A 57,671-nucleotide genomic window follows, 5' to 3' on the forward strand; every position below is an offset into this window, starting at 1 on the left:
TAGGCACCGTCGGCAGACCATGCGCTTTCACCATGGCCGCGCATGTCAATTGCGATAACGCAGAAGCCGGCTTCGCCCAGATCGTGAGTGACACGTTTCCATGCTCGCCGGGTCTGACCCCCGCCGTGAGCGAGGAGGACTGGCATGCCTTTCTCATCGCCGAGCATCTCTGCAGCGAGCTTTAACCCTCCAGCTCCTTCTATCGTGATTTGATCGCACTTCATATGTGTGCCAGTATATTGTAATTCACTTTACAGTAAATAGGTTTAATTAGACTCGGGTTTTGATAAGGGAAGGCATGTCAACGCAGATCGAACAAGATGCCGACGCAGCGGCAGCGAGCTTCCTGAACGATACGGATCGTGTCGTGTTTTTGATGGAAGAGGTGACGAGACGCCTGCGAAAAACGTTTGACGCTTCGGTAGAGCAGTTCGGTCTCACCCGCACACAGTGGCGAGCGCTTGCCTATCTTTATCGGACCCCTGGAATGACGCAGACCGAACTCGCCAGAAAGCTGGAACTTGAACGCGCGGGCGTGGGTCAAGCGATCGATAAGCTCGAAGACCTTGGCCTCGTCGAAAGGCGCAGCGCCAAAGATGATCGACGCGTTTGGAAAATTCATTTGCTCCCAGCTGCGATCGATCTTCTGCCTCAATTACGGAAGGAGGCTGATGCGGTCTATGACCAGTTACTCAAGGGCATTCCGGCCCAAGACATTCGTATTTTGCAAAGGGTCATCGACACCATGCAAGCCAATTTGGCAGTCGACTGATTAGATCAAAGCGAAGTCCGCTTTCAGTAGCGGACGCCAGCCCTACCAAGGCTGGCGCCCATTAGCAGTCAGATCTCCGTCTTCTCGGCGAGTGTAAGAGCGTCCCCTATATCGACACCTAAATATCGTACCGTGTTCTCGATCTTGGAATGACCGAGCAATATCTGGATTGCACGTATGTTGCCTGTGGCTTTGTAGATGATCGAAGCCTTCGTTCTACGCAGCGAGTGGGTGCCGTACTCTTCGGGTCGTAGGCCAATCGCCTCAGCCCACTCATCGACAAGCCGAGCGTATTGTCGGGTGCTCAAATGACGGGTGTGATCAACTCGGCTCGGGAAGACGAAGTCCTCGACGTCACCTCCTCTGAGTTCCAGCCAGGCAAACAGACTCGCGCGCGCGTCTGCCGCTATCTCGAACTGAACGGGGCGTCCTGTCTTGCGCTGCGTGATGGTTGCACGCGTCCTGATTTCTGGACCGCTAACCAGATCGCCGATCTTCAGCTCGACAAGATCACAGCCTCTCAGCTTGCTATCGATCGCCAAGTCGAACATCGCCCGGTCTCTGATGCGCTCTTCGCGATCTAGGAAAAAGCGGATCGCCCAAATCTGTTTCTGATTGAAAGGGCGCTTGGGACCGATCTTCGCGCCAAAGTTCCATGGCACGCGGTTCTGCGCCGCCGGATCGAACTGTGAATAGGTCATTGTTGTTCTCCTTGGCCGGAATGGCCGTAGAGAATGTCCGCTTTCAGGACCTAAGATCTTGGATGGCTACGTCTTGGACTGGGGCGCAAAGCCGACATCGAAGCTAAGAGGAGAGTGAGCTTCCTGATTCCTGAACCCGGACACGTCCGTTCCGGTGATCAGGAGACGATCGATGACCAAGTCCCGCCGCACCGCTTCAGTTTCTCCAGCCGGACGCATCACTGCCGCCATCATTGAAAAGCTCGAAGAGGGCACCAAGCCCTGGGTCAAGCCGTGGCGTGGCTTGCCGGTTTCGCGCCCCTTGCGTTGCTGCGGGACGCCCTATCGCGGCATGAACACCTTTTGGTTGTGTATGGTGGCCGATGCCTGCGGATACACCTCTCCCTACTGGATGACATACCGCCAGAGTCAGAAGCTCGGTGGTCAGGTCCGCAAAGGCGAGAAGTCGACCATCGCGATCTTCTACAAGAGCTACACAAAGGAAGTTGAAACCGCTGACGGCGGGCAGGACACGGAGAACCGTCGCGTGCTGAAGGCCTATTCGGTATTCAACGCCGACCAGTGCGATGGCCTTTCCGAATTCTACCATCCCAAGCCTCTGGTTGCCGCGCTTGAGCCCGAAGGCCGCGAAGAGCGGCTCGATGCCTTCTTCGCCCGGATCGAGGCAAACCTGCGGCATCACGGCGCGCAAGCATACTACGAGCCGCTGCGCGACCGCGTCACCATGCCGCCTGTTGAACTCTTCGAAGCCTATGACCACTACTATGCGACACTCGCGCATGAGCTGTCGCACTGGACGGGGCATTCCTCGCGGCTCGATCGCGATCTCAAGAACCGCTTCGGTAGCGATGCCTATGCCGCTGAAGAACTGATCGCCGAGCTATCGTCTGCCATTCTTGGCGCTGAACTGGGCCTTCCGGTCACCCACCTCGACCATCATGCGAGCTATATCGCGTCTTGGCTCAAGATCCTCAAATCGGACGAGCGCGCGATCCTGACCGCGGCAGCAAAGGCCGAGGAGGCAGCCACCTTGCTGCTCGAACTGGGTGAATTCCAATCAACTGAAGGCGAGACCGACGTCGATTTGGCTAGTGCAGCCTAAGGAGCGGTGAGATGGGACGTTCCGTCAGCTATCCGACCGGCTCATTGGTAGCCTTTCGCCTGCTCGATGACGGCGAAGACGACGATGCGGACTGGGTCTATGAGTGCCTCGTCGACGAGATCATCGATACCACAAAGGCAGCCTTTCCATCCTTCGAGACCTTCGATGGATGGCGCGGTCGCGAGGACCGTATCCTTCTGCGCAACGCCTTCGCCGATTGCGGGATATCGACCTATTGCGGGCTTGCCGCGATCTGGCTCGCCCCTCGCGATGATGCTCGCTTTTGGGAAGCTGACTTCTCTCACCCGCGCGCGGCCCGTGCGCGCCACTGGATCGCCCAAGTGGCGCCACGTTTCGAACGAATGTTCGGCGAACTCAGAATGGTCGGGCGTTTTTCGAACGGAGAGGTGGTCTTCGAACGTCAGAAATCTTGCATTTGAGGGATAAGAGTGTATATCTTGCATATGAAAGGATGGGCTATGGCGACGAAGCCACTCGAATTGCAGCCCGATGATGGCAAGGTGCTCACCTCTGCTATCGCCCGCATCGCCGAGTTCTGGGGCCTCACCAACCCCAAACTTGGTGCAATCCTGGGCGTATCAGAATCGACCGCCTCGCGCCTGCGCTCGGGCAAGGCACAGCTCGACCCTGCATCGAAGTCATTCGAAGCCGCTCAGTTCCTCCTGCGACTGTTCCGTTCGCTCGACGCTCTGCTCGGAAGCGATGACATGTCTGCGCGCGCGTGGCTGACGACCGCCAATCTCGATCTCGATGCGCGCCCGATCGATCTCGTCGACAGCTTCAAGGGTCTCATCACCGTTTGCGACTATGTGGACGCCCACCGCGCTCGCGTCTGAGTTCCGCCGCTACCGCCGAACGGTGTGGCGTGTGGTCGAAGCACAGCATCGCATCTCGACCAATCGTTTGACCTCCGACCTTGGCGAGCAACAGCGGCTTGAAGAACTGGCAGATAGCGCAAAGCCGGACCTGCCGAAATCCGCGCATGGGTTGCATTACCTCCTCGCTTCACCCTTTCGCTATGGCCACACGGTTGCCAGCCGTTTTCGCCGGGCCAACGAGCGACCCGGGATCTTCTATGCAAGCGAAGCCGAGGGAACTGCGATCACCGAGACCGCCTACTGGCGGCTCAAATTTTTTAGCCGCTCGCCGGGGTTCGTTCCGGGCAACCGGACAAGCGAGCATCTGAGCTTCTCCGTGCCCATTTCGGTCACGCGGTTGACCGATACGACCAGGCCGCCGCTTGAGGGCGATGCTAAGCGATGGCTTGACCCTGACGACTATTCGCATTGCCAGGACCTTGCTGTGTCGGTGCGCGAGGCGGGCGGTCAGGCCATCCGCGCGCGTTCCGCGCGTGACCCTGACGGGACTAACCTCGCACTGCTCGATCCGGCTGGCTTTGCGAAATCAGAACCAGATCATGGGCGGGGCTGGCACTTGCGCCACGAAGGCGATCGACTAACCGCGATCGCAGCTTTCCCCCACGCAGAGGTGCTTGCCTTCACGCCGGAACAGTTCGGCCTCCCGGAGCGCTCCTGAACCGATCCGGGATTCCTCCCAAACAATTCCAGCGCCACTCCGACACTATCCCGCGCGAGCCTGTTCGCTGGTCCTTGTGCCCTGGACCGGTCAGGTCCCACCGCAACCCGCGCAAGGCTGCGGCCCGTGTGACCCGCGCCAGCCTTGCCTTGCGGGGTTTCCCGCTGAAGCGGTGCGGCGTTCCCTTGTCCCGGTCCTTGTCGGGCACGGCGAACAGGGCCGCGCGGAAATTCCTCTGCCGGCATTCGCCGGTCTCAGGAGGACTACTCAGATGTATGACAGTTTCGCCAGTCAGCTTGCCGGCCTCGATCTATCCGGCTTCTCGATCACGCCTGCCCCTTTCACCGAATTCGACTTTCCTTGCGAGGACGCCATGGCTCACACGCTCGGAGCAGTCTGGTCCGATCTCTTCGCGGTGTTTGCCGACACCGCGCTCGAAGCCGACGCCGAGGATCTCGCCTGGGGCTTCGTCAATCTCTTCCACCGCGCCGCCAGCCGCAAGTCGGCCCAGGTGGACCGGGCCTCGGATGAAATCCGTGCCCTTCTGGCATCCGCCGACGGCTCCGAAGTGCATTCGTCCAACCTCGAGGAGCAGACCCTGCGGGCCCAGTCGGCTGAAGCCAGCATGCAGGCGTTCGAGCAGATGCGCGAGGTTGCGGCAGGTCTCTATCGCGACGAAACCGGCTCCTCGTGGAAGCCTGTTTCAGGATCGCGTGCGCGTCATTCGAAGACCATGACTTCCGCAGTGATCGATGCTCGCGATTTCCTGCGCGTGCGCAAGGAATGCCGTCAGGCTGCACATTCGCCCGAGGGTACTCCGGTCGTCTTTGCCGGCGGCCGCAACCGCTTCGAAAACGAAGCCGACGCAAAGACCTACGCTGCCAACATCTGGGCTACGCTCGACAAGGTTCGCGACGTCGTTCCAGATCTCTTTCTCGTTCATGGCGGCGACGGCAAAGGAGCCGACAAACTCGCCGCATCCTGGGCTGAGCGCCACGAAGTGCAGCAGCTGACATTCGGGCTTGAACGCCGTCTTGGGGCTCGCGCAGGGTTCAAGCGCAACGAGCAAATGCTCGCTCTTAACCCTCGCTACGTGGTGGCATTTCCGGGCAATGGCGTGACTGAACGCCTTGTCATCGAGGCCAAGAAGCAGCGCATCACGGTTGTTGATCGTCGCGGGCCGTTGGGTAGCAGCCCGACAAGCACGGCCTAGGCTTTACTCTCCTTTCGGTCGATTTCATCTCCATCGCGGAAAAAAGGGCGGCCCCATTCGGAGCCGCCCATAAGGAGAGAACTCATTGCATTGCTGCTCCGAGCCCTTCGGGTCGCGAAGCTGACATAGCACTTAATGTCTTTGAGTCGATTGTAGAGTAACGACAGGCCCGAATAGATACGCTTTCGAACAACTTCGTTGCGTAGCTGAGCGCCTCTGAAGCTACTCCCTTGTGGATGGATAGGCTTGTTTATTGCAGCGGTGTGGCACTTATCGTTCCCGCATCTGATTTGCCACGCTACAAGATTTCCAATGCAACTCGATGATCTTCTCCTTCGCTACTTTGCCTCGACCAATATGGCTGAGATATCACCCGACACTTTGGCAGCCGGGATTGAGCATTGCCGGGTCGACCTGGGCCTCGAAGAGGACAGGGGCAAGCGCTTTGCACTGTGGTCGTTCCTGCACATGTTCGGGTCCGCCCCCGACCTCGATGCGGCGTTCGAGAACGAGGAAGACCGGGAAGCAGCCCGCAACTTCATGGATCTCCTGGCAGCATCGGAAAGCGACGGCGAAAGTTGATTGCAGCGGGTTGATCTGAGCCTTCAGACCCGCATCCGATACCCATCCGGCTTTCTTCGCGAACAGTCCTGAACCAGGTCAGCTGAGGACGGCAACCCGTTCCTTTGACGGCCGTGTTGTCGCGCTTCGCGCGCCTGCCCGCACCACCCGTCATGAACAGGTTTCCCTTCGGCCTTTCAGGCCTGCGGTGCAGTCCTCCCATGCCCTGCTTCTTTCAGATGTTCGCAAGCCGGAGATGGTCTCCGGTTTGAGGAACTGAAGGAATACAACCATGACCAATATCGCAATCCTCACCGGCCGCATCGCCCGCGATCCGGAAACTCGCGAGACCAAGGGCGGCACCAATGTCACTGGGATCACCGTCGTCACCGATCGCCCCGCACGGGACAAGGACGGCAAGACCTACAAGGACGAGAACGGCTACACTGCCAAGGAAAGCGAGTTCCACCGGGTGACCTGCTTCAACGGCCTTGCCAAGACCGTCGGGCAGTACTGCACCAAGGGCCAGCTGGTCAGCGTCCAGGGCCGCATCCACTACACCCAGTGGGAAGACAAGGAAGGGGTCACACGCTACGGTACCGAGATCCTCGCCGACAAGGTCGACTTCCTCTCGCGCGGCAACGGCTCCGGCGAGAACGACGACAACAAGGATGCTCCCGAGATCGACTGAACTCTCTCGTCGATCTCTCTCCCGAAGGGGTCCTGTCCAAGCCGGACAGGACCCCTTTCATCGTTCTACTTCACAGGCGTTTGTTGAGAGCGAGGAGAAGATATAGAAGCACCCAGCCGCTTCAACGCCTCATCCTCCCCCAGCTTTGCGAGCTCCACGGCCGCTTTAGCCAGGCCTTTCTTCGAGAACGTTTCGAGGCCCGTTCCGAGGATCACATGGCCCAGTTCAAGAGCCGCCTGTTGTTCGAGTTCTTTCTGACGCTGGTCGAGTGCCAGCCGGTCAGCCTCCAGCTTCTGGAGTGCGGCTACAGCGCTTCGTTTCGATGGCATTGGAGTCCGTCCTTACTCCCCTTTCGCGTTCCTCCCACGGGCTCCAATGGAACAGGCCAGACCCTGTAGGAAAGTCCTTTTGCAGATGACTGGCACGGGCGCTTTTATCGGGCGGGGGAGGGGCCTGGCTCACGGACTTTCAAGGATGACGGGCCTGGCACCGACGCGTCAAGGACGGCGGGGCCCCACCATTTTGACTTCCCTTCGCTTGCGCTGCGGTCCAACAAAATCGTTGCCCCCACCGCCGCTTCGCGGTCGCCCCTATGGGCGATCCCTGACCCGCCGGCACCGTGCCCATCCGCCTTCCTCCTGTCGTCTCACCGACAGACATCAGGAGGAAATCATGACTACACTTGGCAATATTGAATCGAATTCGAACAGCTACTTTGAAGCACTCGCCACTGCCGAACAGCGGGCCTTGCACAGTTTCTTCGACCAGCACGTCGTCGAGGATGACGACCTTGGATACTTCGCTCTCGACGAAGGTGACTACAACGCCTTGCCAGCACATCTGGCCAGCCGTGTGGTGCACACGGTGCATGGCGCAATGCTCGACGAGTTCTGAGCGTCCAATAGGGCGGGAGCCGGTGACGGTTCCTGCCCTTTTTTCGTGTTCGCTGGTGGAAGAGGAGGGCGGGATGTGGAGCGGGGCTGGTGACGCGCTCGGTCCCGCACCACCTGCGGCGGTGCTCCTGCGGGCGCGGTGTCTTTGTTCCGGGCCCCGCACGCACTTGCGCACCGCGACCGGGTCGGACCAGCGCGCGCGGCAGGACCGACAGGTCCCGTTCCCGCCGCTTCACACTTGGTCCTTTGCCGGTCCCTCTTGCGCAGGTGCTGCCTCTTGTTGAGGGTGTAGCTTCGACATGACCGCTCGCAGGCACCGGTTCGTGCGAAAGGTTGCTCACGCTCCTTTGGCAAGGATTGCCAAGCCCCACGATCAGAGAGCCGCAATCATTTCTGGGTCGGCCCGCGCAATTGTAGAGGGATGGCACACCGTACGCAGCGGTAGCTGCATGGAATGGCAAAAAAGCAAAAAGAAACAGAAGCATCGCAAGTCCGAGAAGCTGGGCAATCAGACGGTAGCCAAGGCACAGAAGTATCCCGCCGCAGGCAGTCCCATCGTCTCAAACTGACCGGCTATGTTGCTCGGCGAAAGTCGCTTCCTGTGGGTATCACATGGGATACAGAGCTTCCCGGCTTCGGACTTCGCAAGCGCAAGTCAGGACATCTCACCTGGATCGTAAAGCACAGGCCGCGAGGCGTGCAGCGAATGGTGACGCTGGGAAGCGCGGGAGTGGCGGCAGGTGCGCTGGGCGCTCCCGCCGCGCGCGCTGCCGCGCGCAGATTGCTCATCAAGGCGACGCTTGCCGATCTGCCTACTGCTCCGGAGAAGCATAAGGCTCCGCTCTTCGCAGACTTCGCCGAGGAATTCTGGCTCGACTATTCGCCGCATTGGAAGACTTCAACGCGCGATACGTCGCGGGCTTACATCGACAAGCGGTTGATCCCACGGTTTGGGACGCTTTGTGTTGATGCGATTGAACGCGCTGACATCAACCGCTGGCGAGACAGCATGGTTGACGTGGGAGGAGCCTTTAATCGCAGCATCCCGGTCATGTCGGTTATGATGCAATATGCCGAAAAGCTCGGCTATCGCGAGAAGAACACCAACCCGTGTCGCGGCGTCTCTCGCTTCAAGCGGGACCTGCCGGAACGCTATCTGTCAGCCGATGAATATCGAAGGCTCGGCAAGGTGCTGGCAGAGCACAACGGAGCCAATGCGTTCGTGGTCCCAGCTTTGCTATTGCTGATCTATACCGGTGCACGGGTTTCAGAGATTGCGACCCTGCGCTGGCGCTTCGTCCAGATACCTCGCCTCGCATTGCCTGACAGCAAGACCGGCCCGAAGACGATCTACCTCAACCCGCAGGCAATTGATGTTCTCGATACTCTGCAACGGCGCGCAGAGGATCAGCTCGTGTTCCCGGCAACGTATCGCGAGAAGCCGATTAACCTGGGCCAGCATTGGGAGAAGATCAGGCGCAAGGCAGCCTTGCCCGATGTACGCCTGCACGACCTACGTCACAGCTTCGCCTCAGTGGCCATCGCGAAAGGCATTCCGGTTGCGACCATTGGCAAGCTGCTCGGTCATGCGCTGCCCGAAACAACTGCACGATATACGCACCTCGCGGACGAGGTGATTTCGGAAAGCGCCGACCGCATCTGTTCCAGCCTCGCACAATCGATGGGGATGACTGCATGACCAGCTATGACCTCAAGCGTATCCTTGCCGAGGAGCTGGCGCGCATCGTACCGGGCGATGCTGGAAAGCGTCGTACGAAGTTTGACTACGTCCTTCCCGGTTTTGGCGAGCGTATCCATCTGTCCGGCAGGAAGAGTTACGTCCTGCAGCGCACGATGGGCGGCAAGCAGCGGCTCATTACTATCGGCGATGCTGCTATTCTGACCGAGCGGATCGCCAAGGATGTCGCACGTCGCCTCATTTTGAGGATCGAACTTGGCCAAAATCCGGCGGACAAGAAGCAACGCGCGAAGAAGACGCCGACCTACGCTTCCTTCCTTCGACACTATTGGGAGGTGGCGGCTCCGACCTGGAAGCCATCCACTCTTGAGATACATGACATCTACCGGCGAACGCACTTGGAAGATGCGTTCGCCGGGAAGTTCATTGACGAGATCAGCCACGCTGATGCCGTGCGCTGGCACGCAACGCTAACTCGATCGGCAGGACCTGGCGCGGCAAACCGCGCTATGGAAATCCTAAAGGCGATGTTCGGCAAAGCAGAAGCATGGGGCTATCTCCCCGAGCACTCCAATCCCTTTCGTGGCGTGAAGCGCAACAAAGGTCGAAAGATCGAACGCTACCTGAGCCAAGCCGAAATGGCCCGTCTTGGAGAAGCGCTGTCACGCCATCGCGCTGCTAAACCGAACGAGGTTGCGGTCATTTCGCTTCTCGCTTTGACCGGATGTCGGCGCGGCGAAATCCTCAACCTCACGTGGGGCGAGGTTCAGGGCCGTAAGCTCAAACTGACCGACTCCAAGACTGGGCCACGTGTAGTATGGCTTGGCAAAGAGGCAAGAGCAGTGATTGATCGCTTGCCGCGCAGAAGGAGCCACGAGCGCGTCTTCCAGTTCGATGTGCTGCCCGTCTCTGCAATCGAATGGTTCTGGCGCATGCTGAGGGTAGAAGCGGGCATCGAGGATGTGAGATTACACGATCTGCGGCACAACTATGCAAGTCTTGCTGCTCGTTCGTCCGAGACGCTTCCGATGATTGGAAGTTTGCTTGGTCATAGTAACGTTAGAACCACTACCAGATACGCACATCTTGATGATGCTTACCTTCGAGAAACCGTTACGACGGTGGGAAGCGAGATAAGAAGTCAGCTATTCGAGCAGTAGCTCTAGAAGCAGACATTCAGCAAACGACCCACTTTCGGATATTGCTCTCAAGTGTGCTTGCAGGGTCGATCTGGACGCGTTTTCGAGTAATTGCTGATGCGCGGGCATATGCTAAAATCGAGATTTGACGGTGAACCGATTTGGAAGCCCTTCGAACAAGTTCATTCTATCTGTGGATAATTGCCAAATACTCTCGGCGGCCATACTTCGGAATTTGGCTCTCTAACCCCAGAAATGCGGCGTTCTTTGGCATTTAAACATCGGATTGATGTTCTTTTTTGCCTCACTTGATTTGCGTCCGTTCTGTAATTTACCTCTTCAAATGTAATGGGGGGAGGGTTCCCAAAGTATGCTAAGAAATTCGCTTTTCGCGAGTGCTTCGCTCGCCGCTCTTGCTTGCGCTTCACCGGCTCATGCACAATCGAGCACTGAAGATTATACTTATGATGTTCTTGGACGTATCGTGAAGGTTGTAACTTCGGGAGGTCAAAGCGACAGTGAGACCCAGTCCATCTGCTACGATGAGGCGGATAACCGAACTCAATATGTGGCCAACGAAAGCGCTGGAGCGACTGAGTGCACTAGTGGCACGTCTCCTCCTCCGCCGCCTCCACCTCCACCACCGCCTCCACCACCTCCACCTCCGCCGCCTTCCAACAATCCGCCAAATACGAATCCGGACAGTGCTTCTGGCTCGTGCTCTTCCTTTGCGACCGTCAATCTGACCGCAAATGATAGTGATCCGGAAGGTGACTATCCGCTCACGCTGACCGACGTAACGCGCAACAGCGGGGCTTCGAATGCGAACATTACCTCCGGTTCATCTGTACAGGTGGCTTTTGCATCGGTGACCGGCACGAGCTCTTTCACTTACACCGTGCAGGATTCACAAGGCGCTGCTTCGACCGGGTCACTTGTAGTCGATGTCACGAATTGCGGTGGTGGCGGCGGTCCGCTGCAATGATGTTTCACGATCGGAGAAAAAACTTGGTCAATTCGGACGTAAAATGGCCGGTCGGACTGGCCGGGATGGCACTGATTGGCGTTGCTTTTGCCAGCTCAGGCTTCGATCCCGCTATGGCGCAAACTGCGCCGGGACAATCTGGCAGTGCGCCCATCTGCATGAAGCGTACTATTGAAAGTGGCGCGACCCTTTATGTTCTTTTGCCAGGGTCAGATCGCAAGGCAATGCGGGATAAAGGCTTTAGATTAACGCGGTGCAGAGAAGCCTTTGGCTCTCGTGCAGCTCGCCATGCTTGGCGCGATGAGATTTGTGAACTTGCTTCGCTGCCGCTTGATGGCGTCCAACAAGCGTATTCTGATCGTTGGGGTGTGCGTCCGCAGACATTGTGCGGGATGGCTGAGGCAGCCACCGAGCGCTGGCAAAGGAAGCGCGGGTGAGCGCGCTTAAGCACTATTGAGGTGCCTAAAAACTGGCACAGGCGATCGCGAGCGATATGCGATCAGCAGAACTTACGCATCGGGGGAGTAAAGTTGATGCGATGGAATTTAAGCCGTTTGGTCACCGCAGTCTTCATGATGATCGCAGCTATTGGCACGACTGCTTGGGTAACGCCCGTCGCCGCTCAGCAAATCAATCCCCTCGAAATTGAACCAGACCCCAATGGTGTTGACCTTCTTACCGGTCAGACGCGGAGCAGGCTCCCTGCGCTCACCGTGCCAGGTGCAGGGCGACTTCAATTCAATCGAATGAATGACTTGCTGCCGTTTCTGGATGGGACGTTCTCTCAGGGCGCAATGACTGTTGAGGGCAACGTCAGTGTCAACGGTGGCGGGGTGACATCCTCCTCAATGAGATGCCTCGACGGAGAATGCACATCGCAGCAACCAAAAGGGCTTGATGGATCGCTGCTCTTTGTTGGGCTCGGGTCGCGCACGTTCGATTTCTGGCATGGAGGTTCAGCTACGCGGGTTGCCTTCGATCAAGAAATGGCATGGATCGACAATCCCAGTGAATTGAAGGTTTTGTACTATGCGTCATCGGTCAGCTATGCCGATGGCGAAGTTCACACCTTCACTTATGAAACCTACAATGTGAATTATGGTTCGTTTGTGCTGCGATACCATCGGCCAACCAAGGTATCGAGCAACAACGGTTATGAGCTGCGCTTCACTTACCAATCGAACACCGGAAACACGAGCACGTGGCGTCAGCTTGCAAGCGCAGGAATCTACAAGGGCACAGCATCATCAACGCCGCTTGCTCAGTACACATACAGTGGAACCACTGTCACCGATATTGATGGCCGCGAATGGGATTGTGGAAGCTGCAGTTTCTCACTTGATGCGCCAGCGCTGGTCAATGCCACATCTCTCACACTCCCCGGCGAGAGCACCGCTCACTACACAGCGACGGCAGCGTCCGGCGGTTCCGCATACCAACAACCTGTGGGCCAAGTCACGAATGACGGTGTGACGTGGGATTATAGCTATCAGAACCTCTCATATTCGCACTATTCCATGTCGCCACGGTTCGACAGTGTGACTATCACCGCACCTGATGGGAGCACTAGGACAGCTTACAACAGTAATCCTCCGGCTAATTCGGATGAATCGCCGCAAATCACGAGGGTCACGAACTCACAAGGGCAGCACACGGATTACAACCATGACACCGCCGGTCGCCTGCGCTCAATCACTTATCCTGAGGGCAATAAGGTCAGGGTGACCTATGACGGGCTTGGTAACATCACAGAGCGCCGAATGGTCGCTAAGCCGGGTTCAGGTGAGGCAGACATCGTTGAGACCGCCTATTATGCGAGCAGTACTGGTTTCTGGCCCTGCATTGGCGTTCTCTGTTTCCGCCCTGATTACACCATCGACGCCAAGGGCAACCAGACCGATTACACTTGGGAACTGCATGGCGGGTTGGCCACCCAGCTTGAGCCAGCCGACGAAAACGGCATTCGCCGCAAAACGATCAATTCCTATACGCAAAGCGCGAGTGGGATTTGGAGGCTCACCAAAACCGAAGTCTGCGAAGCCGATGCGGCAGGCAATGAGCTCACTTGCGGCACCGCCGATTCCTTCGTCCAAGAGTTCACCTATTGGGAAGACACATCGCTTCACGCGACTGTCAGCGTTACCGACGGCCTTGGGCAAGGACCACTAACGACGGTCTACGACTACGATGATGCAGGTCGCCAAACTGTCGTCGATGGTCCTCTCCCCGGCAGCGATGATGCCACCTATGCACGCTATGACGATGTGGGACGCAAAGAGTGGGAGATCGGTCCGAAAGGCGAAGATGGCTTCCGTCCTGCGACTTACACCGAGTATCGTACAGCCGATGATCAGGTTGAGCGAGTTAAGACCGGCTATGTCGCAGGCTCCACCACCGAGGACCCAAATCAAACGATCAGCTTTATCGGCGTCATCACCGACACTCTCACCGACTACAACGCGCGGCGTCTGGTGACCCAAACCACCGTGTCAGATGCAAGCGGTACGCCCTATTCGATCACGCAGGTAAGCTATGATGGCCTGAACCGTCAGGAATGCTCAGCGGTGCGCATGAACTTGGCGAGCACGCCTGCCGATGCTTGTACGCTTGGGACACCAGGTGCGAGCGGTGAGCAAGACCGCATCACCCGCCAGCATTACGACACCGAAGGCCGCGTTGAGCGTATCGAGCAAGCGCTCGGCACCAATCTAGTGCGCGACTACGCGACCTTCACCTTCACCCCCAACGGCCAGATGGCCAGCATGACCGACGCGCGCGGGTACAAGGCGAGCATGATGTATGACGGCTTTGATCGTCAGACCCATTGGTACTTCCCCGATCCCGTCACCACCGGCGCAATCAACCCCAATGATTATGAGCTCTATGGCTACGATGCCAACGGCAACCGCACGAGCTTGCGCAAGCGCGATGGTTCTGTGCTCACATACGAGTACGACAATCTGAACCGGATGACGCGCAAGACCGTGCCCATGCGCGCAGGTCTCGACCCCATCCACACCCGCGATGTCTTCTACGAATACGACCTGCGGGATCTCCAGCTTCACGCTCGATTTGACAGCGACACAGGCGTTGGCACCACTTCCGTCTATGACCGCTATGGCCGCATGACCTCGGTCACCGACAACACTTCGGGCACCAGCCGAGCGATCCAGTCGCAGTATCTGGTCGATGGGCAGCGTTGGGAGATCAAGCACCCCGACAATCAGGCCTTCCGCTCGTACTACCACCCCGGCGGTCAGTTCAATCATATGACCGCGCCACAAGGCGAGCTCTTCGTTGACTACCAATACACCCATCGCGGCGAGCTGGAGGAGATTTGGCGCGGCGGAGGCAATACGCCTTATCAGAAATGGAGCTTCGATCCCATCGGCCGGATGAGCTCGACGAGCATTTACGCTCAAACGCCAGCCCATAATGTCACCTGGAGCTACACCCGCAATCCGGCCTCGCAAATCCGTACCAAGACGCAGAGCAATGACAGCTACACCTGGGGCGACTTTGTTCCGCTCGATCGCTCTTATGTGACCAACGGCCTCAACCAATACACCAGCGTTTCGGGCGAAACCTATTGCTATGACAAGAACGGCAATCTCACAGCCGATGGTCAGTTTGTCTATCTCTATGACGTAGAGAACCGCTTGGTCGAGATGCGCGCTGCGCCCGGGACCATCAACTGCACCAACCTTTCCTATGCAGGAGAGCTCAAGGCGCAGCTCAGATACGACCCGCTGGGACGCTTGTACAGCATCGAGAACTTCATCAATGGCGTGGCCCAAGGGCCGATCACCATGCTCTATGACGGCGATGCTCTGATCGCGGAGTACAATGCGAGCGGCGCGATGCTAAAGCGTTATGTCCATGGCCCGCTGCAAGGCGTGGACGATCCGATTGCGGAATACACAGGCGCAGGCGTAGCGCCCGCTGACCGCACCAATCTCTACACCGACGCGCGTGGCAGCATTGTGCTGAGAGCTGGCGCGACAGGCGCGACGCCTGAGATCAACAGCTATGACGAGTATGGACAGCCTGCGACCACCAATGAAGGGCGGTTCCAATATACTGGGCAAGCGTGGCTGCCAGAGCTGGGAATGTACTACTACAAAGCCCGCATCTACTCGCCAAGGCTCGGGCGGTTTATGCAGACCGATCCGATTGGCTATGAGGACCAGTATAACCTCTACGCTTATGTCGGGAATGATCCGATTAATGCGACCGATCCGACTGGGATGTCGTCGTGCCACAGTGTGCAAGCATGTGACGGGTTTGAGACCGTTGAGGGCTACACAGCGGACGCCGCCCAATCATATTATTCACCAGATGCTGCAGCAGCGCTGGGTATGGGAAGTGGTGGAGCGAGTGCTGACTCAGATGCGAGCGGCATCGGATCGACGGCTAGTCAATCGCGTGCACCAGCTGCTAGCGGTTCTACAAGAGGTCAAGCCGGCCAACGTGGTGGAGTCGCAGAAGCCTGGGCAAGCATAAACCCCACAGTAAGATCAGCTCTTACAATTGAGCAAATCCTGGAAGCCATGCTGCCAAAGGAAAGAGTAAAACTGTATAGGGTTTGGGGTGGGCCGGCCAAGATGAAGGGCTACTTCTGGACCTCGGCTCCCCCGCAAACCTATCCGAATGAGAGAGAAATGCGTCAAGCACTTGCGCTTCCCCGAAGATGGAACTCAGCGACATTTGTCACATCAGCGTGGGTCGCAAAAAGCAATATTGCCGTGCAGCGGATCGCAGCGCCGCAGGAGGTCGATGGAAGGACCTATTCTGGAGGTGCCTTTGAATTTATTCTCGCAAACCCAGCAAGAGTTCAAATTATCTCAACACAGCGATTGCGATTTGGAAGGTAAGAGCGAAGCATATGCAGTTCGAAATAAAATTATGCAATTTTTACAATAGGGCCAAGCACCGTCAGACAATGCTGTCCACAAAAGCCAAGCTTTTTCCGGTAGTCACTGGCACCGATAGGCTTTTATACACTATTGGCTTCTTGGATGTGTTGCTCATGTCGAAAAGTGGTGATCGACAGACACTATTCCTATATCCTGCAGGTGAAGGTGAACCGCCTCGTTTCTCGGTAGGTTCGGAATTTTTTGGTCGCGCTTATTTGTATAAGGGGCCTCAATCCCAGCTAGCGTTGCATATGGAATCGGATGGAAAAGTAATGCTCAAAGATCTAGAGGCTGTTTCTGAATGCTATGCGAGAATTCGAACTTTGTCTCCGAGCCTATAACTTGGGATGCTCCGATTTACTCCGACAGCCAATATTGAACGAAGTCAGCACTATCATTCCCGCCTCAACGAGGCTCCTGAATAGGGATCATTGTCCGCAGGAGGCAGCTCGGGCCTTGGGGGCTCGCTCGCCACACTCTCGGCTTGGTAGATCACTTGGGGCGAAGGCTCCTCCCCCTGCCACATCAGCGCAGACGCAATCACCGGCGCGCCCAGCACAACAAAGCACCCCAAGACCGCTCTTGCGCCCATGCGCACCGGCAGACGTCCACCCAGCGCCGCAAACCCCACCAGCGCCACTGCAATCACACACAGCGTCACCACCAGCGGCCCTTGCATAAGCTCGGCGATCCACCCCATTGCGTCTTGCAAAGGTGAGGAACCGCTAGGCTCAAACAGGCTTGGCTGCACAGCCAGCAGCTTCAACACCGCGCTCTCCATCATGCGGCCGCCAACACTTGAGACACCCGCCGCTTTCCGCCGCGCCTCTCCAATTGGACAAACACATCAACGCTCTGGCGCACATAGTGCCGCACTTCTTCGCGGCTGAGCTTGGAGCCCGCTTGCAGCACCAACAAAGCAAGCTGCTCGATGGCTCTTGCAGGCGTGTCAGCATGGATAGTGGTCATGGAGCCGGGATGCCCGGTGTTGACCGCGCGAAGGAAGGTGAAGGCCTCCACCCCGCGCAGCTCTCCCAGGATGATCCGGTCAGGCCGCATACGAAGCGCCGCGATCAGCAGGTCCTCCGCCGTAATCTGGGCTTCGCTGAGTTCCCCGCGCGCAGCGATGAGGCCCACAGCGTTTTCATGCGCCAGATGCAGTTCAGCCGTGTCCTCGATCAGCACCAGCCGCTCCTCAAGCGGTATCTCTGCAAGGAGCGAATTGAGGAAGGTGGTCTTACCCGTAGACGTTCCCCCTGCGACAAGCACATTGCGCCGCGCACGCACCGCCTCTCGCAAGGCAACGGCTGCCTCTGGGCCGACGAGGGAGTGGAAGGAGCGCTCTGCCTCGAGCTCACCATCATTCTTTGCTGCCTCGTCAAACGCACCCGCCTCCTCCCAATCGGCCAGCGCGAGATTGGCAGAGACATGCTTGCGGATAGCAAAGGCATACCCTTCGCGCGTGGCGGGCGGGGAGGCGATCTGGACACGCGATCCATCGGGCAAGGTCGCGGCAAGCAATGGCTGTGCGCGGCTTATCCCTTGCGAGGAATGGGCGGCAATCTGGCGCGCTAGGCGTTCGAGGAGCTTCAGATCGAGCGCGTCATTGCCAAGACGCTCAATACCGCCGCCAAGGCTCTCTACCCAAACTTCGCCCGGACGGTTGATCCAGATGTCAGTGACATCGCTACGGTCCAGCACCGGGGCAAGCGGCGCAAGAAAGCTATCAAGATAGTAACCCGCCTCCGCCGTGGTCATCGGTCCACACTCGAGAAGTCGAGATCGCGCGCGACAAAGACAGAGACGCTGGTCCCGTGCCGCACTTTAAGCGTGGGCCGAATGGATTCCGGCTGTGCGATCTGCACGTTCTGTGTGCTGCCCGGAAGCGCGACCAACACTCCATCGCTCGCCTCATTAACGGCAAGCCCCACGCCAATATCGAGGACCGATTGCAAGATGGCTCCGCCAAAACGCTGGAGGAACTTGCTATCGACCTTACCACGAATACCAGCGCGCCCAAGCGGGTCGGAGGATGGCGAGTTGAGGGCAATGGTCACACCATCCGGGCGGATAAGCCGCGTCCACTGGACAAGCGCGCGGTTCTGTCCCGATTGAAGGTTGGCTTCGTACTCACCGTAAAGCCGGCTGCCGCGCTGGATCAGCACGCGGGTTCCGTCAAAGCTCATCACATCGCGCTGGACCAATGCCCGGACCCCGCCAGCCCGCGTCGAATCCAAGGCTGTCTCAAGAACGGCTGGGATGACGGTGCCTTGGGGAATTGTGAAAGAAGGGTTGCGCAGTCGGTCTGCCGAAACACGCTCAACGCCTTCTGCCTCTGCGCCCCGAGCGCTTGGCGAAATCGGCGCTTGAGCTTGAGCCTGAAACACCACTTGTGGGCCAGGATCGGCTCGTGGCGGCTGCGGCGCAGGCTCAAAAACAGGGAGTGGCGGGGGAAGTTGTCGAGAAGGGGCTGGCGATCGAATGATTGGCGGCGCAGCAGTTCGTATAAGGACCGGTGCTCGTTCAGCTGGTGGTGGAAGCGGTTCTCGGAACCGCTCCGGCAGGGACAATGGCGGCGGGGACTGGATCCTCGTTGTTGGCGGGCTCTCGTTGGTAGCCAGAACGCTTGGCACCTGAGCTTCATCTTCGCTCGCACCGAGCGCATTGTAGAGAACTATCCCGCCAATGATGAGGACAGCGCCAAACGCCCACATTCCCCAGTCATTGCTCGACCCGGTGGGAACGATAGGCCGGATGTCCTTGGGTTCTGCGGTGCTCATGATGCGCCATCCTCGCGTTTGTTGCGCCGCGCGGTCGCTTTGTCGCGGTTGATGCGGAAGACGAGCTCTTCGTGCACCCGGTCGATCACAAAGACATCGCCGCGCATATGGCCATTGACCACCTCTTCATCGCCCGTCGGCCCGATGGCAAAGACGGCTGGCAGAGCTTGGTCTGGTCCGTAGGTGATGACCGTCTTTTCGCCATTGTCGCGTACCGATTGGGGGCGAACTTCGCGGTCCCCCCGCAAACGATAACCCCAGGTGAGACCTTCTGGTGCCAAGGCCTCTGTTGTGGCCCGCGCTTCGATCGTGGGGCCATATTCCAAACGGACAAGGTAGGCGGCCATTAAGCCTTCGCCGGTCTCAAGCACAAACTCATAGCTGCGCTGGTCGGTATCGACCGAGAGGGTCGCTGGGCCTGCATCAGCTTGAGGAGTGATCTGCAATGTGTTTCTCTCGGTTGGAACGGACACATCCCAGCCTCTGCTTGTGCTCAGCATTGCGCGATTGATTGCCTCGCCCGGCTCGAGCATGACCGTAAGCGTGCTTGCAGGAAGTGCAGTGAGCACAATCGGCTGACCTTGCGACCAATGGACCGATTGAATGCGCGGATTGCTCGCGTCGGGAGCAGGGAACGTCTGCGCTACAGACGCGGCTGCGGGCAGCATTAAGAGAGCCAATGACGCAAGCACCCTCATTGCACAGCTCCCTCGACCTCAGCAGGAATCTGCACTCCATTCACGATACCATCTTCCGGCAATGTCTCGGCGTCCCGGCGATAGCTCGTCACGCGGAAGCCCAGCGGATTTATGTAACGATCGGCTTCGCTCATTTGCGCCGAAACAAAATCGTATGAAATGATAGCCACCCAATATTGCGGCTGCTGAGCATTGCCGCGCGCATCGGACTGCGTCGTTGTAAATCGCACCATCGCTTGGTTATCGCGAAGGCCTGAGACGCTGCGCACTTCAGTCTGCAAAATTGCCCCTCGAGGCAGAAAGCTGAGCGGAGATGAAGGGTTTCCTGCAGCCATCAAACGCTGGTATCTAGCGGCCTCATTGCTGTCTGACCAAAGGGAAACCTTGCGATAGTCGTTTTGCAAATTGGCTTGCGTAAAACTCTCGCGGGCTATGACGTATTGCACCAGAAATGACCGTGTCAAGGCGGTGTCTGGAGCCACCACTTGGGCGCTCATTGGGGCAAGGGCTTCCACATTTCCGGTCTGGCGATCGACTAGAAGCGTGTAGGGCTCCACAGTCTTGAGCGGGATCAGAAACACCAGCGCAACGGCCTCTAAAAGTGCGACAACAGCCGCGATGATCGCAACGACCCAAGCTCGCCTGCTAGAGCGTTCCAGGTCATCAGTGACGCTTTTCGCCCAGTCTTCAGAGACCGGAAGATCGGTCACGTCAATGTCAGTGTTCGCGTTCATGACTGCTGGTCTCTTAAGCGCGCTGCACGCGATGTGCGCTGGTTAGTTCTTCGAAACGAACTGCCAAGACGCGGTGGGTTGGTTGAAATTGGCTGAGCTGCGCCTTGTGACGCGGATCTATCATCAGATGCCCGCGTCAGCCTTTCGTTTGAGATCAATTGTTCGCGCCGAACCGAGTTTTCGATGAAAGTGCTGATGCGTTCCGCCCGGATCATCCCGGTATCGCGCGGCGATTGCTGCGAGCCTGCCGCTGGCGCTGCGTTGTTCCAACCACCGCGCAATGCTGGTGCATCGGGCAAAGTGAGCCAGCCCCTGTAAAAGGTGACCTTTGCAAGGAGCCAGATCACACCGATCTTGACCAGAAGGAACGCAAGCATGATCGCCAGAATCTCGGTCGGGGCCGCCGGCGTTGCGTATCCGAGGTCCCTCACTTCCAAGGCGTCCGCAAGCCACGGCTCCAGAATTGCAAGCTGGACCGTCAAGACGATGGTCACACCGACCGATCCGGCAATGGTGAAGACCAGCCCCTTGATCCACCCGGCGAAAATGCCGCGCGTTTGTGAGAAAAAGAACAGCCCTGCAACGAGCGGCGCGACCGCCAGCAACAGCCCTGCCCCTATCCGCAAGATCCCGAGCGTTCCGATCACGCTTGCAAGGTAAAGTACGCGCGCGCTGCCGAACCCTGTATCGTCTTCAATCGCCGCTGAACGAAAGGTGCTGCCAGCCTCGTCGCCGCCTACAAGTGCAGCTACATTTCGCCCGGTGCCGATGGTCGTGAGCGCAACAAGCGAGTTGTCTGCAGCTTCCAGCCGCTGGGTGAAGCCTTGAGGACCGCCATTGCCGCTCGAGGTCTGGATGACGCTCGCGACCTCAGCTGGTGCCTTTAGGGTAACATCGTAGACCACAGTTCTGAAGGCTGGCCAGGACAGGGCCAGAGTCAGTACGATGCCAATCTTGATCACATCAAAGACAACATCGCGCGCGGCTGGCTGAGGACCGAACAGGAGCCGAACGCCAAACAGCGCGATGAAAAGGGCAAGCATACCAGAAAGAACAAGCGAAGCTGTTGAGCCAGGCTGCCCCAAGGCCTGAAAGCCATAGGAACCAATCAGCTGCGCTTGGCAGTCGATATGCGTGAGCGTGCGTTCGAGAAACTCGTCGCCGGTGATGATTGGGGGGCAAGCCATTATGCGGCCCGCTCGATCAATCGGTGAAGCCAGTTTGCGGGGTCTGGCCCGGTTTGCTCAACCAACTCATCGAACAACCGCACTGTGCTTTCGCGGCCCGACAGGATTGTCAGAAGATCCGCCTCACCGGAAAGGTCAAGCCGCGCCACCACGCTCTCACGCCCATGCTTGATCAAGAAGCAGCGCGAGGTGTCTGGGAGCGTGCGCACAAGATCAAACTCATGGCGGCTAAGGCCAAAACCGTTGATGTAATCCTCCGCCCGCGCCTTGGGGTTGATCATGAAAATCTGGGTTGCGGCCTGTTCAACGATGGCGCTTGCAATCTGGCTTTCCAGCGCATCTGAAGCGCTTTGTGTGGCGAAACCGACGATACCATTGCGCTTACGGATGGTTTTCTCCCAATCCTTGATCCGTCGCACGAAGACTTCATCATCAAGCGCCTTCCAGCCTTCATCGATTACGATGACTGACGGTGTGCCATCCAACCGTTCCTCCACCCGGTGGAAGAAGTAGAACATCGCAGGAGTACGGCAGGCTGGGTCATCGAGGATGGCTGTCATATCAAAGCCAACCGTTTCTGCATTGAGGTCGGTGAGATCGCGCTCGTTGTCGAAGAGCCATGCGCGCTCGCCATCGCCCCACCATGGGCGAAGGCGCGAGTAAAGGTCATCAGCTTCAGGTCTTGCGTTTCCGCGGAAGAGCTCAACCAGATGCCTCAGACGGCGCTTTTCCGCAGGTTGCGCAAAGCTCGTGTCGAGCGCGTCACGGATGGCATCTAGCTCATTCGTGCTCGCGCCGCCTGCTAGCAGCCCGATCCAATCCAGAAGGAACTGTCGATTGGCTGGCGTGTCTTCCATTTGAAGCGGATTCACCCCCGCTTTGGTGCCTGGTCTCAGCCGGTCATACTGTCCACCAATCGCGCGGATGAATAGTTCTGCACCTCTGTCTTTATCAAAGAAAATGATGCGAGGGCTGAAACGACGAGCCTGTGCCAGCAGAAAGTTGAGCACCACTGTCTTGCCCGAGCCAGATGGGCCAATGACGGTAAAGTTACCAAGATCTGCCTGATGGAAGTTGAAGAAGTAGGGCCCGGCAGCCGTTGTCTCAAACAAGGTGACTGCGTCGCCCCAGTGATTACCCCTTGCCCTTCCGACGGGGAAGTTATGTAGACTCGCAAGCCCAGCAAAATTTGAGGTTGAGACAAGCCCGCGCCTGCCAATGTAGCGAAAGTTAGCGGGAAATTGTGCCCAGAAAGTTGGTTCTAATGCGATGTCTTCGCGCACTGCATTGACACCCAGATCAGCCAGAAGTGCAATGACTTCAGCGACATGAGCTTCGAGGTCCTCCAATGAGTCCGCATGAACCGCTATGCTTGTGTGATGCTCGCCAAATCCTGCGCGGCCTGCTGCAACCTCGTCCTTGGCATCGGTTAGCTCATCGCGCAGCGAGAGCGCTTCATCCTCGACCGACTTCATTCGGCGCAAGGACAAGTTCATCTGACTAAGCGCCTGTCCCCGCTCAACCATTGCAAAACTCTGCGAGACCTGAAGCTCGAACGGCAGCCGATAGAGCTCGTCAAACATGCCCGGGAAGGTCGAGCTCGGATAATCCTTGATCGAGACGAGCGCGACAAACCGGCGGGGCGCATCGCCGGCTGCTCCAAGTTCCACCGTATCCTGCCCAAAGCTCACCCTGCGCGATGGAATGAAGTGTCCCAGATCACCATGCGGCAAAGCAACAGGCTTCATTTCAGCGTTGAAGAGGCAGGACAAAAACTCCAGCGGCTCAGAGCGCTTGCCAAGGGGCGTATCATAGAGACTAAGCACATGGGGATCATATGCCCCAAGCGACGCCACTAAGGCCTCCCGCGCACGATCAAGCGCGTGCTTCTCTGAGGCGATGAGGTTTGAATTCCGGTCGGCGCTATTGGCAAACCAGCTGCGCAGACGGTCAGCGATACCGATTTTGCCTTGCAGTGGACGGCGAATAATCGTGACGAATAAATCGTTCACGAACAGTTGCTTGTCCTCAAGCTTGCTTTGCCATTGCTCATCAAGTCGAGCAGAGAAGTCGTCAGCCGCCACTGGGTCCAACTCGGCCTCAGCCCGGCGACGCACCACGTGATGATAAATCGCAAAGCGCGAACTACCCAAAGTGCGCAGCATCGCATCTCTCAAGCCTGCGCGGTAGTTCAGTTCGTCAGTATCGGCCGTCTCAAACAAGAGCCCACCAAGCCTTATGGTCTGCATAAGAAGGCCGTCACGGGTCTGGATTGTCACATCGTCGATATGGCGCGCGTAAGGCAAATGCGTGCCCGCTGGCGCCTCATTGGCAATGGTTTTTGGATCTCGCGTTAAGGCCGATAGGAATTGCATTTCCAAAGGCCATAATTCTTGACGCGAGGGCAGTTGCGCACCCGGGTTATCCAAAGGTCAAAGATGCGTGGTTCATGAAGGCAAGCAAGCATGCCAATGCCGTGGATTACGACTGCCACAAGTAGCACCCACCAAGCCTGAAAGATAAGGAAAAGTTCAACTGCAATAATGCCGTTGATGACAAAGAAGGTGTAGGTGACACCAGCAAACATCTGCGGACGCGTAAGCGCGACAAACAGCGTATTGCGCTGCAATTGATGGTCCATTGCTACCCTCAAAGATCACGATTCGAGAAACTCCAAGCCCGAAGAGCAATGCAGAGAATTTGTTGGCCCAATGCAATCATAGGACTATCTATTCACCAGACATTTGCACAGCATTTTTCTTTGTGGAGTGATTGACCGGAGTAGTGATCAGCTTTTGTCCGCTCCCAACCCCAATTTCAGACGCGAGGCTATGGCGTCATGTGGGCCGTTAGCGGACTGTCTGCTTTAGAAGGGTCAGTGAGAAAAATTACCGCCCCGTCGCATCCCGCACCGCTTCTTCGGCACCATAAATGTTCAAGTCCAAGAGAGCTTCATAAATATCCATGGCCCTTTTCCTGATTGCTGAATCATTCCGCATGAGAGATATGCAAACTTGAACCAGTTCTCGCCCCAACAACCTGTCTTGGCCATTCTTGTCGTTCGCGAGAACTTCCGTGGCTTTGCCACAAATATCCAGCAGTAACTCATCGAAGTCGGCATGTAGGAGAAGGGTCTGCAGTGCCTCCGCAAAATTGAATCCTAACGCTTCGTCGAAAGCTTCATCATTGCCCAACAACGCTTCAAGGAACTCCCGAGTGTGTTGGTCGGGCTGTAGCTTCCTGCGACGGTCTACCGCTCGCGAGATAGCTTTGGCATCATCGCCAGCAGCCTGCGGCAGGGCGTTGATAAGGATGTCGTGGGAACGACCGCGCAGCCCGTGGCTGTCTTCTTTCCAAGCGGCAGCTGTAGCGAGAAAATACCCTTGTTTCGCCCGTTCATCGCCATCTGGTAGCGTACGGGCCAGCGCTGCAAACTCTGAATTATCAGGATTCACGAGGCTTTCGGCCGTCACAAACTCGGCTGCGCATTGCACAATCTGCAGATTATCACTGCCAAGCCAATGGTTGAGCATTTCAAGAAGCAAATCTTCCGGCACCATGCCCCTGATTGGCCAGATCGCCACCACAACATCCAAACTCTCAAAGATTGAGGGGTCTTTCTCCCAGAGCTGTCGGACGAATTTTTGCGTCTCCCCGCGATCAGCCCAAAACAGAGCGCGCCCCAGGTAGCTCAATACAGCTTGCCAAATCGCTGGGTCTTCAAGGCGATCGACATGGCGTTGCAACACTTCAAGCCATCCGTCACAATCGGCTTCGTCCCGGTAAGTGAGCCCATGGTGTATGGCACTTAGTATTGTGTAATTGTGGTGCGGCAATATCCGCATTCCGCCAATGCCATGATCAAACATGATGCTTCGACACTCGTTCTCGTGTCTTGTATCGGTTTTCTCGTGGCGTTCCTCGAACTCCAACCGGTCTTGTATTTGTTTGGCTTCCGTGTCTGGATCGCATTCCAGCCAGCTTTCCAGCAATTCGAGCGTATCGTGAGGCAAGCCGTCTAATATACCGGCAACCTTGCCAAGCGCCGAAGCCGCACGTTGATACCATTTATCGGAATGGAAGCCTCGCTTCGTTAGCTCAAGAACGAGATCGTGTACTTTCTGGGCGAGCTTTTGATCCGGCTTGTCCCCTTGACCGTTGCCGCCACCTAGCTGATCGACCAACTCTCCGGCAGTATACTCATGTTTGCCTGGTTCCAGTCGGTCCAGTGCTATGGCAATTGCCCGATCTGGATGCTGTTTGCCAAAAGCGCCAAAAGCGCGAGAAACTTCTACCACTCCGCCTGAGCGCGATGTGGGATATTCCAATCGATCACCCTCTGGTGACACATCATTGATTTTTCCGAGCATCCCCATGATCGCGTCATCCGACGCTTTGCCCATCTGTTCGTGATCCATCGGGGAGCCGACAAACGAGGCCATATGATGACGGGATCGGCTTAGATGTCGGGGATTTTTCGCGCGCCACTCCAAGATTTGACGTCGCCTGCGAGCGGAAATTTTGTCTTGCGGAAATCTCTCCAGCATCGCCAAGCGGAATTGGTCGGTCCACCTTTGTCGATCTCTCCTCAGGGACGCTTCACCTTCTTGGAGTTCTTCGTCCTCATAACACTGCCATGCTTCGATCTTGTCGCGCAGCAATTCCAGTTTCTCTACAGGCAAATGGGGCGAAACAGCCTCGATTAATTCCTGCGATATGAGGCCTGGGACAGATCCAATGGCCCCATCTCGTAAAGCTACGGTCGGATTGCCAATAAACAAGCGCCGATCATCGGCCATCAAAAATTCAAATGACTCTTTAAGGAGGTTCTCGCCCGCAGCCACAAGAGTGCCCGCGATCAGCTCCTGGACTTGGTCGATCTCGATCTCGACAACCGGCTCCAGAACCGCCCATGCTTCTCCTGGATTTTCCTCAGCAAGTTTCTTTAGTGCGGCTTCGAGCACGGCAAAAGGATCATCCTTGTTAACGGGATCATCCCAATCCCAAGGGAGCACGTCCACACGGGCATATTGATTGCGATAGCCAAAGTCGGCGGATTCAGCAGATTGGGCTAGCCCGACGAACCAAGGTAGAAGCACTCTCACAAATTCTGCAGGTGCCTTTTCGGCAAATTTATGAAGGTCGTAGAGAGTCTTTGTGCGGTATCGATCAACCTCCAATTGCTCAATCCAAAGCGCCAGAACGTCGGCAGATTCAACGAAACGACCGTCTGAGTTAAGTGTTCTAATCAGATGAGATACCCCGTAATCATCGATCTGCGAACGCCCGAACATCTTTTGCAGATGTTCCTTGATCCTGTCGGTGAACAACTCAGCCTGTTCGAATGTGCGAAATGCGATGTAGTCAAATTCTGCATCGTCCCATTCTTGCTCGATCAATCCTGTCGCAAAATCGGAATCATGGTCCATTTCTGCCGCCAAAAGAGAAGCAGCAATCCACCGATATTCCTCGCTCCTCATGAGTGTTGGAAGCTGGTCACGAACATGATCTCGCCAACCGTCCCAAAATTTCACAACGTTGCTTAAGGAGCGACGAGCGAGAATAGAATCATCGCGGATGAAACGCTCAATCCATGCGATTTCGATGGTGTCGGGCAGCGCATTGATCGAAACGATGTCTGCCGCAAGATGACGAACATGACGGCGGGTTTTGTTGCTCGACAGAAGCGCGTCAATCGCCAGTCGGTATTTGTCTATATCGACCCATCGCAGCCTTTGAAGCGAACGAAGGACTGTCGCACGGACGAACAAGCTATCCTGCTTTTCCCAAACATACTCGGCAAGATCATGCCCGGAGGAGAAGGATCGCGCCTGGAAATCATCCAGCCATGACTGGTGGGAGAAGCCCAGATTCGGCTCCTGTCTTACTACTAGGCCTGCTGCTTCGCAGCGTAGGAGCGCCTCTCTCCATTTACTTTCATAGGTATCTATCGGTCGCCAGAGTGCCTCGCTGGCAATCATATCTTTCGCGAGCACCGTCATCAGCTCGATGCACTGATTTCTCTGCTCATCACTGCCAAGATCACAGCTAGCAAGCCAACGGCTTAACAACTGCGAGCCCAATAGATTTTCTACGCTTTCACCTCGCTTGATGATCTCAACATAGAGTTTCAAGGCAAACGGACGGCGTAACGTATCTTGAAGGCTTTCGGCGACCTGAGATGGGTCAATTCCCAGTTTGTCAAGGAACCCCGCGACAGTTTCCCAGCTAGGCAGTTCGAGTTGGAACTCATCGTCCGCCTCAAGTTGTTTAAATCTCGCATCGTGTGCCGCTTCGAACGGCCTTGAGCTTACGACAACATGCACTGGTGCTTGTTCAGCCCCAGACCGCAGGTTTCTGATTTTTCTCACTAAGCCAATGAGCAGCCGCATACGATTCGATGATTGATCCATGACTTCGCTGACCGCATCGAGCTGATCAATCAGTACAACTGTTGGAATTTCATCAGCGATCACTGAAATCTCTTCCAGCAAATTGCCTTCCAAACCTAGATCAATCTCCAGGTCCGACAGCGATACCGAGCTTTCGCGGAGTATGTCGGCCTTGATCGCAAATACCGGTGTTCCTTCTTGCTCAAGATGTTCGGTCAGCTCGGCCATCAGGGCGGATTTGCCAGAGCCTGCTTCTCCAATGATAAGCGATGTGCCCGACTTGTTTGAAGCGATGTGCTTGAGAATCCGATTGAAAGCGGGCCGGGCTATCCGCTCTCCAAGAATATCCTTAGGCCACGCTCGCAAATCGCTTGAACCCTCGAACGCATCCTCTTTCGCCTTCTCAATATCGATGGGCTTCTTGGTCGCCGCAAACCGCATCTCTTCGACGATTTCGAGGGTCTTGGCGGCAATCTTGTTCGTTGCTTCCAATGTTTGGAGAGAAGCCTCTGCACGCCAGTGTTTTGATTGATAGAGGCCGGATTTGAGGCTGGCAAAAAACTCGGTGAAGAAGTGTTCCAGCTCTTGCCGGCCTGAATGGAAAATCCGTGTTAGTGTTTCATCGACCGTATCATCATTGGTGAACCGTGTAACAAATCTATTAATGAACTCGGCGATCAGAGATTCTGTATCTGGAATTTGAGACGGGTCATCGACAGACGACGCGACGGTTGGAATCAGGACTTGAGCAACGAAAGTCTCGGACCGAAGGTCTTCCGCCAATGCAGGACTCTTCTCGACTGATGCTTCGATTGCAGCCGCACAAATTTCTGCCAGCTCCTGCTGTGCCGCACGGCTATCGCGTAACTTCTTTCCGGCGGACACACCCCAGCCAACAGATTCACCGGCAAGCGCACCCAAGATGATTTCTAGCAGCATAAGAAGAAGATAGTAGGCGGCACACCTGCTTTAAAGATAGTGGTCAGCTACCCTATTGAGCGTTGTCAACGAGTGTCAGCTTTCCGGGTATGATGGAGCAACACCAACGTCCGATATTGGGGCGCAAAGCAGACTTGGTTTAGGCGCGAGGCGCCCCACACAAGCCCCTTCATCGGCGCTATCGGCGGGCGGAACAAAGCCCCAGTAGATGCCGGGCAAGTGCTGTTTGATCGGCCATTCTCCCCCCGGATTGGACAGAAGGAAGCTTCATGTCGAGGGCAATTTGATCTCATCAAAAGTAGTCGCCTGACTTGATCGAGACATTACCCGAAGCGAAGCTATGGGGATAGCGAAAGTGCTTTCCGTAGCCGGTCAGAGGCCGCAATTCTGTTCGCTGTTCGCCAAATTTCCGCTTACGAAGAATTTCATTTTCATCATCGTTTCACTCAAAACTAAGGCCAGTCAGTAGCCCAGAGCCGATCTCGCCTAAGTTCCCAGTTTGTCCCCAGAATGCCCACCGGCTCTCGCTCCATAAAAAGTTGCGAAAATTCAGTATATTGAACGATACTCCCAAGTGACTGGAACCCTCGCCGCATATTGAAACTTGACAGCACACCGTACGCAGCGATGCCGCCTGAAAACTGGCGCAATTCCGGCGCAAACGGGAGGTGTCCGCTTCTGTGCCAGGCTCGGTCCAGCTGCAATCCTGACTGTGCCGAACTGGTCCAAATTGATGTAAGTCGCGGAATTTCAGAAGAAAGTTTTCGATTTCCTACACCTTGGCTACTGGCATAGAATGGCACTTGCCTTTCGAAGGGTGAGCCAGGTTCTTTGAGACACAAGGAGCTTGGGTTTATGCCTAGAGACAAACGATTTGTGGCTTATGTCACACCCCTGATCGCTGACTGGATCAGGGACCAGGCGCGCGAGCGCAATGTCAGTTCAAGCATAGTCATCGGAGACTGTATCTTCGATGCCTGGAACCGCGCCAACGAGGCGGATTTGCGGACACCCGCGACCGATCCGGTGCGCCAGAATATCTTCATCACGGTCGCACTCGACGCCCTGCTAACGCACCATCCAGAAACCGATCTTCGCGATCGAACGGTCGCCGCCTACCAGCGCAGGCTTGAACGTCTCGGGCTCGTTGCTCCCCGTCCGGCGGGAGGCAGCGATGAAGCATAATCTGGTCAATTTTACCCGCGGCAGCCAGCTTCTAGGGCACTTCGGTTTCATGTTTGCAGCGGGCCTGAAAGGACCCTTGATCGTCACATTACTGGTCGTTCTGGGCGTCACCTACTGGGAAGTCACAGAAACGCTGAGTGACCATCAGACCTATCTTCTCTGGATGCACATCTATGCGTCGGGATACGGCTTTATGGAGTTCGATCCAGACAAGCTTGTGAACCTGAAGCTCGCCGATGGAAGCATGGTTGCCTTCCCCATTTCGGTGATCACCGAATATCCGCCAATGCGCGAAGCGATGGCTCTTTTTCAGGCATCGGTGAAGGACGCGCTTGTCACCTCGGGACTTGTTTTGGCGCCGGTGTTTGTCCTCTTCTGGTGGGTGGCAGAACACTTCGGAGAACGCTCCAAACAAAGGAAGCATGTCCGCGGCGCTTCGCTCGCAACGCTATCCGAACTCGAACGGGAAATCGGGCAGCACAACCGGGTCGAACGCGCCCGTGAGTATGGAAATTCATTTGGCTGGAAATGGCGATTTGCTGGGACAACTGTCTTGCAATCGGCAGGCCTCTACTCGCCCGCTCATATAGCCGGTGTCAGTTGGCCCTGGCGCCGCGAACAAAGCCATACCATGCTCGTTGGCACGACAGGTACGGGCAAGACTGTTGCCCTCACCGAACTCGTTTCGGAGATCGGGAAAAGGGGAGAGCGCGCGGTTATCTTCGACCTTACCGGTGCCTTTATCGAGACCTTCTACGAACCCGAACGCGACATCATCCTCAACCCGCTCGATCAGCGGTGTCCTGCTTGGAGCGTGTTTGACGATTGCACTTCGCGCGCTGAATTTCATGCGGCGGCAGAGTCGCTCGTGCCTCATGATGGCGGAGGCTCTGAACAGTTCTGGGTGCTCGCCGCGCGCACCTTGTTTGTCGAGACATGCATCAAGTTGAAGGAGGCAGGACGCGGAACCAATGCCGCGCTCGCTAACGAGTTGATGAATGCCGATCTCTCCGATCTGCATCGCCTGGTAGAAGACACGATGGCTGGGCCGATCAGCACGCCCAGCGCTGCCAGAATGGCGGAATCGGTCCGTGCGGTGTTCAACGTCAACGCCAAGGCGATGCAGATGCTGCCAGACAAAGGAGAGCAGTTTTCGGTCCGTCAATGGGTTGCAGGTGAGTGCGAGGAAGGATCGCTGCTGTTCCTGTCAGCGCGCTATGTCGACATGACAGTTCTCTCGCAGTTGCTCACGCTGTGGCTCGACACAGCGATAAACACGCTCATGACTGGACGGCGGACGCGTGAATTGAGGCTATGGTTCTTGATCGACGAACTGGGCGCGCTCCATCGTCTACCCTCGCTTGAAAAGGGCCTGCAAACCGCGCGCAACTTCGGGGGCGCGATCGTCACGGGCGTCCACACTTTTGCCAAGCTCAAGGAGGTCTATGGCGAGAACATGGCGATGACTCTGTCGTCGCTTGCAAGGACCAAGTTGATTTTGGCTACTGCCGATCGTGAGACCGCCACATGGTGCTCGGATATTATCGGCCACCGGGAAGTTCGCGAGATGGAGGAGGGCTACAGCTATGGCTACAACAACGCCCGCGATGCGGTCAGCCTGACACCACGCCGGCAGGTTGTGCCGCTTCTGCTGCCCGATGAATTCATGGGCCTCAGGAGCCTCGAAGGGTTTATCAAATTTCCCGATGGTTTTCCGGCAGCGCCTGTCACCTTGTCCCCGCGCGATTGGCCTCGACGAGCCGAAGGTTTCATTGCGCGCGCTGCCACCACAACACCGCCAGGCGGTTCGGCGAGTACTACCGCCGACACGAAAGATGGGAGTGCGGATGACGGCGCTTCCAGCAACGGCGACGAGGGTGATCCGCGCAAGATGAAGGACCGGAACAAGCCGCAACGACAGCCCTCGCGATCAGCCAACGTCAACTCGAAGAGCGGACCGAAGGTTTGGGATGAGGCAGAAAAGGCCACGAACAAGCAGGCAATACAGGCTCACATTAAAGCGGTCGATGAATCCCAACCAAAGGTCGGGCACCGCCCGCCGGAGGATCGACGCCAGGGCGAACTTCTGCTTCCGGACAAGCCAAATGGGGAAGAGGTGGCGCAGAACGCTGCGAATGAGCGCGAAGGCTCACCGCGCAGCGATGTGCCCGATCCTGATGCTCGGCAGCGCGACGATAATCAGCGTGGAATTGCCGACCGAAAACTTCAGGAAGAACAGCAGCGTTCGCTTCTCGGTGGAGCGGCCCATGACAAATACGATCATGATCTGGGTGACGTGGATCCGGAGATCTGATCGCTGGCACAGGGGAGGGCGAGGGGTCTTGAACGAAGACTAACCAATGCTTTCTGTTGCCAATGTCCGCTCCTCCTCAGCGGCGGCCAACTACTTCGCGTCCGACAATTACTATGCCAAGGCGGATGCCGACCGTTCGGGCGTATGGCTTGGTGAGGGCGCCAAGAGGCTTGGGCTGGAAGGGCGGGTCGATGCCAAAGCCTTCGACGCCCTGCTGCGCGGCGAGCTGCCCGATGAAACAAGCGTTGGCAATTCCGGACAAGCGCATCGACCGGGCACCGATCTTACATTCTCCGTGCCCAAGAGCTGGTCGCTGCTCGCGCTTGTCGGCAAGGACGAACGTATTGTCACCGCCTACCGCGAGGCTGTCGCCGAAGCGCTGAAATGGGCCGAGACAAACGCCTCAGAAACCCGCATTGTGAAGGCTGGCAAGGTTCTTACCCAACCGACCAGCAACCTTGCGATCGGTCTGTTCCAGCACGACACCAACCGCAACCAGGAGCCCAACCTCCACTTCCACGCAGTCATCGCAAACGTGACGCAAGGCAAGGATGGCAAGTGGCGAACCCTCAAGAACGACCGGCTTTGGAAGCTCAATACTACGCTCAATTCGATTGCGATGGCGCGCTTTCGCGTGGCAGTCGAAAAGCTTGGTTATGAACCGGGGCCAACCCTCAAGCACGGAAATTTCGAGGCGCAAGGGGTCTCCCGCGACCAAGTCATGGCGTTCTCTTCGAGACGAAAGGAGGTGCTCGAAGCGCGGCGTGGGCCGGGGCTTGAAGCCGGCCGGATCGCAGCGCTCGACACACGCGCTGCCAAGCAGGGAATCGAGGATCGGGACACGCTCGGCAAAGTCTGGGATGAGACCGCAAGATCGATCGGACTTGATCTCTCTCCAATCATAGAGCGCGCGCGCGGACGTGCTGCGCAAGCCGGTATGCCGGGAAGCGCTCTTACCTCCCTGGTCGAGAAAGGACGTGCGCTTCTCAGGCAATTTGCAGCGCACGTGCGCAGTCCCACCGCAGACCCGCTCGTTCCGGCTTCGGTGCTTAAGGAGGACAAACAGAGCATCGCCGCCGCGCAGGCTGTCGCCTCGGCCGTGCGCCATCTGTCGCAGCGCGAAGCGGCTTTCGAACGCGAAGCGCTCTACAAGACGGCGCTGGATTTCGGATTGCCGACCACCATTGCAAACGTCGAAAAGCGCACTCGCGCGCTCGTGCGCACAGGCCAGCTTGTTGCCGGGAAGGGCCATCACAAAGGTTGGCTTGCATCACGTGATGCCATTGAGACCGAGCAACGCATTATCGCCGAGGTCGAGGCCGGAAAAGGCGAAGCGGAATCTGCCCTCTCACCGAAAGAGGCCGAGGATCGGGTACAGGCATCGGCCGAGATTGGTCACGGATTTCGTCTCAATGACGGCCAGCTGTCGGCTGCCCGACTGATCCTGATTTCACAGGACCGAACCGTTGCGATCCAGGGCATTGCTGGAGCGGGCAAGAGCAGCGTTTTGGCCCCTGTTGCACAGGTCCTGCGCGAGGAGGGCCGGCAGGTCGTCGGGCTCGCGATCCAGAATACACTGGTCCAGATGCTCGAACGCGACACCGGTATCGGCTCGCAAACGCTGGCGCGCTTCCTCGGAGGCTGGAAGAAGCTGCTCGACGAGCCGGGGAACCTCGCTCTCCGCACCGAAGCGCAATCGGATCTCAAGGACAATGTTCTGGTGCTCGACGAGGCCTCGATGGTCTCGAACGAGGACAAGGAAAAGCTGGTCCGGCTGGCAAACCTTGCCGGTGTGCATAGGCTCGTCCTGATGGGTGATCGCAAGCAATTGGGTGCGGTCGATGCCGGCAAGCCCTTTGCCCTGCTCCAAAAGGCAGGAATTGCTCGGGCAGACATGAACACCAATTTGCGCGCACGAGATCCTGTCGTCCGCGAAGCTCAGGCTGCTGCCCAGAAGGGCGATGTCAAAAATGCATTGGTGCAGCTGAGGGATTACACGATTGAGGCAAAGGGTGATGGCGCTATTGTAGCTGCCGAACAGTGGCTTTCTCTGCCAGAATCCGAGCGTGATCGGACAGCGATCTATGCATCGGGACGCAAAATGCGCTCAGCCGTCAACGAGGCCGTCCAGACCGGCCTCCTCGCCAATCGCGAAAACGGACCAGGCAAGATGGCGCTACGCGTTCTCGACCGTGTGAACAGCACGCGCGAAGAACTGCGATATCGCGCCTCCTATCAAGCAGGCCGCGTTCTGGAGGTCTCGCGGCGAGAAAAGACGCTCGGCCTAATGCCGGGAGAATATCGGATTTTGGATGGTCTTAGCGGTTCCAAGAACGTGACCGTGGTGAACAAGCGCGGCAGGCGTTTCAGCTTTGATCCTTCCCGGCTCAAGACGGGCCAAGCGAATGACAGCCTCTCTCTGTTCGAAGAGAGGAAGCTCGAGGTCCATGAGGGAGACAAAATACGCTGGACACGCAACGATCACAAACGCGGCCTTTTCAATGCCGACCAGGCTAGGGTGGTGGCGATCAACCGAGGAAAGGTCACCGTCGAAACCTCAAGCGGCGAGCAACTTACGCTGGCTAAAGGCGATCCGATGCTCAAACGGATCGATCTTGCCTATGCACTCAACGCCCATATGGCGCAGGGTCTAACATCCGACCGCGGGATCGCGGTGATGGACAGCCGCGAGCGCAATCTCTCGAACCAGAAAACATTCCTTGTAACGGTGACCAGGCTTCGCGATCACCTCACCCTCGTGATCGACAATACACGAAAGCTCGGCGCAGCGGTGTCTCGAAACAGAGGTGAGAAAGCATCGGCCCTTGAAGTGACTGAGAGGCTTCGAGCTGCTGCGGCAAAGGGCTTGTCCGTTGACCAGCCCAAGCGCGATCAGCCGAAAGTCGAGAAAGAACTTACGCGTACGAAGAGCAAGACACTCGATATTGGGATCTGACGTCAGCTTTGCGCCCCAATTTCAGGCCTTAGTCGGTTATGTGCGCAGCGCCAAAAGTAGTTGTCGGTTCGCATACTTTACTTGAACGCAATAGCTTCTCTGCCTTCTTCGGGCATCATAAAACGTAACCGTCCTCTACTGGCAGTGTAATGAGCGCTGCGGATCTTGAGCAAAGCACCATGAATAAGATGCTACTCTGGGCGATCCGAGCGAAGTGTAGCGCCTTGTTTGATTGTTTCACACACGATAGCGGCAATCTCAAGGGCCTGCGCTTCGTCCGAGAAGCGCCCGAAGCTGAAACGGACGCATTCACCTGCCTGTTCGCGGCTCAGTCCCATGGCGAGAAGCACATGGGACGGCTCGATCGAACCGCTCGAACAGGCCGCTTGCGTCGACGCCGCCACTTGCGCTTGCAATTGTCCAAGAAGGTCCGCTGAGGAGATTCCCGGAAATCGCATCAGGGCGTTTCCTGGATGGCGCGGGCCGCGCGGGCCGATAAGCTCTCCCACACCATTTTGTCCGATCGCGCCGACAAAAGCATCGCGGATCGCTCCGATCCGCTCACGCTCGTCCTGATAGGCGTCGAGGACGAGCCTACAGGCTTCTCCGAAGCCGACGCAAAGCTCGGTCGGGACGGTGCCGCCGCGCCTTCCATCCTGCTGACCCGCACCGCGAAAGAGCGGTCGAACCAAATCACGCAGGGGGTCTGCCACGACAAATGCGCCGATCCCCTTCGGCCCATAAAGCTTGTGCGAAGAGAGCGTCGCACATCCTAATCTGGCACTCTCCATCGTAAGCGTGCACGCAAGAGGAGCTTGCGCTAGATCAGCGTGGAAGATCGCACCCTTATCTGTAGCGATCTTGCCGATTGCCTCGAGATCGGCGATCGCACCATTCTCGTTGTTGACGCCCACGACGGAAATCATTGCGGTGCGATCCGACACGAGCTCTTCGCATCTCGCGGTATCAGGAGCCCCGTCCCTATCCAACGGAATTTCCACAATATTCAGAGCACTTTCCAGCGCCGCTTGTCGCAGCGATCCGTGGTCACCTTCGGATATCACGAGCGTATCGCGCTCAGACCGACGACTGACATGGATGGCCATCGCGATGGCCATCGCATTGGCTTCGCTCGCACCGGAAGTGAAAATGACTTCTTCGCCTTCGGCGCCGACCAAGGCCGCAATTCGCTCGGCTGACTGATTGATCGCCTGCGCGGCGCGCCATCCGAGGACATGGTCTTGTGAATGTGGATTGGCGAAGAGATCCCGCATGGCCTCGGTCATCGCAGAGATCACGCGCGGATCGGTCGGTGTTGCCGCCTGATAGTCGGCATAAATCGTACCATCGACGCGAATTGCCTCTCTCCCTACTGGACGGTTCCTCCAGTCTTTCCTATAGCCCGATTGGCGCACTGGTGGATAGGCCCAGATGGAACATTTACAGCTACAAACCTTCAGGCAAAGCGAATATCGCCCCTGCTTTTCGGGCCACGAAACCTTCCCACTACGGCATGGTTGGTTGCAAAAGGCTTATGACTCAGTCGCGGCCTGCGAGACACCCGCCGATGGGGCGCGGCTTTTTCGTGACAAAGAGTCGATCGCTCGGTTCGGCGTTGGCCGCAACATGGTGGCCTCGATGCGTTTCTGGGCACTCGCCACTGAAGTCATTGTCGAAACAGATGAAGGCGTGGTTCCCGGGTGGGCGGGTGACGGCCTACTCTCAACCGGTGGGAGCGATCGCTATCTTGAGGACGATGCATCGCTTTGGCTGTTGCACTGGAACATTTGCAGTTCGCCAAGGCTTACAACGCCTTATTGGCTGTTTAATGAGTTCAGTGGAGCCGCTTTCCTGCGCAAGGAACTGACTGGTGAGCTGATGCGACTTTCCAATGCGCGCCAGTGGGCGCGGGTTTCGGAGACAACGGTCGAGCGCGACCTGCAATGTCATATCCGCAACTATGCCGGGGGCCGAGGAAGCAATGAGGTAAGCGAAGCGGTGCTGGCCGAGCTAGGCCTGATCGTTCCGATGGACCGCCAACGTTCTCGGCTTGGTCGCGGAACGCAGGCTTCGCTGCCTCCAGCAGTTTTTGGATTTGCACTCGAAGAATTCTGGGACTGCATCGCCGCCGACCAGGAAACCCTGTCTTTCGAAAGCGCAGCCTATGCTGCCGGATCCCCCGGACGGGTGTTCCTGATCGAACCCGATGCGTTGCTCGGTCGACTTGAACGGCTCGAAGAAACGAGCGGCGGCTGTCTCGCTTGGTCGGAGACGGCGGGGCTACGACAGATCATCAGGCTCAAGCGGACCGATCGGGAGCAACGCATCGCCGCTTTGTTCGCGGCACTGGGGGTCACATGATGGCGATGCGAGCACACGAGATCGTTCCGCGGTTCCGCCGTTCGATCCGGATCGATAGCGATCTGGGGTCTCGTAGCGCACTCGAAGATTTTCATTGTCCTCCGTCGTTCAGGGCCGTGCTGCGCTTCATGGCTGCCCATATCGCTGACACCGGCCAGGGAGCCTTCACGTGGACCGGCCCCTATGGCGGGGGGAAATCGAGCCTCGCCCTCGCCTTCGCCAGCCTGTTTCAATCGTCGCCTGAAGTCGTCGATGCCGCTAGCGCGCGTTTGGGCGATAAGGCAGTGAGCGAACTGACCGAAGCCATTCCAGAATTCTCCGGCACGTCCGAAGTCGCCGCACTTGTCGTTGAGCGCCGGTCGATTGCCGCGCAACTCGCCGAAGTCTTCGGGCTGGCCTCCACTGCAACGTCGCAAGAGATACTCTCTGCGATCAACCAGCGCGCCGACGAGGGCGGCGCGCTGATCGTCCTTGACGAACTTGGCAGAGGCCTTGAAGCCGCCGCCGAGGGCGACGGCGACATCCATCTGCTGCAGGACCTCGCGGAAAGCGCCTCGCGCGCGCAGGGTCGTCTGATCGTAATCGGCATCCTTCACCAGTCTTTCGAAGAATATGCCGCTCGTCTGGAGCGGGCCACTCGTGACACTTGGGCAAAGATCCAAGGCCGCTTCGTCGATATCTCGGTCGCGATTACTATCGAGGAAACGATCGGCCTTATGGCCGAGGCCCTCGGTCATCGACGGGCCAACTCTCAACTTCGACCGCTTTGCGAAAAAGCGGTTGGCACGATGCGCCCGGAACCGAGCAAGTCGGTCGCTGCCGCGCTTTCGCAAAACCTTGCGCGCTGCCACCCGCTTCATCCGGTCACGGCGCTTTTGCTGCCGCCCCTGTCGCGGCGCAAGTTCGGGCAGAACCAGCGCAGCGTCTTCTCCTTCCTGTATTCCGCCGAACCTTTCGGCTTGCAGGATTTCGGGAAGGGCGAGCCCCATTCCGACCACTATCCGCCCGATCGGCTATGGGATTATCTCCAGGCCAATTTCGAGCCTGCCATATTGGCGTCGAGCGATGCGAAACGTTGGCTTATCGGGCAGGACGCGCTCGAGCGCTGTATGGCGCGCGGCGGTGAACAGACCGAGTTGCGCTTACTCAAAACGATTGCGCTGCTCGACTTTCTCCAGGGGCGTTGCGGGTTGGTGGCTGACGAAGCGACGTTGTGTGTGGCGTTGGACGAGTGTCCGGAGAAAGATGTCCGCAGCACACTTTTGCGCCTCAAGGAGCGATCTGAGGTGGTCTTCCGCCGACACGCCGGTGTATACCGAATGTATGCGGGTTCGGACTTCGATGTCGATGCGCATATAGAGGAACTTCTCGCCGGCCCGGTCAAGGTCGATCTCGAATCAATCCGCGCACTCGCTGATCTGCAGCCGGTTCTGGCCAAGCGGCACCATATCGAAACCGGCGCCATGCACTGGTTCGACGTGCGGCTGACAACGCCCGATCTCTTGGCCCAATTGCCCGAATTGGCGAGCAACTATTTTGGCGAAATCGTTCTGGTGCTCCCGGCGACAGGTTTCAACGCACAGTCGCTCGCTAAGAAGCTGCTAAGGACATCACGGGAAAGCGCGGAGCATCCGGTCGCCTATGGCCTGCTTTTGGAGGCACCCCGCATCCTTGGATGGTGCGAAGAGCTGGTCGCGCTGCAAGGAATGGAAGGCGGTTTTCCCGAACTGCGCGGCGATCCCGTGGCTCGCCGCGAAATCGATGCCCGGATTGCCGATCTCAGGCGCGAGATCGAAACGCAGCTGGCCGCCACCCTCGAAAGCAGCGATTGGTTCATCGCTGGCAAGCGTCATACCAAGCTAACCAAGCGCGAGCTCAATGACCAGCTATCGACCTTGGTGGCCGACCGGCTCAGCGCCGCTCCGACGATCCGCAACGAGCTGCTCAATTGCGATGAGCCTTCTTCCAACGCTGTCAGCGCCCGCACCAAGCTGATGAAAGCGATGGTTCGCAACGAGGGCAAGGAAGCGCTGGGTTTTGGTGGAAAGAACTTCCCTGCCGAACGCGGGCTTTTCGTCTCGCTCCTCGATGATGAGGAATTGGTCGGGTCTGAAGGTTTTTCGGCGCCCGGCGAAGATCATCATTTGCACCCGCTCTGGGCGCTGGCAGATGACTTGCTGGAAAGCGCTGACGGAATGATTGATGGGGCGCAGATCCTCGACGCCTGGCAAGCCGAGCCGATCGGCCTCAAGCGTGGTCTTGGGCCCGTTTTTCTGGTCGCATATATCCTCAGCAGACGGGACCGGGTCGCGAGCTATTGCGATGGCCTGTTTCAGGCACAATTCAATGATCTGTGCGTGGAATTTCTCGCCCGCGACCCATCCGATATCGGATTGCGGCGGATCGAACTGGACGGCTTCATCGGTGCGACACTCGCAGCGCTTGCGGGCCTCATACAACTCGAAGGTGTCAATAGCCCGCTCGCTGTCGCGCGGGCGATCGTCGAAGACTATGATCGCCTGGTGCCGTGGACCAAGCGGACGCAGGCTCTGAGCGCGCAGGCTCTCAAATTGCGCGAGACGCTAAAGCGTGCGAGCGACCCCAACAAGCTTCTCTTCGACGATCTGCCAGGTATAGCGGCCGAAACAGGCCACGAGGTTCCGGACGCTGCGGCGACGGCGCGCCTTGTCCGGGACCTTATGGCTGAGTTGCGCGCCGCCTATCCCAAGGTGCTCGCGGGCCTTAAGGAACTTTTGCTGCGCGAACTCGACGTGCGGGGCGAGGATGAGGAGGCGTACGCTCAATTGCGCGCGCGTGCAGAGAATGTGCGGCAGATCGCTGGTGACCTGCGGCTCGAGGCTTTCGTGGGCAGGTTAAGCCAGTTTCATGGCACACGCGAGGATGTCGAGGGTCTCGCTGCGATCGCGGCAGACAAGCTGCCGCGAGACTGGAACGACACCGATCGCCAGCGAGCCGGGCTGGGCATCGCCGAACTTTCCGCAAAATTTCTTCGCATCGAGGCGCTCGCGCATGTCAACGGGAAGCCGGACAAACGCCGCGCACTTGCGTTGATCGTGCAGAATGAGGATCGCACCTCGCCGATCGTGGGCGAGTATCAGGTCGCCGAGGCCGACTTCAGCAATGTTGCAGCGCTTGTACGGACTGTCGAAAAAGCCTTGCTGGAAAGCGATTGCGGGCGCCGCGAGGTCATCCTTGCCGCGCTGGCCGAAGTGACCTCGAAGTATCTCGACGAGAGCGACCCTCGTGTGAGGCTGAAAGCGTGAGCACGACACGGCATGTTCTGGGTCTTTCCGGAGGGCGCGACAGTGCGGCGCTTGCCATCCACATGCGCCAGCGCCATCCTGATATCGACGTCGACTATTTCTTCACAGACACCGGCAAGGAACTGCCGGAAGTCTACGAATATCTGACAAGGCTCGAGGGGTATCTGGGCAAGGCCATTCTGCGTCTCAACCCGGACCGGGATTTCGATTTCTGGTTGAAAACCTACAAGACCTACCTGCCCTCGCCGCAGTCCCGATGGTGCACGCGACAGCTGAAACTGCGGCCCTTCGAACAATGGGTACGTCCGTTTCTCGATCAGGGCGATACCGTGATTTCCTATGTCGCAATCCGGAGCGACGAGGAATATCGTGAAGGGTACCAGTCCCGCCGGGACCGTTTGATGACGCGGCTTCCCTTCAAAGAGGCCGGTATAGACAAGGCCGCGGTAATCGACCTCCTTGAAGGCAGTGGTCTTGGTCTTCCACGCTATTATGACTGGCGCACTCGCAGCGGATGCACGTTCTGTTTCTTTCAGCAGAAGATCGAATGGGTGAGATTGAGAGAGAGGCATCCCGAAGCGTTCGAAGAAGCCAAGAGATATGAGAAAAGTGCACTCGAGCATGGCTCACCCTTCACTTGGAGCCACGGTGAATCCTTGGCGGAGCTCGAACGCGATGAACGCCGGGATCAGATCCGCAAAGATCATGCAGCGCGGATCGAGCGCGCACAGCGGCGTGCGCGCATGAACCCGCTGCGTCCCGACAGTGCGATCGATGTCGATGATCTGTATCCTGGCGGCGCCAAGGCCTGCCTGACCTGCCACAAGTAATGACAAGCCCGATAATTCATGCGTAAGAGCAATTGATGTTCAAAGTTACCGCCCGCGCAGTATTGGAATTGGGCTCCGAACTTATCAGTTCGGACATCATCGCGTTTTACGAGTTGATTAAGAACGGCTTCGATGCCGGCACCAAACGGGGCGTTGAGATCGATTTCCATGTCGTTCTGGGCCGTCGCGCAATGCGGGAGTTCCAACGCCAACTCGAAGACGCGGGCGCTGACATCGAGAAGATCCGCAAGGATATCGAGAAGGCTCTCAATGCTGATGCTGCCATGCTGCACGCCAAAGCCGTCGAGGATTTACAAGATTGCGCGACAGCAAGCGATCTTCGGGACGCGCTCGAGACAATCTATGCGCGCAATTCGATCGTTGTCGCCGATACCGGCGAGGGAATGTCACTTGACGATCTCGAACGCGTCTTTCTCGTTATCGGAACGCCGTCTCGAAAGAAGGCGGTACAGGAGGTGGTCGACAAGAAAGAAGGCAAAAGCCCTTATCTCGGCGAGAAAGGTATCGGGCGCCTTTCGGCCATGCGGCTCGGCGAACGGCTCGAGGTTGAATCGGCCCGGCAAAGCGATACCCATTTCAATGTTCTCGATATTGATTGGCGACAGTTCGCCGAACTCGATGCGATGCTCGAAGACATCGAGGTTGTCCCGCACAAGGGAGACGCCAAGCCAGACGACACCTGGTCCGGAACGCGGCTAACCATCGGGAGCCTGAGCTCCGACTGGACCAGGGACAAGATTCAGCTTCTCGCCAACGACGAGTTTTCAATGCTGACCGCCCCGATGACGGGGCGCCGCGCACGCAAACGCATCGTCCTGCGCTGGAACGGCGAGCGCATCAAAATACCCGCGCTTGACTCGGAGCTGCTGGAGGAAGCGCACGCCAGCATAAAAGGCCGGTATGAGATCGACGATCGCAAGCCGCGCCTCACGCTCGATATCGTTATTCGCAAGCTGGGTTTCGACCATCCCGTGATCGAGGAAACCAAGATCTACGAAGGCGCGGACCTCTACGGGCCGATCGCTGGCAAGGATACCGGAATCGAAAGCGGCGCTCTTGAATCGGTCGGCGAGTTCGATTTCGAAGCGCATTGGTACAACCGTCGACGTATCAAGGGAAATGACAAGCATACAGCCACCGAGATCAAGGACTTCCATCGGCAGTGGACAGGCATCCGCCTGTATCGCGATGGCTTCCGGGTCTATCCGTATGGCAGCGAAGAGGACGACTGGCTCGGCCTCGATCGCAAAGCCCTCATGGCCAAGGGATATCTGCTCAACAAGATCCAGCTGATCGGACAGGTCGATATCGGCCGGGTCGCCAATCCGGAGCTGGTCGACCAGACCAACCGTGAAGGGTTGCGCGTCACCCCGGAATACGAGACGCTGCTCGAGGTCATCCGCTTCAGCATTCAGGACCAGCTGCGCAAGCGCATGCTCAAGGTTGAGCAGGAGTTCAAAGCCAAGCGGGAGAAATTCGAGCCCGCGAAGACCGAAATCAAGGAACTGGAAAAGCGGGCGAAGACATCGATCGACCTGCTGCGCAAAACGGCTTCGAATGAAGAGCGCGAAACCATCGACAGGCTGCAGATGACGCTTTTCGAGGTCTCCGATTTTGCGCGGCGCGCGCAGCGCCGGATCGAAGAGGTCGAGAACGACGCACAGCAAATGCTCGACATGGCGGGGATCGGCCTCATGGTCGAGATTGTCGCACACGAACTGGCGCGCACATCGGAAGATGCGCTCGACAACCTCAATGCATTGCGGGCGAAATCCGTCCCTGAAGATGTCAGAACCAGAATCGAAAGCCTGCGATCGGCCATGAAAAGCATCTCGAAAAGGCTCCGGGTTCTCGACCCGCTTAGCGTATCGGGACGGCAGGCGCCCGAACGGTTCGCGCTTGACGAACTCATTCGCGAAACGCTCGACGCGCATGAAACCCAGTTCGCGCGCCACGATATCTCGGTCGACATCGAGCTGGGCGACGCGCCAGTTCGGATCAAGGCGGTCAAAGGGATGGTCGTCCAGGTTCTGGAGAACCTGATTTCGAATTCGGTCTACTGGCTCGACCTTGAGAAACAGCAAAGTGCTGAATTTGCCCCAAAGATTTCGATCAGTCTCGATGACCTGACATCGACGATCTATTTCAAGGACAATGGGCCCGGCATTCATCCTGCCAATGCAGAGGACATTTTCGATATGTTCTTCTCGCTCAAGGAGACGCGAAAACGTCGGGGCCTTGGCCTCTACATCGCGCGCAAGTGTGCGACATTCAACGGCGGCGCGCTTGAACTCGACCTCGAAGAGGAGAACCCAAATGGCCGATACAACCGATTTATATATACTGTGACTTCATAGCGCACATCATGATTGCTGACCTTCTCGAGAATTGCGGTATTCGCACCGTCTTGATCGTCGACGATGGCTACGATGAAGCTCCACGGCTAGCTGATCTCGGAGCCACCAACCCCGATTGGGCCACATTCTTCGACGATTTGACCGAGGATGACGAGGGAGCGATTGCGCAGGCGTTTCCGGGGTTCGATCTCGACGACGCGGACGATTACTCAAAGGACGAAGCCTTCCTGCAGGTCGTTTGGGCTCTAAAGGATGAGATTTCAGACCAAGCGACAGCGCATATTCTTGAAACGTACGAGCACGACCAGCAAGCCATGTCGAGATTCCTTACGGAGATAGAAGGCGTATTTGCTGGCTATGGCCTTGAGGTTGCGCGCGCAGGACGCGATTTTGTCCCACACTCGGCCGACGCAGATCTAATTCTGATAGACCTCTTTCTTGGCGCGCAACAGGCCGATGATGATATGTCGCGTTCGATCGCTGGCCTAAAAGAGGTTCTCGAAAACAGGGCCGATAGCCCACCCGCGATCATCCTAATGTCTAGCCATCGAGGCATCGGTCAAAAGCGCGGGCGCTTTCGAGACGAAGCTGGCGTATTCGCCTCAGGTTTCCGGGCTATCAGTAAGGACAAGTTACGAGATACCCCGCGGCGGGACCAGATATTGCTTGAGCTTGCTCGCCACCGAGCAGATTCGCTCAAGCTCAGCTCATTCCTGCAGACCTGGCGGGTTGGAATGGAGCAAGCGGTCAACGCAACCTCAGCCGACTTGCGGCGGCTCGATCTGGAAGACATAGCACAACTGCAATCCCTTCTTCTCGACGATGAGCAAGAACCAAGAAGCAGCTATATGCTCGATCTTGTTGATAGGCTGCTCGTGCATGAACTCGAGGGTATTGGGCCCATTATCACGGCTGCCAGGGCGCTCGATCGAATGGACAGCAGCCATCATCCGCCCAACACCATGGGGGACAACAAGGACAATCTTAACCTCATCTACAAGACGCTCTTCGTGCACCCAAATCGGCGGAGACTCGACGCCAAGGACGGCTTTCCGGTTCGTTTTGGCGACATCATCGCTCTCAAACCGAATGCCGCTGCGCCGCGCGGAAGCATTTTTTCCGGCAATGCGGATTCGGTATTCCTGGTCGCAACGCCTGCGTGCGACCTGGTGCGTGACCCTCCTGCCGCGAAGGAAGCATTGCTGGTCGAGGGGGAGTGCCTCGCGATCGACGCCGCTGCCTATGATCCGAGGACACCTGATACGACAATCGTCATCAAGCGTGGAAACCAGAAGTACGGCGTCAAATGGAAGATGAAGAATCTCAAAACGCTGACCAGTACACGCCTTGAGAATTTGCTTGCAAAGGATGACGTGATCATTGCCGGCAGGTTGCGGACCGATCATGCCGCACAGCTGCAACAATCGATGTTGAGTGGTACCGGTCGCCTCGGTGTGATGGCCGCGATGCCAACTAACTATCCCATAAAAGCGACAATTCTCCTACCTAATGCCGAGCGTACTCTGGTAGCCTTGCCCGAGAGCCTCCGAGGTATGTGCGTTGTAGGCCGGGCGAATAACAACAAAGCTGCCCGCATTGGCTTCGACAGCAGCCAGCTACATGACTTCGCCGATGCATTACGCGAATTTGAACAGACAACCCACGAACGAAGTCAGGAAAAACTTCGCGGAATGCTTGAACCTGACCGGCTCAACATCTTGTTTGCTGACGGATTCCAAATCGACCTCACCAAGGCCATGGGTAAAGGAGTCGAGTTAAAGCTGAAGACAGCCACGGACGAGGAGTTCAAACCTGGCAAGGTGTTTTACGGGGTCGACGCGACGTTGTCTGTCACCGACCCCAAGGCGCTTCAATCGATTGGCCTCGTCTTTGAAATATCAGAGAAGTTGCAAGCTTGAGCTCGCATTGAGACGCAAGCGCGTCGCGACCTAGAAACACTGTCAATGATGCGCCAATTCGTTTGAATGGTGGCTGCACGTTTCTTTCATCCGGAAGCGGAATGTCCGCTTCCCGCCCCAGACCTTACCGTCAAAGAGCTCTCCCAAACCAGATGACTCGCCCGACAACATGGACATCTGCCCGGTCCATATCGTGCCATGTGGGGTAGGCGGGATTGTCGCTAGCGATCGTGACCTGTTTGCCGCCAGGTTTGATAGCAATACGCTTTACCACCAGAGCTTCGTCTGCACGCAGCACGTAAATTCCATCACGGAGCTTTGAACCGTGGTCGGATGCATCCACAAGAACCTCGTCGCCATCGCTGAGTGTCGGCTCCATCGAGTCACCCATAACTCCGACGATCGACAGGCTTGCGCTTTTTGCCGCCGTCAATCTTCGTAGCCAGCGCTCATCAAAACCGAACCGCGTCTGCGCGCTTTCGCTCTCGGCAATGGCGCCAAATCCGGCTGATGCTTCAACCTCGAGAACAGGAATCTCAACCATCCCGTCTGAGACCGGGTTCGCCGGCCCTCCCAGGGTCTGCTCATCAACCCCAAAGAAGCAAGCCAATGTCTTCCGATCTTCATCGTCGAGGATCTTTGGCGAGCCACGCTTAATGAATTGCTGGATGTAACTCGGGTTACGGCCGAGGAGCCTTGAGATCGAGGCGTAGCCGTATCCACCCTGAATAATAAGGCGGTCGAGCTCTTCTCTGACATTTACCATCAGCTTGGTCCTTTGGATGCAATCTAGGATTTTTTCCTAGATTCGCGGAAATCATCCTAGTAGGAACATAACAAGAACACAAGCGAAATACGAGTCGGAGCAGTTTGGAAATGAGTTTGCTTGAACGGATCGAGAAGCATCTGAAAGAAAACCATATTTCTGCAACTCGCTTCGGTAGGCGCGCTGTTGGTGATCCTAGATTTGTCCTCGACCTACGAATGGGACGAAGGCCACGCCGCAGAACGATCGAACGGCTGGATGCTTATCTCGCGTCATGCGAAAACGCCGGCGCCAAACCATGCGTCGGTGACTGCAAAAACGCCTTTCGTTCAAGGAAGAGGTAGCAGTAGTCACACGGTTCATCGCCCGACTATTGTGATGCTCGGTCAATTGCTGCATTTTCAGGGCAATAGAGGAGAGGGGGCTTCGGTTTCCGCGAAAGGACACTGACCTATGAGCAATTACGATAAATCCCCGCCAGAGAGCAAAGGCGATTGGGAAGGCTTTCGCGAAATCGATCGCGCCATCTCTGAGAACCGACGGGCAGAATATCGTTGGAGAAAGGCCTGGGCCGACCCTTGGGAGCGTCGCGCACTGCTACTTACTGCTCTCCTAGTGACCGCTTTTATCATTTATGTCGTCGTTTACGATGGCTTGATCTGATCTACCACTTCTTCACATTATCGGCAGCCTCAGGGGATGCTCCTCGTGCATCCCGTGTCGTCCGATCAAGTCTTCCCTTTCTTTGTTCGATGCTTCGAGAGCCCTCATTTTGACGCCGGTTGACTTCGCCTGCGATGTCTTCTCTGCCGTCTGACGGATCTCCGAGAGAGTTTGGCACGCCGCCAAGGCGAACAGAACCGCGCACGCCGCTCGCGCCTCTTGTATTGGGCTGAGCCACTGGCGCTGCATCAGGCAACACCAATTCGCTCGCAATCTCATCATTGAGGCCCTCAGCGTAGCTTTCCACAAAACGCGCTTGCAGCTGTTGCCCTCGCGCGCTCATCTGGAAGTCGATGTCATCAAAGCGGACTTGACCGTAATAGTCGCGGTTGCCTTCAATTTCCGCCATGCCCCATTCGCGGTAGGCTTGGCTGAGGTTAAGAGTTCCCGCAGCATTGGCGCTTTCATACCAGCTGGCCTGGCTCTCGAGCCGATTGGCGATCTCTTTTGCGCGGCGTGCCTCAATTGTGTAGCTATTCGCTTCCGTCAGCGATGTTGTGATACCCGCTGCGCTACTCGAGACGAGCGCTTCTGAGCTTGAGCTGGTTTCTCGGAAAAAGCCTTCTCTCGAACTTGACCAATTCTGGCTTTCGGAAATCTGGCTGAGCGCACTTTCGATGCGCGAGCGATCTTCCGAGGCGATCCCGATATCGCTGTCCGTCCAGCTCTGATTTCTCCCACCCTTAATTCCGCCAGAACCACTGAATACGTCACCTTCTGCCTTTGCTCCCACCCCCGCATCGCCATTCAGGAACCACGAGACCGTGATGTCGTCCGATGCTCGGCGCGACAGACCAAACTGCCGCTGCAAGGTGTTGGACGCGTTGTCGAGCTCACTGAATGTTCTTCCAATGCTGTCGTTGGTTGACGTTCCGCTGACCGTCTCGTTGGAGCGTGATCGCGTATAGGCATCGCGCAGTTCGCTGAAGCGCGTGACCGCCGAACTGGTCGATTGCTGGGCGAGGTTCGAGAAAGTCTCGCTCTGGCTGCGGCTCTCGCTCGCCAATGTCGACAGCCTGCTCGAGAAATCCTGTCCAAGCGTGGGTGTGAAAGGATAGCTGGAGGTCGGAACGGTCGCGAACTCCGCCTGCGGGAATCCGGTTGTCTGTGTTCCGCTCTCGCCGATCCCTCTCGTCTGTGCAGCGCCATACGCGATGTTTGGCGCGAGACTGCCTTGAGCGAACTGGCGCGAGAACACGCTCGAATTGTCGAGATTGGTATTGCCGAGCGAGACATTGCCCGTGCTGGCCTCACGCGCCGCCTCTTCGGCTGCATTCTGGCTAGGGTTAAGGTAGCTCGTCGCCTGGCCCGAGATCGCCATCGCACCGCGCGCGACGCCGCCGGCAAGGAAAGGTATCGAGGCGACGAGATAGCCTGCGAGGATACCGATATCATTGTTGACGTCGGTCATCCCCGAGAAGGTCGCGAGCGTGAGCCCGCTCGCGCCGCCGGCTGCCGCAACATCGCCTGCGCCTTTGAGCATCAGGATCATGTGCAGGATGACGAAAAGCGGTCCCCAGGCGGCAAGGTAGAAGAAGCCCGTGACATAGCCTCTCAGCGCGATCGGTCCGGTTCTTGGCATGAGGAACAGCGGAAAAAGCACCGGGAAGAGCGCGTAGAAAACGACCGTCAGCACGACGTTGAGGATCGGCACCCACTTCATCGCGTTGTGCGCGATCGAGGAATAGGTTCGTTCGGTTTGGATATCAGCGCGGGTCTGCGCAAACACATCGACGCTCGATGTGCCGCTCGCTCCGGCAAAGCCATGCATCGCCTGGTTCATCGCGTTGATGGTTAGGACCTGGCGAAAGATGCTGCTCGCATCCTTCGAGATGCCGGTGAGATATTGGTAGGCCACCGGTAGATCGGCGATCAGCTTGGCCTTGGCCAGCGCTTCGGTCTGTTTGGGATAGAGCTGGCGTCCGGCAACGAGCGTCATGTCGTCGATCATCCCCGCCCACTGGTTCGAGAGCGCTGTGTAGGCTTCGCGGCAGGTGACGATCGATGCCGAGACGCTGTCATCGGTTTCGCGGGTGAGGAACTTCTGCGCGCGAGCCGCGCTCCCGGGCGCAATGGTCGCCCAGATGTCATTGCTCTCGGACAGCTCTTTCATCGAATAGCGACCGAGCAGCAGGTCGTAGAACACGCATTGGCGGACATGTTCGTCGAAATTGGCGGCGAACTCGGGATCGGCGATGCGCAGGGAGCGTGTCGCTTCGAGCAGGCGCGCGCCGTAGATCATGCCGTTCTTAGAATAATTGAGATCGTCGGGAAGACCGAACACCGCCTCGGCGGAGCGCGTCAAGTAGTCGCCCGCCTGGCTGGTGAAGCTCGCCATCAGCGCGAGACCCAGCGGGACGTTGGCAACCGTGGCGGGAGCAAGGCTCGGATTGACGCGGTCGGTGACCTGCACGTCCATCCGCGGCACCATCAGGCACATGTAGATCAGCGTCGCGCCAAGGAACCAGTTGAGCCAGGCACGCCAGTTCTGGTTGAACGCGACCACGATGACCGCGAGCGCGAACCCCATGACAAGGGCAACCTGGATCAGGCTCTTGTATCCGCCTGCACCTGTCCATGAGGCGACGGCGTTGAGGACATTGACGATGTACTCGCCGCCGCCGGTGGTGAAGATCTCGACCATGGTGCTCGCCTCAAGGAATGATCGAGCGCGACTGGAGCCCGCGCGACCAATCGAGCGCGGCGGACATCGAAGGTGACATCGAGGCAGCGAGCGCGTTCTCGATCATCGCGGTCTTCTCGATGATCTGCATGATCGCCGAGACCTTGGCCTGTCCGGTGGCCTGCCGCTGGACGAGACCAGAGCGCACCTCGGCGACCTGGCCGCGCCAGATTGCAAGCTTGGCTTCGTCGGCGGCGATGAAGCTCGCCATCGAGCGCCCGGCTTCCGACACAATGCGGTCGAGGATTGCATATAGGAGGTCGATACTGGCGATCTCGGCGAGCGTGTCGCGATCGTCGGTGGGCATGCCGCGACCATAAGCGGCCTCGACCGTGAGGATCTTGTACAAGGGGACCGAGGCGACCTGCAGCAGTTCCTTCTCTGCATTCCCGATCGCGGTATCGGTGCGGATTGCATCGACCATGTTGCCGATGAGGAGCGCGACGCGCGGGCGGATGGCCTTGGCGTTGGAAAGACTCATCTGCTCGAATGTAGGATTGAGGCAGAGATCGGTCTCGTCGCAGCGAAACACGCGCACGGTCTGGCCCTGTGTCCCGTCGAGCAGCGCGCTCACCAGAGTTGAGGACGCATCGCCCGCAAAAGGAACAAACTTGCCTGCCTCGTCGTCCTTGGGCGGCACGTAGATCACCGTGCCGATGAGCGTCATCGCGTATTCGGCAAGCTCGCGGTCGAATGTCCCGCCGGGATTGAAGAAGGCGCTCTTTTTGAGGACGTGCCAGGTGTAGTTGCGGGCTACACCCGGATTGATGTCGGCGTAGTCGGTACCGGCGCCCTCGTTGGTCGAAGCGCGCTGGCCGCGTGTGCCGCAGCCGTGCTTGGCCGCGGCATAGTCGGTGAAGATGCCTTCGGAATTGCCGATCGCTTCGCAGATCGCCTTGTCGGCGAGATCGCCTTTGGGCCAGAGGCCTCCGACCAGCCCCTGCGCCATTTCGCAGGAGTTGATCGACAGGTTGTTCATGAGCTGAGCCTTCTGGCTGAACTCCTGCATGATCTTGTTGCACTCGGGACAGACGGTATCGATCGCAAGACTGAAGGCGAACCCGACCGCGTTGTTCGCCACGGCTTTCAAGAGCGCGACCATCTCGCTTGCATTGATGAAGGAAAAAGAGCCGGCGAAGATATCTATCCCGCCGCAGCCGGCGCGGGCTCGAGGGAGTTGAAGATTGGCGATATTGGTCGTCTTCTGCGGGAAGCGCGTCCAGACATTGCCGAGGCTGTAATAGCCCGCCGACTGGCCTTCGAAGGCGGTCGGGCCGGTTACATTGGCCGCAGCGCCCATGTCGTCCATGAATCGGTCCATGCTGTCGCCGACATTGGCGGCGACAGGTGAGGTGACCATGCTGGCAGCGGCGAGGGTCAGCGCCGCATTGCGAATGCTAGAAATCATGTCCGGCTTCCTTCGAGGTGAGGAGGTAGATGCGGTCCTGGAGCTCGTCGGCCGAGAGCACGCCGTAACCGATCGGGATCGGTCGCTTGGTCACGCTGTCCCACAGCACAAGCGCCGGGGTGGCCTTGCCTTCAAGACCGAGCCTGGCGCGCTGGTTGGTCTCGACGCGGTAGTGGGGAAAGTGTCGCGAGGGACCGCCATCGGTCGAAATCGCGCGAACCGTAATGCGCCAGCGGTCGGCGACGCCTTTGACGATCGGGCTCATCACTTCGCACGGCCCGCAGGTGGCGCTGAAGAAATAGAACAGGCCGTAGCGCTGCGACAGCCGTGCCATGACGTTGTCGCGCTCGGCGCTGCGGGCATCCTGCCACTGCTTCTTGGCGACCGCTCCGACCGGGCGTTCGAGCGTGTAGTCGAGTTCCGGGTCCTGCCAGATCGCGCGTTGCCAGACGTCGGAGAACAGCGAGGCGCGGTCGAGCTGCGCGCGCTGGAAACGGATATAGGCCGCGACATTGGCTTCGGTCGGATAGAGGATCGCGCGTGCTTTCAACTCGCGCAGCTCGGACGTGATCGCGTCGAGTTCTTGGCTGGCCGGGACCGGTTCGACCTCGGATTTTTGCGGCTCTTCTTCAGGAACGGGTTTGACGCAGTAGAACCAGTAACCGAGCTTGCGCTCTTTGCAATAGAGTGCGTCGGCCGCGGTGGTCGATGGAGTGTCTTGCCGCTCCTGGCTATAGGCCGAGGTCACGGGAAGGGCAGTCAGGCCCAGGGCCAGCGCCGCCATGCGATAGAGATGGGTCATGGGCCGCCCCTTGCGTAGTAGTCGTCAATCTTCTGCTGAATGAGGATGCTGGTTTCGAGTTCGTCGGGCAGCCGCGCGGCTTCGGTGAACTCGGCGTAGACTTCGCTGAAATCCATCCGGGAAAGATCGAGCTGCGCGAACTCGTCGAGAGTGAACCCCTCGCATTGTTCTTCTTTGGGCTTGTCCCAGGGCTTGGGGAGTTGCTTGCGACCCTGTTCCTGCAGGATGCGCGAGAGCTTGCTCTCAAAGCAGCAATAGGCCTTCTTCTTGGTCAGGCAGACGCCGAGAAATTTCTTCGAACAGTATGTGCCGACATAGGCGCAGAGGCCTTGCGCATCGCGCTGGTGGAGCAGCACTTCCTCGCGGTCGCAGCCGAGCGCGACCAGCAGGCTGATCCCCGGAATGAGCGGGAAACCCTTGCCCTTACAGCAATTGAGCACGCCGAAGACCTTGGACGAGCAGGTGTTTCGGGTGCCGCGGAACAGGGTGAGCGTGTTGGGATCGAATTGTCCGCGCGCCTCGTCCATCGCATGGAGCGCGGTGACCGCATCCTTGAACTCGTCATTCGCGGTGCGCTCGATCGTCTCGCAGCTGCCGTCGATGCAATAGACATCGCCGTCGCAAACATACTGCGTGGTGTTGTCGGTATCGGGCAGCGGGCATTCGTAGATGCGCTCCCAAGTCTCGCATGGGATCTCGTCGGTGAGGCATTCCTCGCGGACAAACCGGCAGGTGCCCTGGCTTTCGATATCCGAGCAATCGGTTGCCGCTTCGCGCGAGGTGCAGGTGTAGCTGCGCTGCCATTCCCAGCAGGGCCGGGTGACCGAGACGCCATCGACCACGCGGGTTTGTGGATCTGAATCGGTGCAAATCTCTGCGTCGAGCGTGCAGTCGCCATTGTCGGCAAAGCCCGTGCACTGGCTCTCGTCTGGAACGGTGTCGACCGTGCTGTCGGTGGTTACCGCATAGGGCGTGTAACGGGCATCGGGCGCATCGCAGGAGATTTCGGCGATCGGATCGCCAGGCTCGGTGCAGTAGCGGGTAAACTGGTCCTGCCACCATTGCAGACATGGACCTGGGCGATAGCCGGTTATGCGGCACGAGCCGCCATCGAATGCGGAGCACCATGGAAGTCCCTGATAGATGCCGGTGTCGTTGCAGAGGTAATGCCATTGCTGGCGCTGGGTCACCTTGGCAGCGAGTGGAACCGCGCATTGGCCCGCCGACTGGTCGATCCGCGTGCCGGTGTTGCAGGTCGCGGTGTACGTTCCCGCCGAGCCCGAGCCGGGCGGCAGGGCAACGCATTTGCCCTGGCTGCCCGAGATCTCCATGCCGCTGGTGTAGTCGAGCGGCGTCTCGTTGATCGCGAGGCTTCGCGCGATCACGTCTTCAATGTCTTGCCTGTCGAAACGCGCGCGGTTGGCGATGCTGTCGCGCATCGCGCGATAGCCCTGGTGTCCGGTGGCCGCCGCCCCGGCATTGCTCTCGATCCGGTCGGGATTATCGGCGAGCGTTTCAAGGTCGCGCACTGCGTTGCGATCATAATTGGGGAGGGTGGATGCGTTGGGCTGCGACCTGGCGGCTGCCTGCGCTTCGCTGCGCAGGCTTTCGCCAAAGGCCTTTCCCTCGGCCCGCGCGTCCTGTTGCTGCGCGGAGAGGGGCGCGGCGACGGCCAGAAAGGCAAGCAGTCCAAGGCGAAGCGATTGGGTGGGTCTCATGGCCGCTCTCCTTCGAGGCGGCGGAGATGCATGCGTGCGAGCTGCGCGCCCGGACCGCGTCCCGAAGCAAAGGTATCGAGCACTTCGGCAACGCTGATATTGCCTGCAATGCGGTCGTGCGGCGGGATGATATCGCTGCAGTTGAACCCGTCGCAGGGGGCGAAGTCGCTCGCGATCATAACGAAGCTCGGCGCGACCTCGATATCGAAGGCGCGGAACAGGCGCGGGTCTATCCCGAGCGCACCGGCCTCGCTACCATCGCTCCAGATCGCAGCGATGCGCTTCTTGAAGCGCGCGCTGTCGCCTTGCGGGAATCCGCGCAGCACGGTGACGCCGCCGGCTCTCGAGACATCGCGCACCAGCGCCTTGAGCGATGGTTCGGGCATTCCCAGCGAAGCGAAGGCAATGAACCGGGGCGTCTCGCCCATCGCTGCCAATTCCGCATCGGCCTGAGCGCGGATCATGCCATCAAGATCGAGCGGGCCGGTATCCGCAGTCGCTTGCGCCGTTTCTGCATAGGCTGTGCGGTTATCATAGGCCGTTTGCTGAGCGGCGCGCGCGTCTTCTGCCAGCGCATCGGCCTTGGTCCTTACCGACGTGGCGAGCGCTTCGGCATCGGCAGTATGCTCACTGGCGCGAGCGCGGATTTCAGCAAGATCGAGTTCGGGCGAACTCTCCTGCGCAGACGCGGCGGCAAAGGCGGCGGCGGTTGCAAGGCTGATAGTGACGAGCAGGGGGAAGGCGTTTCTCATAGCGCGCAGCAATTCCTCTTGCGCCAGACGAGGTATCCCATGTCTTCGCCGATGGCGGGAATGACCTGTCCGGGGGACTGGAAGGTGGTGGAGGCACCGATGGGCGGGCAGGCGTAACGGCCCTTGGTTGCCGGATTGGGATTGGTGGCCTGGAAGCGGTATTGCTGCTTGCGCATCACCGGCATCAGATATTTTCCGCAAAGACCTTTGGAGCCCATCGTGCCCCACGAGACGAGTTCGCGGTGGAGCTTGTAGGCAAAGCGCGAGAGCACGAGCCGCGAGGCCTGGACGTGTCCGATCGAGGCCGAGACATTGCCGTTCATCGGATACATCGAACCCTGGCAGCCTGCGCACCAGAACATTTCGTCGAGCGGCAGGTTAGCGGTCGATGCAGCGCAATCCGCCGCGCAGGCGGCGAGCGCCAGCGGGTTGGCGAAGAGAACCGCTTCGGGGTTGATGATCGCGGTAAGCTCGCTGTCCTGCCACAGCGGATCGATCTCGGAGATATAGAGGATGTCGATCGAACCCGGCTCGAGGCACAGGAAATCGGCAACGATCTCCATCCAGTAGATCAGCGGATAGGCGTACCAGTGGACGTGCCAGCTCGAATAATACTGACTCGCGCCGCCCACCGCCGAGGGACCCGAGATTGAGCGGAAGCCGATATCGAAGCCGGGATCGAGCTTCATCCCGCCCAAATTGACGAAGCACCACGGCTTCATGCTGACATCGGCAAGCCGCACCGGCTCCCAGAACCCCATCGCGATGCCGGGCCGGAGCCCGCACAGACACACGGGCAGGTCGGGGTTGTCGGGATCGGGACGGTTGCTCGGCCAGATCTCGAGCCCGCCGACAGATATCGGGAACAGGCACGACCAGCAGATGTCGGTGATCGGATTGACGAACTGCCCGGTGCATTTGCCCGGACCGGCATCGGCTGAGGCCGGTGAGGAAAGAGCGAGCGACAATGCCGCTGTAACGAGGATGAGGAAGGCGCGGATGCTGCTCATGGCTGGGCCTTTCGGGGCGGCAGCGCGATCTCGCTCACTTCGAGGACGCGCCCGTTCTGGCGCACGCGCGCGGGGACGGCCTTGATGCCAAATTTCTCGGTGAGCTTTCCGCGCTGGTCGAAATAGAAGCGGCGCTGGCGGGCCTTCATCAGCTCGAGCGGTGCGCCTTTCACGAGGATCAGCTTGGCATTGGCGTCCTGTCTCAGTGCCCAGCGGATCTGCGCCGGATCATCGCCGTCGAGGAACAGGAGGTCGGAACGTAGCTTGACGCTGTCGAGCGGATTGACCTGCGTTCCGGCAGCATGGATCAGTTCGCCTTTGGCGCCGCGGATATCGGCGGCAAGCGTGATCGTCGGATCGAACGGCCAGCTGCGATTTTCGCTCGCGCGGATCAGGCCGCCGACTGGGTCAGGCCGGTTGACCCGCGCGATGGTGCGTCGCTTCAATTCCTGGTTGAGCCGGGCAGTCTCGCCCGAGGCTTCCATTGCGGTGAGGCGCGAATGTATTTGTTCCAAGAGGTCGCGCTCGATGACCGGGAAGACCGCGCCGCGTTGACCATAGTCGCGTGCCTGAAGGCTTGCCGGGAGTGCAGCGAGGAGAAGTGCACCCAGCGGAAGGAGGGAACGCATCACAGGATCGCCCTCCCGCTGCCGAGGATTTGCCCGCGACACACGAGCCCGATCTCTGCGTAGCGGCTGTCGAGGCCGCGCGGATGGCCCGTTCCGGTGTAGTAGCAATTGTCCGGTATCGCGCCTTCGGGACCGCGCGTGAGCGGAATGCCAAGGCGGGTGACCTCAAGCCGCGTCGCGACCTTCTTGCCATTGATGAACACTCCATCGTCCTCGTGGCGCACGATATCGCCGGGCATGCCCAGCACGCGCTTGCCGAACATTTGCGGTGCTTGACCGAAATGTGTCTCGACGAGTTCGCTTCGCGGCGGCTCGAAGAATATCAGGCTACCGCGCGCGATTGGTGCCTTTTTATCGAGCCAGAAAGCCCAGTTGGGGAGGCTCGGGCTGGCATTGATGAGGAAGGCGTGGTCCTTGCTGAAAGCATCGAGCGGTGCCCAAGCAAAAGGCAGCAGGACGAGGCCGGACAGAAGCAAGGGGCGGCGCAAGCGGAGTGGCAGTCTCATGGCTGCTCTCCATCTTCGAGTGTCTTGGGATCAAGCTTTTGGGCGATACGGCGCTCGAGTTCGGGGGTCGCATCTTCGGCGGCCCCTGCAAGAACCGCTTCTGCCATCAGCAGCACGCGGCCATCGTTCCCCATCTCGGCAACCGCGTTTTCCGCAGCCTGGAGGTAGGCAAGGCTTGCGGCCTGAACCGCTGCCGGATCGGCATCGGCGCGCGCGGCCTCCTCGACGAAGCTTCCGATGGTTTCGGCGAGGCGGACGGTGACGATGCGCTGCTCAGGAGAGCTGGCGATCTCGCGCGTCACCCAGGCGCCCCAGAGCAGCGCCGCAACCAGGGCTGCGGTGGCTACCAGTTTGAGAGCGAGCGAATGCGAAGTGTGGACCTGATCAGACATGGGCAGGGTCTCCTTCATTGAGGCGGCGATCGAGACGGCGCAGGAAGGCGGGCATGCGCAGCAAGGCAAGGCCTCCGGCGGCAATGAGGAATGCGA

General features: G+C 58.1%; 47 protein-coding genes (2 of these 47 only partly in view). 23 read left to right on the forward strand and 24 right to left on the reverse strand.

Annotated features, from left to right (window positions below):
* Nucleotides 1–224: the 5' end (the start) of an alpha/beta fold hydrolase gene (locus INR77_RS05850; protein WP_034953442.1), read on the reverse strand. It extends 664 nt beyond the left edge of the window; the window shows 224 of its 888 coding nt (coding positions 1–224); it begins with the start codon at nt 222–224; its stop codon lies off the left edge, out of view.
* A gap of 74 nt (nt 225–298) precedes the next feature.
* On the opposite strand from INR77_RS05850, the gene INR77_RS05855 reads away from it, so the two are divergent.
* Nucleotides 299–772, forward strand: coding sequence for a MarR family winged helix-turn-helix transcriptional regulator (locus INR77_RS05855; protein ID WP_034953444.1), 474 nt, complete (start codon nt 299–301; stop codon nt 770–772).
* 68 nt (nt 773–840) lie between these two features.
* On the opposite strand, the gene INR77_RS05860 is transcribed toward INR77_RS05855, so the two are convergent.
* Nucleotides 841–1,473, reverse strand: a complete 633-nt coding sequence (locus INR77_RS05860) for a tyrosine-type recombinase/integrase (RefSeq protein WP_034953445.1) — start codon at nt 1,471–1,473, stop codon at nt 841–843.
* 172 nt (nt 1,474–1,645) lie between these two features.
* On the opposite strand from INR77_RS05860, the gene INR77_RS05865 reads away from it, so the two are divergent.
* The 7 genes from INR77_RS05865 (at nt 1,646) to INR77_RS05895 (ending at nt 6,597) form a co-directional block, all read left to right on the forward strand.
* Nucleotides 1,646–2,575: an ArdC family protein gene (locus INR77_RS05865; RefSeq protein ID WP_034953448.1), complete on the forward strand. Its 930-nt coding sequence runs from the start codon at nt 1,646–1,648 to the stop codon at nt 2,573–2,575.
* An 11-nt stretch (nt 2,576–2,586) separates the two neighbouring features.
* Nucleotides 2,587–3,015 (forward strand): hypothetical protein, encoded by a 429-nt coding sequence (locus tag INR77_RS05870; RefSeq protein ID WP_223073006.1) that lies wholly within the window; start codon nt 2,587–2,589, stop codon nt 3,013–3,015.
* A gap of 39 nt (nt 3,016–3,054) precedes the next feature.
* On the forward strand, nt 3,055–3,432 hold the full coding sequence (locus tag INR77_RS05875; protein WP_007163751.1) for an MbcA/ParS/Xre antitoxin family protein: 378 nt from the start codon (nt 3,055–3,057) through the stop codon (nt 3,430–3,432).
* On the forward strand, nt 3,404–4,132 hold the full coding sequence (locus INR77_RS05880; RefSeq protein WP_034953452.1) for an RES family NAD+ phosphorylase: 729 nt from the start codon (nt 3,404–3,406) through the stop codon (nt 4,130–4,132). The genes INR77_RS05875 and INR77_RS05880 overlap by 29 nt, the downstream gene beginning before the upstream one ends.
* A gap of 271 nt (nt 4,133–4,403) precedes the next feature.
* Entirely contained in the window at nt 4,404–5,345 is a 942-nt protein-coding gene (locus INR77_RS05885; RefSeq protein WP_034953455.1) for a DUF2493 domain-containing protein, read from the forward strand.
* 312 nt (nt 5,346–5,657) lie between these two features.
* Nucleotides 5,658–5,927 carry a hypothetical protein gene (locus INR77_RS05890; RefSeq protein WP_034953457.1) on the forward strand — a complete coding sequence of 90 codons (270 nt, stop codon included), beginning with the start codon at nt 5,658–5,660 and terminating at the stop codon, nt 5,925–5,927.
* 271 nt (nt 5,928–6,198) lie between these two features.
* On the forward strand, nt 6,199–6,597 hold the full coding sequence (locus INR77_RS05895) for a single-stranded DNA-binding protein (RefSeq protein ID WP_034953459.1): 399 nt from the start codon (nt 6,199–6,201) through the stop codon (nt 6,595–6,597).
* A 65-nt stretch (nt 6,598–6,662) separates the two neighbouring features.
* On the opposite strand, the gene INR77_RS05900 is transcribed toward INR77_RS05895, so the two are convergent.
* The gene (locus INR77_RS05900) at nt 6,663–6,926 is read right to left on the reverse strand and encodes a DUF6437 family protein (protein ID WP_034953461.1); all 264 of its coding nucleotides are present in this window, start codon (nt 6,924–6,926) and stop codon (nt 6,663–6,665) included.
* 343 nt (nt 6,927–7,269) lie between these two features.
* Between INR77_RS05900 and INR77_RS05905 the strand changes: the two genes are divergently transcribed.
* From INR77_RS05905 to INR77_RS05930, 6 genes are all read left to right on the forward strand, one after another.
* On the forward strand, nt 7,270–7,491 hold the full coding sequence (locus INR77_RS05905) for a hypothetical protein (RefSeq protein ID WP_034953463.1): 222 nt from the start codon (nt 7,270–7,272) through the stop codon (nt 7,489–7,491).
* A 600-nt stretch (nt 7,492–8,091) separates the two neighbouring features.
* Entirely contained in the window at nt 8,092–9,189 is a 1,098-nt protein-coding gene (locus INR77_RS05910) for a site-specific integrase (protein WP_255573963.1), read from the forward strand.
* Nucleotides 9,186–10,349: a tyrosine-type recombinase/integrase gene (locus INR77_RS05915; RefSeq protein WP_223073007.1), complete on the forward strand. Its 1,164-nt coding sequence runs from the start codon at nt 9,186–9,188 to the stop codon at nt 10,347–10,349. Before INR77_RS05910 ends, INR77_RS05915 begins: the two co-directional genes overlap by 4 nt.
* 547 nt (nt 10,350–10,896) lie before the next feature.
* Complete coding sequence (locus INR77_RS05920) at nt 10,897–11,313, forward strand: Ig-like domain-containing protein (RefSeq protein WP_223073008.1); 417 nt, start codon at nt 10,897–10,899, stop codon at nt 11,311–11,313.
* 23 nt (nt 11,314–11,336) lie between these two features.
* Nucleotides 11,337–11,750 (forward strand): hypothetical protein, encoded by a 414-nt coding sequence (locus INR77_RS05925; protein ID WP_223073009.1) that lies wholly within the window; start codon nt 11,337–11,339, stop codon nt 11,748–11,750.
* Between the two features lie 96 nt (nt 11,751–11,846).
* A complete protein-coding gene (locus INR77_RS05930; protein WP_223073010.1) occupies nt 11,847–16,187 on the forward strand; it encodes an RHS repeat domain-containing protein in 4,341 nt (1,446 codons plus the stop codon).
* A 436-nt stretch (nt 16,188–16,623) separates the two neighbouring features.
* Here the strand turns inward: INR77_RS05930 and INR77_RS05935 are convergent, their stop codons facing one another.
* From INR77_RS05935 to INR77_RS05975, 9 genes are all read right to left on the reverse strand, one after another.
* Entirely contained in the window at nt 16,624–17,013 is a 390-nt protein-coding gene (locus tag INR77_RS05935) for a TrbC/VirB2 family protein (protein ID WP_223073011.1), read from the reverse strand.
* Nucleotides 17,010–17,987 (reverse strand): P-type DNA transfer ATPase VirB11, encoded by a 978-nt coding sequence (gene virB11, locus INR77_RS05940; protein ID WP_223073012.1) that lies wholly within the window; start codon nt 17,985–17,987, stop codon nt 17,010–17,012. Before virB11 ends, INR77_RS05935 begins: the two co-directional genes overlap by 4 nt.
* Nucleotides 17,984–19,009: a TrbI/VirB10 family protein gene (locus INR77_RS05945; protein ID WP_255573964.1), complete on the reverse strand. Its 1,026-nt coding sequence runs from the start codon at nt 19,007–19,009 to the stop codon at nt 17,984–17,986. Before INR77_RS05945 ends, virB11 begins: the two co-directional genes overlap by 4 nt.
* Nucleotides 19,006–19,707, reverse strand: coding sequence for a TrbG/VirB9 family P-type conjugative transfer protein (locus INR77_RS05950; protein ID WP_223073013.1), 702 nt, complete (start codon nt 19,705–19,707; stop codon nt 19,006–19,008). The genes INR77_RS05945 and INR77_RS05950 overlap by 4 nt, the downstream gene beginning before the upstream one ends.
* The gene (locus INR77_RS05955) at nt 19,704–20,441 is read right to left on the reverse strand and encodes a virB8 family protein (RefSeq protein WP_223073014.1); all 738 of its coding nucleotides are present in this window, start codon (nt 20,439–20,441) and stop codon (nt 19,704–19,706) included. The genes INR77_RS05950 and INR77_RS05955 overlap by 4 nt, the downstream gene beginning before the upstream one ends.
* Nucleotides 20,438–21,628 carry a type IV secretion system protein gene (locus tag INR77_RS05960; RefSeq protein ID WP_223073015.1) on the reverse strand — a complete coding sequence of 397 codons (1,191 nt, stop codon included), beginning with the start codon at nt 21,626–21,628 and terminating at the stop codon, nt 20,438–20,440. The genes INR77_RS05955 and INR77_RS05960 overlap by 4 nt, the downstream gene beginning before the upstream one ends.
* A complete protein-coding gene (locus INR77_RS05965; protein WP_223073016.1) occupies nt 21,628–24,003 on the reverse strand; it encodes a VirB4 family type IV secretion system protein in 2,376 nt (791 codons plus the stop codon). The genes INR77_RS05960 and INR77_RS05965 overlap by 1 nt, the downstream gene beginning before the upstream one ends.
* The gene (locus INR77_RS05970) at nt 23,982–24,269 is read right to left on the reverse strand and encodes a type IV secretion system protein VirB3 (RefSeq protein ID WP_223073017.1); all 288 of its coding nucleotides are present in this window, start codon (nt 24,267–24,269) and stop codon (nt 23,982–23,984) included. Before INR77_RS05970 ends, INR77_RS05965 begins: the two co-directional genes overlap by 22 nt.
* Nucleotides 24,270–24,516: 247 nt before the next feature.
* On the reverse strand, nt 24,517–28,941 hold the full coding sequence (locus tag INR77_RS05975; protein WP_223073018.1) for an NACHT domain-containing NTPase: 4,425 nt from the start codon (nt 28,939–28,941) through the stop codon (nt 24,517–24,519).
* Nucleotides 28,942–29,814: 873 nt separating this feature from the next.
* On the opposite strand from INR77_RS05975, the gene INR77_RS05980 reads away from it, so the two are divergent.
* Genes INR77_RS05980 through mobF form a run of 3 tightly spaced genes read left to right on the forward strand, consistent with a single transcriptional unit; the run spans nt 29,815 to nt 35,414 of the window.
* Entirely contained in the window at nt 29,815–30,144 is a 330-nt protein-coding gene (locus INR77_RS05980) for a hypothetical protein (protein WP_223073019.1), read from the forward strand.
* A complete protein-coding gene (locus INR77_RS05985) occupies nt 30,134–32,458 on the forward strand; it encodes a type IV secretion system DNA-binding domain-containing protein (protein WP_223073432.1) in 2,325 nt (774 codons plus the stop codon). Before INR77_RS05980 ends, INR77_RS05985 begins: the two co-directional genes overlap by 11 nt.
* Before the next feature lie 46 nt (nt 32,459–32,504).
* Nucleotides 32,505–35,414 carry a MobF family relaxase gene (gene mobF / locus INR77_RS05990; protein ID WP_223073020.1) on the forward strand — a complete coding sequence of 970 codons (2,910 nt, stop codon included), beginning with the start codon at nt 32,505–32,507 and terminating at the stop codon, nt 35,412–35,414.
* A gap of 191 nt (nt 35,415–35,605) precedes the next feature.
* On the opposite strand, the gene INR77_RS05995 is transcribed toward mobF, so the two are convergent.
* A complete protein-coding gene (locus INR77_RS05995) occupies nt 35,606–36,829 on the reverse strand; it encodes a cysteine desulfurase family protein (protein ID WP_223073021.1) in 1,224 nt (407 codons plus the stop codon).
* 16 nt (nt 36,830–36,845) lie between these two features.
* Between INR77_RS05995 and INR77_RS06000 the strand changes: the two genes are divergently transcribed.
* The 5 genes from INR77_RS06000 to INR77_RS06020 all read left to right on the forward strand — a co-directional run bounded on the left by INR77_RS06000 (nt 36,846) and on the right by INR77_RS06020 (nt 46,186).
* Nucleotides 36,846–37,775, forward strand: coding sequence for a DUF4007 family protein (locus INR77_RS06000; protein ID WP_223073022.1), 930 nt, complete (start codon nt 36,846–36,848; stop codon nt 37,773–37,775).
* A 128-nt stretch (nt 37,776–37,903) separates the two neighbouring features.
* Nucleotides 37,904–41,059, forward strand: a complete 3,156-nt coding sequence (locus INR77_RS06005; RefSeq protein WP_223073023.1) for a hypothetical protein — start codon at nt 37,904–37,906, stop codon at nt 41,057–41,059.
* On the forward strand, nt 41,056–41,889 hold the full coding sequence (locus tag INR77_RS06010; RefSeq protein ID WP_223073024.1) for a phosphoadenosine phosphosulfate reductase family protein: 834 nt from the start codon (nt 41,056–41,058) through the stop codon (nt 41,887–41,889). The genes INR77_RS06005 and INR77_RS06010 overlap by 4 nt, the downstream gene beginning before the upstream one ends.
* Nucleotides 41,890–41,924: 35 nt before the next feature.
* Complete coding sequence (locus tag INR77_RS06015; protein WP_223073025.1) at nt 41,925–44,267, forward strand: ATP-binding protein; 2,343 nt, start codon at nt 41,925–41,927, stop codon at nt 44,265–44,267.
* Between the two features lie 8 nt (nt 44,268–44,275).
* Nucleotides 44,276–46,186 carry a hypothetical protein gene (locus INR77_RS06020; RefSeq protein ID WP_223073026.1) on the forward strand — a complete coding sequence of 637 codons (1,911 nt, stop codon included), beginning with the start codon at nt 44,276–44,278 and terminating at the stop codon, nt 46,184–46,186.
* A gap of 130 nt (nt 46,187–46,316) precedes the next feature.
* Here the strand turns inward: INR77_RS06020 and INR77_RS06025 are convergent, their stop codons facing one another.
* Nucleotides 46,317–46,952 carry a S24 family peptidase gene (locus INR77_RS06025; RefSeq protein WP_221571820.1) on the reverse strand — a complete coding sequence of 212 codons (636 nt, stop codon included), beginning with the start codon at nt 46,950–46,952 and terminating at the stop codon, nt 46,317–46,319.
* A gap of 453 nt (nt 46,953–47,405) precedes the next feature.
* Here INR77_RS06025 and INR77_RS06030 point away from each other — a divergent pair, with 453 nt between their 5' ends.
* On the forward strand, nt 47,406–47,615 hold the full coding sequence (locus INR77_RS06030) for a hypothetical protein (protein WP_223073027.1): 210 nt from the start codon (nt 47,406–47,408) through the stop codon (nt 47,613–47,615).
* A gap of 1 nt (nt 47,616) precedes the next feature.
* Here the strand turns inward: INR77_RS06030 and INR77_RS06035 are convergent, their stop codons facing one another.
* The 10 genes in view from INR77_RS06035 to INR77_RS06080 are tightly spaced (at most 10 nt apart) and all read right to left on the reverse strand, a layout consistent with a single transcriptional unit that may run on beyond the window.
* Nucleotides 47,617–50,319, reverse strand: coding sequence for a conjugal transfer protein TraG N-terminal domain-containing protein (locus INR77_RS06035; RefSeq protein WP_223073028.1), 2,703 nt, complete (start codon nt 50,317–50,319; stop codon nt 47,617–47,619).
* A 10-nt stretch (nt 50,320–50,329) separates the two neighbouring features.
* A complete protein-coding gene (locus INR77_RS06040; RefSeq protein ID WP_223073029.1) occupies nt 50,330–51,766 on the reverse strand; it encodes a conjugal transfer protein TraH in 1,437 nt (478 codons plus the stop codon).
* Nucleotides 51,756–52,568 carry a conjugal transfer protein TraF gene (locus INR77_RS06045; protein ID WP_223073030.1) on the reverse strand — a complete coding sequence of 271 codons (813 nt, stop codon included), beginning with the start codon at nt 52,566–52,568 and terminating at the stop codon, nt 51,756–51,758. The genes INR77_RS06040 and INR77_RS06045 overlap by 11 nt, the downstream gene beginning before the upstream one ends.
* Nucleotides 52,565–54,286, reverse strand: coding sequence for a conjugal transfer protein TraN (locus tag INR77_RS06050; RefSeq protein WP_223073031.1), 1,722 nt, complete (start codon nt 54,284–54,286; stop codon nt 52,565–52,567). Before INR77_RS06050 ends, INR77_RS06045 begins: the two co-directional genes overlap by 4 nt.
* On the reverse strand, nt 54,283–55,038 hold the full coding sequence (gene trbC / locus INR77_RS06055) for a type-F conjugative transfer system pilin assembly protein TrbC (RefSeq protein ID WP_034953493.1): 756 nt from the start codon (nt 55,036–55,038) through the stop codon (nt 54,283–54,285). Before trbC ends, INR77_RS06050 begins: the two co-directional genes overlap by 4 nt.
* Nucleotides 55,035–56,048: a conjugal transfer pilus assembly protein TraU gene (gene traU / locus INR77_RS06060; protein WP_034953496.1), complete on the reverse strand. Its 1,014-nt coding sequence runs from the start codon at nt 56,046–56,048 to the stop codon at nt 55,035–55,037. Before traU ends, trbC begins: the two co-directional genes overlap by 4 nt.
* Nucleotides 56,045–56,677: a type-F conjugative transfer system protein TraW gene (gene traW / locus INR77_RS06065; protein WP_034953499.1), complete on the reverse strand. Its 633-nt coding sequence runs from the start codon at nt 56,675–56,677 to the stop codon at nt 56,045–56,047. Before traW ends, traU begins: the two co-directional genes overlap by 4 nt.
* Complete coding sequence (locus tag INR77_RS06070; RefSeq protein WP_034953500.1) at nt 56,677–57,183, reverse strand: S26 family signal peptidase; 507 nt, start codon at nt 57,181–57,183, stop codon at nt 56,677–56,679. The genes traW and INR77_RS06070 overlap by 1 nt, the downstream gene beginning before the upstream one ends.
* Nucleotides 57,180–57,575 (reverse strand): TrbI F-type domain-containing protein, encoded by a 396-nt coding sequence (locus tag INR77_RS06075; RefSeq protein WP_223073032.1) that lies wholly within the window; start codon nt 57,573–57,575, stop codon nt 57,180–57,182. Before INR77_RS06075 ends, INR77_RS06070 begins: the two co-directional genes overlap by 4 nt.
* Nucleotides 57,568–57,671: the 3' end of a hypothetical protein gene (locus tag INR77_RS06080; protein ID WP_223073033.1), read on the reverse strand. The gene runs 301 nt beyond the window's last position; only the last 104 of its 405 coding nucleotides appear in the window; its start codon lies off the right edge, out of view — the gene reads right to left on this strand; it ends in the stop codon at nt 57,568–57,570. Before INR77_RS06080 ends, INR77_RS06075 begins: the two co-directional genes overlap by 8 nt.

This window comes from Erythrobacter sp. SCSIO 43205 (genome assembly GCF_019904235.1).
Lineage (GTDB): Bacteria > Pseudomonadota > Alphaproteobacteria > Sphingomonadales > Sphingomonadaceae > Erythrobacter.

Excerpts from the sequence above, each read along its gene's own strand:
- mobF (WP_223073020.1), top strand. The coding sequence starts at position 32,505 with ATGCTTTCTGTTGCCAATGTCCGCTCCTCCTCAGCGGCGGCCAACTAC.
- trbC (WP_034953493.1), bottom strand. The coding sequence starts at position 55,038 with ATGAGAAACGCCTTCCCCCTGCTCGTCACTATCAGCCTTGCAACCGCC.
- INR77_RS05890 (WP_034953457.1), top strand. The coding sequence starts at position 5,658 with ATGCAACTCGATGATCTTCTCCTTCGCTACTTTGCCTCGACCAATATG.
- INR77_RS05855 (WP_034953444.1), top strand. The coding sequence starts at position 299 with ATGTCAACGCAGATCGAACAAGATGCCGACGCAGCGGCAGCGAGCTTC.
- INR77_RS06075 (WP_223073032.1), bottom strand. The coding sequence starts at position 57,575 with ATGTCTGATCAGGTCCACACTTCGCATTCGCTCGCTCTCAAACTGGTA.
- INR77_RS05860 (WP_034953445.1), bottom strand. The coding sequence starts at position 1,473 with ATGACCTATTCACAGTTCGATCCGGCGGCGCAGAACCGCGTGCCATGG.
- INR77_RS05880 (WP_034953452.1), top strand. The coding sequence starts at position 3,404 with ATGTGGACGCCCACCGCGCTCGCGTCTGAGTTCCGCCGCTACCGCCGA.
- INR77_RS05905 (WP_034953463.1), top strand. The coding sequence starts at position 7,270 with ATGACTACACTTGGCAATATTGAATCGAATTCGAACAGCTACTTTGAA.
- INR77_RS06025 (WP_221571820.1), bottom strand. The coding sequence starts at position 46,952 with ATGGTAAATGTCAGAGAAGAGCTCGACCGCCTTATTATTCAGGGTGGA.
- INR77_RS05965 (WP_223073016.1), bottom strand. The coding sequence starts at position 24,003 with ATGCAATTCCTATCGGCCTTAACGCGAGATCCAAAAACCATTGCCAAT.
- traW (WP_034953499.1), bottom strand. The coding sequence starts at position 56,677 with ATGCGTTCCCTCCTTCCGCTGGGTGCACTTCTCCTCGCTGCACTCCCG.
- INR77_RS05970 (WP_223073017.1), bottom strand. The coding sequence starts at position 24,269 with ATGGACCATCAATTGCAGCGCAATACGCTGTTTGTCGCGCTTACGCGT.
- INR77_RS05915 (WP_223073007.1), top strand. The coding sequence starts at position 9,186 with ATGACCAGCTATGACCTCAAGCGTATCCTTGCCGAGGAGCTGGCGCGC.
- INR77_RS06045 (WP_223073030.1), bottom strand. The coding sequence starts at position 52,568 with ATGACCCATCTCTATCGCATGGCGGCGCTGGCCCTGGGCCTGACTGCC.
- INR77_RS05985 (WP_223073432.1), top strand. The coding sequence starts at position 30,134 with ATGAAGCATAATCTGGTCAATTTTACCCGCGGCAGCCAGCTTCTAGGG.
- INR77_RS05955 (WP_223073014.1), bottom strand. The coding sequence starts at position 20,441 with ATGAACGCGAACACTGACATTGACGTGACCGATCTTCCGGTCTCTGAA.
- virB11 (WP_223073012.1), bottom strand. The coding sequence starts at position 17,987 with ATGACCACGGCGGAGGCGGGTTACTATCTTGATAGCTTTCTTGCGCCG.
- INR77_RS06015 (WP_223073025.1), top strand. The coding sequence starts at position 41,925 with ATGTTCAAAGTTACCGCCCGCGCAGTATTGGAATTGGGCTCCGAACTT.
- INR77_RS05960 (WP_223073015.1), bottom strand. The coding sequence starts at position 21,628 with ATGGCTTGCCCCCCAATCATCACCGGCGACGAGTTTCTCGAACGCACG.
- INR77_RS06020 (WP_223073026.1), top strand. The coding sequence starts at position 44,276 with ATGATTGCTGACCTTCTCGAGAATTGCGGTATTCGCACCGTCTTGATC.
- INR77_RS06030 (WP_223073027.1), top strand. The coding sequence starts at position 47,406 with ATGAGCAATTACGATAAATCCCCGCCAGAGAGCAAAGGCGATTGGGAA.
- INR77_RS06040 (WP_223073029.1), bottom strand. The coding sequence starts at position 51,766 with ATGATTTCTAGCATTCGCAATGCGGCGCTGACCCTCGCCGCTGCCAGC.
- INR77_RS05935 (WP_223073011.1), bottom strand. The coding sequence starts at position 17,013 with ATGATGGAGAGCGCGGTGTTGAAGCTGCTGGCTGTGCAGCCAAGCCTG.
- traU (WP_034953496.1), bottom strand. The coding sequence starts at position 56,048 with ATGAGCAGCATCCGCGCCTTCCTCATCCTCGTTACAGCGGCATTGTCG.
- INR77_RS05950 (WP_223073013.1), bottom strand. The coding sequence starts at position 19,707 with ATGAGGGTGCTTGCGTCATTGGCTCTCTTAATGCTGCCCGCAGCCGCG.
- INR77_RS05930 (WP_223073010.1), top strand. The coding sequence starts at position 11,847 with ATGCGATGGAATTTAAGCCGTTTGGTCACCGCAGTCTTCATGATGATC.
- INR77_RS06005 (WP_223073023.1), top strand. The coding sequence starts at position 37,904 with ATGGCTGCCCATATCGCTGACACCGGCCAGGGAGCCTTCACGTGGACC.
- INR77_RS06000 (WP_223073022.1), top strand. The coding sequence starts at position 36,846 with ATGGAACATTTACAGCTACAAACCTTCAGGCAAAGCGAATATCGCCCC.
- INR77_RS05875 (WP_007163751.1), top strand. The coding sequence starts at position 3,055 with ATGGCGACGAAGCCACTCGAATTGCAGCCCGATGATGGCAAGGTGCTC.
- INR77_RS05865 (WP_034953448.1), top strand. The coding sequence starts at position 1,646 with ATGACCAAGTCCCGCCGCACCGCTTCAGTTTCTCCAGCCGGACGCATC.
- INR77_RS05980 (WP_223073019.1), top strand. The coding sequence starts at position 29,815 with ATGCCTAGAGACAAACGATTTGTGGCTTATGTCACACCCCTGATCGCT.
- INR77_RS06070 (WP_034953500.1), bottom strand. The coding sequence starts at position 57,183 with ATGAGACTGCCACTCCGCTTGCGCCGCCCCTTGCTTCTGTCCGGCCTC.
- INR77_RS05870 (WP_223073006.1), top strand. The coding sequence starts at position 2,587 with ATGGGACGTTCCGTCAGCTATCCGACCGGCTCATTGGTAGCCTTTCGC.
- INR77_RS05885 (WP_034953455.1), top strand. The coding sequence starts at position 4,404 with ATGTATGACAGTTTCGCCAGTCAGCTTGCCGGCCTCGATCTATCCGGC.
- INR77_RS05895 (WP_034953459.1), top strand. The coding sequence starts at position 6,199 with ATGACCAATATCGCAATCCTCACCGGCCGCATCGCCCGCGATCCGGAA.
- INR77_RS05900 (WP_034953461.1), bottom strand. The coding sequence starts at position 6,926 with ATGCCATCGAAACGAAGCGCTGTAGCCGCACTCCAGAAGCTGGAGGCT.
- INR77_RS06035 (WP_223073028.1), bottom strand. The coding sequence starts at position 50,319 with ATGGTCGAGATCTTCACCACCGGCGGCGGCGAGTACATCGTCAATGTC.
- INR77_RS05945 (WP_255573964.1), bottom strand. The coding sequence starts at position 19,009 with ATGAGCACCGCAGAACCCAAGGACATCCGGCCTATCGTTCCCACCGGG.
- INR77_RS06050 (WP_223073031.1), bottom strand. The coding sequence starts at position 54,286 with ATGAGACCCACCCAATCGCTTCGCCTTGGACTGCTTGCCTTTCTGGCC.